This window comes from Jannaschia marina, from assembly GCF_013404595.1.
Taxonomy (GTDB): domain Bacteria; phylum Pseudomonadota; class Alphaproteobacteria; order Rhodobacterales; family Rhodobacteraceae; genus Jannaschia; species Jannaschia marina.
This window is the reverse complement of record NZ_JABVAX010000008.1, coordinates 1-54,610: the sequence shown is the minus strand read 5'-3', so window position 1 is coordinate 54,610 and position 54,610 is coordinate 1. Positions and strand designations below refer to the sequence as shown.

The window sequence follows — 54,610 nt, the reverse complement described above, 5'->3', positions numbered from 1 at the left end:
CCCGCGCGGCAACCCGAGGAGCGCGGCGGCGGGAGCATTGGCGTGCAGGATGCGGTCGCTCGCCGTGCAGAGGATCAGCGCCGCTTCGGGGATCGCGGCGAGGAGGGATTCGTCGGAGGTCATGGGGCAAGCCTAGCGACAGTGTTCGGCGCGGAAACACGAGATTTCGTGATTTACGATTTATCGTAATCGCGCCGACGTCATTCTAGTTTTATATATCTGTTAACGTTTGATTTTTCTTGCCGCCCAAATATTGGGCACCGGCTTTCTCCGACCGTGCGCTCCCGCCAAGGTGGTGCAAGGAACCGCCAGCAGAGGGACGCCGATGACCATCAAGAGCCTTGGAAACCCGTTCTCCGACAAGACCGATCTGCGCCACGGGGCCGACTGCGGATGCGAGGGCTGCCTCGCCGGTCACGGGCACGACGCCGACCACATCGAGCCTGCGGCCATGTCGTCCGAGCAGATGCTCGACCGCGCCATCGAAAGCGCCGTCGTCCGCTCCGTCTTCGGGCAGAGCGACATCGGCCGCCGCTCCTTCATGGGAATGCTCGGCGGCGGCACCGTCGCCGCGGCCCTCGCCTCCGTCTTCCCGCTCGAGAAGGCCAAGGCCGCCATCCTCGACGAACTCGGCCCGCCCGAGAAGACCGACCTCAACATCGGCTTCGTCCCGATCACCTGCGCGACGCCCATCATCATGGCCCAGCCGCTGGGCTTCTACGAGCGCTACGGGTTGAACGCGCAGGTCATCAAGACCGCCGGCTGGGCCGTTGCCCGCGACAAGTCGCTCTCTGGCGAATACGACGCGAGCCACATGCTGACGCCCATGCCGCTCGCCATGACGCTCGGCGCGGGCTCGACGGCGGTGCCCTACATCATGCCCGCGGTCGAGAACATCAACGGCCAGGCGATCGTGCTATCGAACGAGCACCTCGACAAGCGTGACCCGTCGCAGTGGAAGGGCTTCACCTTCGGCGTGCCCTTCGAATACTCGATGCACAACTTCCTGCTGCGCTACTACGTGGCCGAGTTCGGGCTCGACCCAGACGTCGACATCCAGATCCGCGTCGTGCCGCCGCCCGAGATGGTCGCCAACCTGCGGGCGGGCAACCTCGACGGCTATCTCTCGCCCGACCCCTTCAACCAGCGCGCCGTCTGGGAGGGCATCGGCTTCATCCACATCCTGACCAAGGACATCTGGGAGGGGCATCCCTGCTGCGCCTTCGCCGCGCCGCTCTCCTTCGCCGAGGAGCTGCCGAACACCTACGGCGCGCTCCTGAAGTCGATCATCGACGCCACGCAATACGCCCAGAACGCCGACAACCGCATCGAGATCGCCGAAGCGATCAGCCCGACGAACTACCTCAACCAGCCGGTGCCCGTGGTGCAGCAGGTGCTGACCGGCACCTATGCCGACGGCCTGGGCGAGGTGCAGCGCGTGCCCGACCGGATCGACTTCGACCCTTTCCCCTGGCACTCCATGGGCGTCTGGATCCTCACGCAGATGAAGCGGTGGGGCTATATCGAGGGCGACATCGACTACAGGGCCGTGGCCGAGCAGGTCTACCTCGCCGCCGACGCCAAGAAGGTGATGGAGGATCTGGGCTACGAGGCCCCGGACGTCACCTACAAATCCCATACGATCATGGGCAAGACCTTCGACCCCGAGACGCCCGAGGCCTACGTCGACAGCTTCGCCATCGGCAGGAAGGGCTGAGCGATGTTCGACACGCTCTCCCTCAATGCGCGGGCGGCGATCCTGTCGCTCCTCATCCTCGTCGTGGGCCTTCTGGCATGGGAGGTCTCGATCCCCGCGCAGAAGGTCGCGGGCGAGCTGACCGAATATGAACTGCTCACCGGGGGCGGCGCGCAGAAGGCGGGCGTGCCCCCGCCGAGCGCCATCGCCGTCAAGGCCTGGGAGGAGCTGTCGAACCCGTTCTACGACGCCGGCCCGAACGACAAGGGCATCGGCATCCAGATCGCCTATTCGATCTACCGGGTGCTCGCCGGCTACGCGATGGCCGCCGCCATCGCCATCCCGCTCGGCTTCCTCATCGGCATGTCGCCCGTCGCCTACAAGGCGTTCAACCCCTTCATCCAGGTCCTGCGCCCGATCTCGCCGCTCGCCTGGATGCCGCTCGCGCTCTTCATCATCCAGGATTCGGAGGCGAGCGCGATCTTCGTCATCTTCATCTGTTCGATCTGGCCCATGCTCATCAACACCGCCTTCGGCGTCGCCGGCGTGCGCGAGGATTGGGTGAACGTCGCCCGCACCCATGAACTCGGCGCGTTGCAAACCGCGTTCCGCGTCATCCTGCCGGCGGCCGCGCCCACCATCGTCACGGGGATGCGCATCTCCATCGGCATCGCCTGGCTCGTCATCGTCGCGGCCGAGATGCTCGTGGGGGGCACCGGCATCGGCTACTACGTCTGGAACGAGTGGAACAACCTCGATCTCACCTCCGTCATCTTCTCGATCCTGATGATCGGCGTCGTCGGCATGTTGCTGGACCTGGCCTTCGGCCGCTTGCAACGCGCCGTCGCCTTCGCGGAATAGGAGCGCCCCATGCCGTCCCCCTACCTGAGCATCGAAAACCTGACGCAGCGCTACCCCGACGGCCAGGGCGGCGAGATGACCGTCTTCGAGAACGCCAGCTTCGGCGTCGAGAAGGGCGAATTCGTCGTCATCCTCGGCCATTCCGGCTGCGGCAAGTCGACGATCATGAACATCCTCGCCGGCCTCGCCGCGCCCACCTCGGGCGTCGTCAAGATGGATGGTTTCGCCGTCTCCGGCCCCTCGCTCGACCGTGGCGTGGTGTTCCAGAACTACTCGCTCCTGCCCTGGCTCAGCGCCCTGCGCAACGTCACCTTCGGCGTCGCCGCCCGGCACCGCGACTGGACCAAGGCGCAGGTGATCGAGGAGTCGCGGAAGTATCTCGCCATGGTCGGCCTCGAGGGCGACACGATCCACCGCAAGCCGAGCCAGCTCTCGGGCGGGATGCGGCAGCGGGTCTCCATCGCCCGCGCCTTCGCGAACCACCCGAAGCTCCTTCTCCTCGACGAGCCCTTCGGCGCGCTCGATGCGCTGACCCGCGGCACGATCCAGGACGAGCTTCTGAAGATCTGGAGCGGGACGGAACAGACCGTCTTCATGATCACCCACGACATCGACGAGGCGATCCTGCTGGCCGACCGCATTCTCCTGATGTCGAATGGCCCGTTCGCGAGGGTGGCCGAGTCGGTCGAGATCACGATCCCGCGGCCCCGCAACCGCACCGACATCGTGGAGCATCCAAACTACTACCCGATCCGCAACCACCTGGTGCAGTTCCTCGGCCAGCGTTCGAGGGAGATGGCGGGCACGCCGCAGGACGGCACCGGGCCGACCCGCCCCGAAACCGTGCGCATCGACAAAACGGCCGAGCCCGAACCTGAGCCGGCGGCCCGCCTGCGCGCGGTCAACGACTGAGGCGGAGCAATGACCGAAGACGCCCGCCCGCCCCTGCCGCCCTTCACCCGGGAGGATGCGGTCCGCAAGGTCCGCCTCGCCGAAGACGCCTGGAACACCCGCGACCCCGCCAAGGTGGCGCTCGCCTATACGCCCGACACCCGCTGGCGCAACCGCGACACCTTCCTCCAGGGGCGCGCGGAGGTCGAGGCCTTCCTGACCGCCAAGTGGGCGCGTGAAAACGGCTACCGTCTCATCAAGGAGATCTGGGCCCATGGCGACGACCGGATCGCCGTGCGCTTCTGCTACGAATGGCACGACGCGACCGGCCAGTGGTTCCGCGCGCACGGCAACGAGAACTGGCGGTTCAGCGCCTCGGGCCACATGGCCGAGCGCCACGCCTCCATCAACGACGTGGCGATCGCCGGGGACGCGCGGCTCTTCCGCTGGCCCCAGGGCCCCCGCCCCGACGACCATCCCGGGCTGACCGAGCTCGGCCTTTGACCCCCCGGAGAGGAGACCCCCGATGAAAGATACCTACGAGGTGCCCCAGATGATGACCAAGGACGACGTCACGATGATGATCCTCTCGGCCAAGAAACAGGCTGGGATGACCTGGGAGCAGATCGCCGAGACGATCGACATGTCCCCGGTCTGGACGCATTCGGCCTGCATGGGGATGAACGCCTTCCCCGAGGAGAAGGCAAAGGCGCTCGTCGCCGCCATGGGCCTGCCGCAGGAGGCCGCGGGCGTGCTGGCCGAGCCGCCCACCAAAGTCTGGGAGCAATCGGTGCCCACCGACCCCTGCATCTATCGCCTCTACGAGATCGTGGGCGTCTACGGCCCCACCATCAAGGCGCTCATCGAGGAGAAGTTCGGCACCGGCATCATGTCGGCGATCGACTTCGACATGCAGATCACCCGGGTCGAGCATCCGAAGGGCGACCGCGTGAAGGTCGAGATGTCGGGCAAGTACCTGGCCTACAACTCCTGGTAGGCCCGGGCGCGCGCTGCGAACCTGCACCGCGTCACCGCCGGGCTTGACCCGGCGGTCTCGTCCTTCAGACTGCCGGGATGGTCGGGTCAGGCCCGACCATGACCGCGCATCGCCGGCGTCCCGCGCACCGTCATCGTCGCGCTCGACCCGACGATCTCCCCCTTGATCCCCGCCGACGTCCACGGTCCACTCCGGCCGACCCGACCCGGAGGCCGCCATGCCCGCGAAGACCGAAACGCGCCTCGACGCGACGCCCGAGACCATCCACTGGGGCATCTTCGATGCTACCCTGCCCCCCGTGGTCGAGATCGGGAGCGGCGACGAGATCACCATCCGCACCGTCTCGGGGACCGAGGCGGTCCTGCCGCCGGCGGGCTTCCACGTCCCGCCCGAGCTTCACGCGATCCACGCAGCCGGCCCCCCGGCCCTGCCCGGCCACATCCTGACCGGGCCCGTCGCCATCACCGGCGCGCAACCGGGGCAGGTGCTGCAGGTCGACATCCTCGACGTCGCGCTCCGGCAGGACTGGGGCTACAACGTCAGCCGCCCGCTCGCCGGGACACTGCCGCTCGAAACCGGCGAGCTGACCCACACCAACATTCCGCTCGACACCGAGGCGGGCACCGCGCGCCTGCCCTGGGGCCGCGACCTGACGCTCGCGCCCTTCTTCGGGGTGATGGGCGTGGCCCCGCCGCCGGCATGGGGCCGCATCTCCACCATCGAGCCGCGTGCCCACGGCGGCAACCTCGACTGCAAGGAGCTGATCGCGGGCACGACGCTCTACCTGCCCGTCCATGCCGAGGGCGCGCTCTTCTCGGTGGGCGACGGTCACGGCGCGCAGGGCGACGGGGAGGTCAACGTGACCGCCATCGAGACCGCGCTCGAGGGGCGCTTCCGCCTGACCCTGCGCGACGACCTGCCCGCCCGCATCCGGGCCGAGACGCCGACCCACTGGATCACGCTCGCCACCCATGCCGACCTCGACACCGCCGCCGAGGCGGCGACCCGGGACATGATCGCGCTCGTCGAGGAGCGGCTCGGGATCGGCTGGGCCGAGGCCTACATGCTCTGCTCGCTCGCCGGCGACCTGCGGGTGACGCAGACGGTGAACCGCGAGAAGGGCGTGCACATGATGATGCCGAAGAGCCAACTCTGAGGCGCGGCATCCGGCCTGGTTCGCGCCCTACTCCTCCTCCGCCGGATCCTCCCAGGCGACGAAGAACTGATACCCCAGATAGGCCGCCGCGCTGCCGAAGAGGATGGCCCAGAAGACCGCGCCGTTCGCCACCTCCATCCCCGTCCAGCCGGTCAGCACGGCGACGGCAACCACACGCCGCCAGACGGGCACGAAGAACGGCGTCTGCACATCGAGAAACCCGCGTCCCTTCGCCATCACATCACCTCGGAGATTGCGACCGACCGGCCCTCGCGCACCGAGAGCACCGCCGCCTCGGCCAGCGCCAGCGCGCGCAACCCGTCCTCACCCGTGGTGGGCATCTCGCCGCCCGCCTCCAGCGCGGCGACGAAGGCCGCGATCTCCGCCGCATAGGCCGCCGCGTAGCGGGACATGAAGAAATCCTGCAACGGCGCGCGGGTGTAGCCGCCGGCATTCGCCACCTCCACCCGCGTCGTGTGGTGGTTGTCAGCGCGCACCGACCCGCCCGCGCCATGCACCTCGATCCGCTGGTCGTAGCCATAGGTCGCGCGACGCGAATTGGCGATCGTCGCCTGCGCGCCCCCGGGCGTCGTCAGCACGACATTCGCCGTGTCCCAGTCGCCCGCCGCGCCGATGGCCGGGTCGACGAGGTTGGAGGCGGCGGCGAAGACATGCGTCGGCTCCTCGGGCAGAAGCCAGCGCGCGACGTCGAAATCATGGATTGTCATGTCGCGGAAGATACCGCCCGAGCGTTCGATGTATTCGACGGGCGGCGGCCCCGGATCGCGGGATGTGAGCGTCACCGTCTCGACCGCGCCGATGCCGCCCGCGTCGATCACCCCCTTGAGCGCGCGGAAATCCGGGTCGAAGCGCCGCTGGAACCCGACCATGAGCCTGCCTCCGTTCGTCGCGACCGCCCGCAGGCAGGTCTTCACCCGCCCGAGGTCGAGGTCGATGGGCTTCTCGCAGAAGACGGCCTTGCCCGCCCCCGTGAACCGCTCGATCAGGTCCGCGTGCGTGTCCGTGGGGGTGCAGACCACGACGGCATCCACGTCCCCCGACGCCGCGATCCCCTCCATGTTCCGCACGGCGCAGCCATGGCGCGCGGCCACGGCCTCGGCCGCCGTCGGCATCGCGTCGGTCACCGCCACGAGGGCCGCGCCCGGCACGCGCGCGATGGCATCGGCGTGGACCTGCCCGATGCGGCCCGCGCCAAGAACGGCGAAACGGACGGCCACGTCAGGAGGCTTCGTAGTCGTATTCGGGCTGCGTCTTCGCGCCGGTGATATAGGCCACGACGTCCTGACCGTCGGTCTCCTCCTTGCGCAGGTTCGCCACGATCCGCCCGCGCCGGAAGACGACGATCCGGTCGCAGAGGTCCATCACCTGCCGCATGTTGTGGCTGATGAGGATGAGCGGCTCGCCCGCCTCCTTCAGGGTGCGCACGATGTTCTCGACCTGCGCCGTCTCCTGCACGCCGAGCGCGGCCGTCGGCTCGTCCATGATCGTCAGTTTCGAATGGAACGTCGCCGTGCGCGCGATGGCCACGCATTGCCGCTGCCCGCCCGACATGTTGCGGATCGTGTTGTTGACGTTCGGGATCTTCACGGCGGTCTTCTCAAGGCCCGCCATCGTCGCCTCCCGCATCGCCTTGTAGTCGAGGATCGAGAACGGCCCGAGGTTGAACTTCACGATCTCGCGACCGAGGAAGAGGTTGTCGGGCACGTTCAGGTCATCGGCCAACGCAAGCGTCTGGAACACCGTCTCGATGCCCGCGTCGCGCGCGTCCATCGGGTTCTCGAAATGCTGCTCCGCCCCGTCGAAGATGATCTTGCCCCGCGTCGGGATCTCCACGCCCGTGATCTGTCGCACGAAGGTCGACTTGCCGGCCCCGTTGTCGCCCATGATGGCGACATGCTCGCCCGCCTGCAGGGTGAAGTTGGCATCCGTCAGCGCGTGGACCCCGCCGTAGTGCTTGGTCAGGCCCTGGGTCTCCAGGATGATGTCCGACATGTCCTACCCCCTCAGAGCGGCGCGGCTCTGGCGCCATTGGTCGAGCACGACGGCCCCGACGATAATCACGCCCTTCACCATCTCCTGATAGTAGGCGTCGAGCCTCAGGAAGGTGAACCCCGAGATGATGACCCCGAAGATGAGCGCCCCGATGACCGTGCCGATGATCGACCCGCGTCCGCCAGCGAGCGACACGCCCCCGATCACCGCCATGGCGATCGCGTCCAGCTCGTACATCAGCCCCATGCCCGTCTGCGCCGTCAGGTTCTTCGAGGCCAGAACGATGGCCGAGAACCCGGCGAGCGCGCCCGCGATGGCATAGACCAGCGTCTTGTGCCGGGCGACCTTGATGCCCGACATCCGCGCCGCGTCCTCGTTGGAGCCGATGGCATAGGTGTGCTTGCCATAGACGGTGTACTTCAGGACAAAATGGAACAGGATGGCGAGGCCCACGAACCAGACGACCGGCATCATCCCGTCGCCGATGGCCGCGAAGCCCTCGGTCGGGAACGAGATCGGCTGCCCCCGCGTCCACCATTGCGCCGCGCCGCGGGCCGCGACCATCATGCCGAGCGTCGCGATGAAGGGCGGGATGCGCGTATAGGCCACGAGCGCCCCGTTCACGAGGCCGGCCCCCGTCCCCACCAGAAGGCCCACGAGCACCGGCACCAGCGCCGGCAGGTCCATGAACGCCGGCCCGAAGAGCGCCTTGGGGTTCGGGTTGCCGTTGACGAGCTCGGTCTGCGCGAAGCTCATCGTGACCATGGCCGTCATCCCCACGACCGACCCGGCCGAGAGGTCGATGCCGCCCGAGACGATCACCTGCGTCGCGCCGAGCGCGATGATCCCGATGATCGAGACCTGCAGGATGATGATCTTGATGCGCGCCATGTTGAGGATCGTGCCGTCGCGCGCCTCGTTGAAATCGAAGAGGAACGACTGATCGCGGAACACCGCGCCCAGCCCCTCGAAGATGAGGATGATGAGGATCAGTGCGATGAAGACATTGGCCTCGTTCGGCCAGCTCCGCTTCTTCGCGTCGAACGTCAGGCCCCCGGTCCCGTGGGTCGTCTCGGCCATCTCTTCTCCCTCCCTTGGGGTCGGGCCGGGGGTGCCCCCGGCCCGTCTGTCACGTCAGTTCTTGCCCAGGAAATCGTCGAGGTTGTCGACGGTCACCAGCTGGAACGGGATGTAGACCTTCTGATCCACCTCCTCGCCACGGGCGAGCTTGAGCGCCGCGTCGATCGAGCCCGAGCCCTGCCCGGCCGCATCCTGGAAGACCGTCGCGTCGAGGTCGCCCGCCTGCATCGCCTGCAGCGCGTCCTGCGTCGCGTCCACGCCGACGACCACGATGTCCTCCATCGAGAAGTCCGCCGCCTTCAGCGCCTGGATCGCGCCGAGTGCCATCTCGTCGTTGTTGGCGAAGACCACGTGGAACTCGTCGCCCGCCGAGATGAAGTTGGTCATCAGGTCGTTCGCCTCGTCCCGCGACCAGTTGGCGGTCTGCTGATCGAGGAGGGTGATGAAGTTGCACATGTCCATGCCGATGACGTCTTCCACGTCCTTCGACCGCTGCACCGCCGCCTGGTTCGACAGCTGCCCCATCAGCATGTAGCCGTTCGCCCCCCCGGCAAGGCCCATGGCGCGCAGCATCTTGCAGGCCTCGAAGGCCGCGAGCGTGCCCGACTCGATCTCGTTGGAGGCGACGAAGGCCTGGTTGTCGGGCAGGCTGTCGACGTTCGCCGGCTCCCGGTTGACGTAGACGAGCGGCACGCCCGCGTCCTCGGCGGCCTTGGTCATCGCGTCCACGGCGTTGGTGTCGACCGCGTTCACCACGATGGCATCCACGCCCGAAGCGATGAAGTTGTTGATCTGGTCGAGCTGCGCGGCCACGTCGTCCTGCGCGTCCTCGACCTGGATGTCCACGCCGTCGAGACCGTTGGCATACTCCTCCATGCCGTTGCGCAGCGTGGTCAGGAAGTTGTCGTCGAACCGCGCCATCGAGACGCCGATCGTCTCGGCCATGGCGGTGGTCGACATCAGGCCGATGAGGCCGGCGGCAAGCAGTGTCTTCTTCATTTACTCTCTCCCTTGCGGGCGTCCGGCGCGCCCTCTCCCTTGTGCCGGACCCCGCGAACCACGGGGCGTTTCTCCCCCGGGGTCAGGCGGCCCGCGCCATGACCTCCGCGCGGAGGAAGTCGAATGTCTGCGTCAGCGCCGCCACCGGGTCGGGGTGCGCGTGGGTCTCGGGGGCGAAGGCCTCGACCGAGATCGGCCCGTCGTAGCCCCCTGCCAGAAGTGCCGCGAGCTGCGCCACCGTGCCGAGCCGGTCGCTCGCATCGACGAGCCCCCGATGCGCGTCGGTCAGCGCCCCGGCCGGATCGCGCGCGGTCACCCCCGACACGTGCACGAGGCCGATCGCCGCGACCGGCAGCGCCGTCTCGCCCGCCAGATGATGATGAAAGCTGTCATGGACGAGGCGCACGACGTCGCCTGCCCCGGCCCGCGCAAGGGCCTCCACCGCCTCGGCCTTGCGGCGCAGCCCGCAGGCGGTAAACCCCAGCGGCTCCAGGTATCCGGTCAGCCCCCGGTCGCGCAGCATCGGTGCCAGCGCGTCGAGCGCGCGGTCGAGCCCATCCTCCGCAACCGGTGCCCCGCCACAGGCCGGGATAAGAGCGACGCCCTCTGCCCCGGCCGCCGCCGCCAAGTCCATCAGGCGCTCCGCCGCGCCGGCGCGCGCCGGGCCCCAGTCGTCGACCCGGCCGACCTCCGCCACCGACAGGAGCCGCAACCCCATGTCCCGCGCCCGCGCCCCGGCCTCCGCCGGGTCCAGGTCATCGAAGACCGGACGGCCCAGATCGTTACGCACCTCGACCCCGATGCAGCCCGTCCGCGCCGCCACCCCGAGCATCTCGGGATAGCCCAGCCGGGCGACACTCATGTGGTTGAGCGCGAAACGCACCATCGTCCTCCCTCGCGGTCCTCCACCGCCCGGCGAGTGTGCGGGACAGAATGTTCCCCGGTCAATGGTCGGCCCCGGATTGCATCATCCCTGATGGATTTCGCCGGTCTCCATCATCCGGGGGCCTCAGTCAGATCGCTTCCGGGAGGAAGAGCTGCGGCGTCAGGAGCCCCGGTGCCCGTGCCGCCCCGTCACCGGGCATCACCGCCCCCGCGGCCTGCGCGAAGAGCGCTCGGCAGAGGGCCTCCACCGGCGTCGCGATCACCAGGTCGACCACGTGATCCGCCAGCGCGCGCCGGCTCACCTCGGTCAGCTCATGCACCACGAGACGCAGCCCGCGCTCCGGCCGCACGGCCCGGACCGCAGCGATCGCCCCCTCCGCATCACCCCCCGCGCAATAGAGACCGACGAGATCCGGCTGCGCCGCCAGAAGCCTGCCAACCGCCCTCTCCGTCGCGCCCGGGCCGTCCTCCGCCACGACGAGATCCCGCAACCGATGCCCGGAAGCGCATTCGCGCAGGTAGCTGCGACATCCCGTCTCGCGCAACTCCGCTCCGTTCCACCGCTGTCCCCCGGTGACGACGGCCAGCGGCCCCTCCTCCGGTGTCGTGACACGCAGGATATGCGCCGCCACCCGACCCATGCGCTGGTTGTCCAACCCGATGTAATCCCGCCGAAACCCCCGCCCGAAGTCACTGCAGAGCGCGAAGACCGGCGTGCCCCGGCGCGTCAGCCGCTCCACCGCCGCCGTCACCTCCGGATGATCCACGGCGATCGCGGCCAGCGCGTCCACCCGCCCCGCCATCGCGTCGATCAGGCGCGCGTGCTCCGCCGGGTCCGCCCCCGACGCATGGGCGATCACGACCCGACCGACCACGCCACGCGCCTCCGCGGCCGCCGCCTCGAGCGCGGGCCGCATGGCCTGCGCAAAGCCCTCCCGCTCGGGGCCGAGGACGACGCCCACGGTCAGCGCCGGCAGGTCCGACGTCACCCGCCGCCCGATCAGGTCGGCCGCGTGGAACCCGATCGCCCGCGCCGCGTCATGCACCTTCCGCGCCGTCTCGGGCCGCACCGGCGTCCGACCGCTCAACACCCGGTCCACCGTCGCGGTGGAGACCCCGGCGGTCCGGGCGAGATCGGCGATGGTCGGGCGGTTGGACATCGGGCCTCCGAGGTTCGGCCTGCGCCATCATCCCGCAATGACGCTCCGGACCTGTTCCATCATCAGTGATGTAATCTACCGCAAAAATCGACCCGCTTCCCCCTTGCGCAACGAAAAAATTGCAACCGATTGCAATTTTCTGCCACCCGCGGGAGGATCGGGGCGGAGAAACCGGAGAAAGACCATGCCCGTGACCCTCAAGGACGTGGCCCTGCGCGCCGGGGTGAGTCGCTCCGCCGTCTCGCGCACCTTCACCGAAGGGGCCTCGGTCAGCGCCAAGACCCGCGCCAAGGTCGAACGTGCCGCCGCCGATCTGGGCTACGCGCCCTCCGCGCTCGCCTCCGCGCTCTCGACCGGGCGCACGAAGCTCATCGGCATCGTCGTCTCGAACTTCCACAACCCGATCTTCCTCGAGGTCTTCGACCGCTTCACCCGTGGCCTGCAGGAGCGCGGGATGCGACCGCTCCTCGTCAACCTCACCGGGGAGACCGACCCCGAGGCCTCCGTCCGGATGCTGCGGCAATACTCGGTCGACGGGGTCATCGTCGCCTCCTCGACCCTCCCGCCCAGCTTCGCGCGCGCCTTCCACGACGCGCGCCTGCCCGTCGTCCATTCCTTCGGCCGCTGGACGAGCGCGCCCGAGACCCATGTCGTCGGCATCGATAACGTCGCCTCGGGCCGGATGGCCGCCGAGACGCTGCGCGCGCGCGGCTACACCCGCGTCGCCTTCCTCGGCGGCCCCGAGGACGCGACCTCCACGCAGGATCGCCTGACCGGCTTCCTCGACGGCCTCGGCAACAGCGACGTCGCCGTCACCACGAGCTTCGCGCCCGCCTATACCTTTCAGGACGGCCGGCAGGAGATGCAGCGCCTCCTCGGCCAGGGCCCGGCCGCGGAGGCCTATTTCTGCGGCGACGACGTGCTCTCGATCGGCGCGCTCTCCGCGCTGCAGGATGCGGGGCTCTCGGTGCCGGGAGACGTCGGCCTCCTCGGCCTCAACGACATGGAGATGGCGGGCTGGGACAACATCGACCTCACCACCATCCGCCAGCCCCTCGACCAGATCGTGGCCGCCTCGGTCGAGCTTGCGCTCCTTGCCGTGGACGACCCCGACCGCCTGCCCGAAGCGCGGCTCTTTCCCTGCAAGGTGGTGGAGCGGGGGACGCTGCGACCGCTAAAGTGAACGACCGCGCCGACCATGCCGCGCGCCCCTACCGGAACATCGGCGGCCGCGCGTCGACCCAGCGGCCCTCGGCCTTGCCCGATGCCGCCACCGCGAAGACCGCCGCCATGGAGCGCAGCCCGTCCTCCGCCCGGGGGTAGAGGTTGGCCGCCGGGTCCATCGTCCGCCCTTCCTTGCGCGCGCGGATCGCCTCGGCGAGGTCGGCATAGATGTTGCCGAAGGCCAGCGGCATCCCCTCGGCATGGCCCACCGTCACCCGGCTCGTGCGATCCGCCTCGGGCGAGAGGTTGCCCTCGCCGCGCTCGATCACCTGCAGGCGCTCACCCAGAGGCATGTAGTAGAGCTGGTTCGGCTGCTCTTGCGACCAGCGCAGACCCCCCGTCTCCCCGAAGACCTGCAGCGTCAGCCCGTGCTGACGCCCGATGGCGATGGAAGACGTCCAGAGCCGCCCGACGGCACCCCCGTCCATGCGGAAGTTGACCATCGCGTCGTCTTCGAGCGTGCGCACCGGGATGGCCGAGACGGTATCGGCCGAGAGCCGCTCCACCTCCTGCCCGGTCACGAAACTCGCCATGTGGAGCGCGTGGATCCCGCAATCGGCGAACTGCGCCGAGACGCCCGCCTGCGCCGGGTCGTAGCGCCAGCGCACCCGCGGATTGTCGGCGTCCGTCGCATCCGCGTGGTGTCCGTGGGCGAACTCCGCGACCACGACGCGCACCTTCCCGATGTCCCCCCGCGCCACCATCGCCCGCATGTGCCGGACCAGCGAATAGCCCGTGTAGCCGTAGTTCACCGCGCAGATGCGACCCGTGTGGTTGGCGAGGTGCACGAGCTCCTCCCCCTCCTCCACCGTCATCGTCATCGGCTTCTCGCAAAGCACGTGGAACCCCGCCTCCAGAAAGGCGCGCGTGATCTCGAAATGCGTGGCGTTCGGCGTGGCGACGGTCACGAGGTCGACCCGGTCGTCCCGCCCCCGCTCACCCTCCAGCATCTCCTGCCACGACCCATAGGCGCGGTCGGCGTCGAGCCCCAGCCGCTGCCCGTAGGCGCGCCCCTCCTCGGGTCGATGGTCGAGCGCCCCGGCGACGAAGGCGAGTTCCCCGTCGAGCCCCGCGCCCAACCGGTGCGCCGGCCCGATCTGGCTGCCCTCGCCGCCGCCGATCATGCCCCAGTTCAGTTTCGCCATCTCAGAATCCGATCGATTGGAGGTAGTCGCGGTTGACCTTCGCATCCTTCAGCGTGTCCGGGTCCAGCGTCGGGTCGCAGTCCTGCTCCACCGTGCACCAGCCCTCGAACCCGTGATCCAGCAGCACCTGCCGCACCGCCGGGAAATCAACGTCTCCCTGACCGAGGTTGCAGAAGATGCCGTCGCCGCAGGCCTTGTAGAAATCCGTCCGGTTCTCGACCACGCGCGCTTTCACCGCCGGGTCGATGTCCTTGAAGTGCATGTAGCTGATGCGGCCCATGTGCCGCTTCATGAAGGCGACCGGGTCATAGCCCGCATAGCTGTGGTGCCCGGTGTCGAAGCAGATCTTCAGGATGTCCTCGGGCACCTCGTCCAGCAGCCGCTCCAGCTCCGGCTCGAAGTCGATGAAGCCGCCCGCGTGGGCGTGGATGCCGACGGTCAGCCCGTACTCCTCGGCTCCCATCCTGGCGACCATCGCGATGCGGTCGCGGAAGGCGGCCCATTCGCCCGCGTCCATCTGCTCGGCCTCCCCGGCCCGCCCGGCGGTCGGTGCCCGGCGCGGCGAGATCGAGTCGATCAGAACGAGATGCCGCGCCCCATGGGCCACCAGCGCCTTGCAGGTCCGCACTGCCCCATCCATCACATCGTCCCATTGGGCCGCATCGTGGAACGGCCGGAAGACGACGCCGCCGATCAGCTCCAGATCATGCGCCGCCAGCCCCTCGGCCAGCACCGCCGGGTCCTCGGGCATGAAGCCCACGGGGCCGAGTTCGATGCCCGTGTAGCCCGCCGCCGCACATTCCGTCAGGACGTGCTGCCAGGTCGGGTTGCGCGGGTCCTGCGCGAACTCCACGCCCCAGGAACAGGGCGCGTTGCCGATGCGGATGCTCATGGTCTTGTCCTCACAAATCGACCCAGGCCCGCGCCTCGGAGGACGCCCAGGCGGCATCCACCACCCGGTTGACCTCCATCCCGTCGCGGAACGTGGGAAAGATGGATGTGCCCGTCTCGATGGCCCGCAGGAAATCCCGCGCCTCGATGATGATCTGGTCCTGGTAGCCGGTGCCGTGCCCCGGCCCCTGGCAGAAGGCGGCGTAGTTCGGATGCGCCGGCCCGGTCAGGACCTTGGTGAACCCCCGCCCCGCCTCCGGCCCCTCGGCGCGGTAGAGATGCAGCGCGTTCTGGTCCTCGCCGTCGAAGCGGATCGACGCCTTCGTGCCGTGGATCTCGTAGGCATAGCCCATCTTGCGCCCGGTCGCCGTGCGGCTGACGTAGAGGTGACCCAGCACTCCGCTCTCGAAGCGCAGCATCATCTGCGCGTGGTCGTCGTTCGTCACCTCGACGGGGCCTTCCGGGCCGGGGCGGGTGCCGTGCACCGTCTCTATCGTAGCGTTCAGGCTCTGGATCGGCCCCATCAGCGCCAGCGCGCAGTTGATCGGATGCGGGGCCAGATCGCCCATGCAGCCCGTCGCCCGGCCCGTGCAGCGCCAGGTCGCCGGGGCCTCCGGATCGGCGAGGAAGTCTTCGGTATGCTCGAACCGCGCCCAGGTGATCCGCCCCAGCTCTCCCGCCCGGATCAGGCGGATCGCCTCCTGCGTGGCGGGCGTGCGGACGTAGTTGAAGCCCGTCATGTTGACCACGCCCGCGGCCTCGGCGGCGGCCACCATCGCGCGGCTGTCGTCGAGGTCGCGCCCCAGCGGCTTCTCGCAGAAGACGGGCTTGCCCCGCGCGAAGGCCGCTTCCGCAATCTCGCGGTGCGTCGCCTGCGGGGAGGCGATGACGACGGCCTCCACTTCGGGGGCGTCCACCAGCGCGCGCCAATCGGTCGTCGACGCCGCGAAGCCATAGGCCGCGCGGTACCGCTCCGCCGAAGCCTCCAACGTCGCGCAGACCATGGCGAGCCGGGGCCGCAGCGCCGTCTCGAAGACCGCGCCGACCGCCGACATGGCGACCGCATGGGCCTTGCCCATGTAGCCGCCGCCCACGATGCCGATCCCGATGTCCCGGTGCGTCGTCGCCATCTCGTCCTCCCGCCCGGATTTGCGATTGCAACCGGTTGCAATATCCGTATTCTCGGATTCGAGAGGGCGCAAGCCCTTTCGTCCGAGGGAGGAAGAGCCGATGTCCGACACCATCCGCCTCACGGTGGCGCAGGCCATCGTGCGCTGGCTCATGGCGCAGCATATCGAGATCGACGGCACCGAGACGCGCATCTGCGGCGGCGGCTTCGGCATCTTCGGTCACGGCAACGTCCCCTGCTTGGGCGAGGCGCTCTATCCGGTGCACGACGAGATGCCGCTCTACCGTGGCCAGAACGAGACGAGCATGGGCTTCGCCGCCGCGGGCTATGCCAAGTACCACCTGCGCCGCCGCTTCATGTTCTGCACCGCCTCCGCGGGCCCCGGCACCGCGAACCTGCTGACCGCCGCCGCGCTCGCGCATGCGAACCGGCTGCCGATGCTCATGCTCTGCGGCGACACCTTCCTCACCCGCCTGCCCGACCCGGTGCTGCAGCAGCTCGAACATTTCGGCGACCCGACCCATGGCGTGAACGACGCCTTCAAATCCGTCACCCGCTACTGGGACCGGATCACCCATCCGCTCCAGATCCTCCAGAGCCTGCCGGCCGCCCTCGCCACGATGCTCGACCCGGCCGATTGCGGCCCCGCGTTCCTTGGCCTGCCGCAGGACGTGCAGGGCTGGGCCGCCGACTACCCGGTCGACTTCTTCGCCCACCGCGTCCACCGCATCCGCCGGCAGGCCGCCGACACGGGCGAGGTGGCCGAGGCCGCCGCGCTGCTGAAATCGGCCAAGCGGCCCGTCATCGTCGCGGGCGGCGGCGTCCAGTATTCCGGCGCCGTCGCCGAACTCACCACCTTCGCCGAGACCCACGGCATCCCGGTGGTCGAGACGATCGCCGGCCGCGCCAACCTCACCGACGACCACGGCCACAACATCGGCCCCGTCGGCGTCACCGGCAGCGACAGCGCCAACTGGGCGGCCGAGCGCGCCGACCTCGTCTTCGCCGTCGGCACCCGGTTGCAGGATTTCACCACCGGCTCCTGGACGGCCTTCGCGCGCGACGCACGGCTCCTGCACCTGAACGTCGGCCGCCACGACGCCGCCAAGCACCTGGCCGCCACCGTCGTCGGCGACGCCAAGCTGGGCCTCACCGCCATCTCCGAGGCGCTCGCGGGCCACGCGGCCCCTGCTGACTGGCTCGCCGACTGCCAAGCCGAGCGCGCGAGGTGGAACGACACCCGCGCCGAGACCGTCCGCCCCGGCAACCGGCCGAACTCCTACGCGCAGGCCATCGGCACGGTGAACGCGCTCATGGCCCCCGAGGATCGCGTCGTCGCCGCCGCCGGCGGCCTGCCCGCCGAAGTCACCGCCAACTGGCGCACACTCAAGCCCGGCACCGTCGACGTCGAATTCGGCTTCTCCTGCATGGGCTACGAGATCGCCGGCGGCTGGGGCGCGCGCATCGCGCAATCCGAAGCCGAGCCCGACGCCGACACCGTCGTCCTCACCGGCGACGGCAGTTACCTGATGCTCAATTCCGACCTCTATTCCGCCGTCCTGACCGAGAAGAAACTGATCGTCCTCGTCCTCGACAATGGCGGCTTCGCCGTCATCAACAAGCTGCAGAACAGCACCGGGCAGGAGAGCTTCAACAACCTCATCGCCGACACGCCCACCGCCACCCGCCAGGTCGCCGTCGACTTCGAGGCCCACGCCCGCGCCATGGGGGCCGAGGCCGAGACCGTGTCGAACGCCGCCGAACTGGCCGAGGCCTTCCGGCGCGCCAAGGCCCGCCCCGAAACCTCGGTCATCGTGATGCAGGTCGACCCCTACGAGGGCTGGACGACCGAAGGCCACGCCTGGTGGGAGATCGGCACGCCCGAAGTCTCCGACAGCGAAAGCGTCCGCGCCGCCCGGGCCGAGACCGAAGCGACCCGCCACCGGCAGCGCAGGGGGGTCTGAGATGAAGACCTATACCGCCGAGACGAGCGACCCAGAGGCCATCGTCGCCGAGCTTCTGACCGGCACCGGGGCCGTCCGCTTCACCGGCCTCTTCACCGACGGAGAGATCGCCGAGGCCCGGCGCATCATCCTTGAGCACTCGGACCGCGACGCCGCCAAGGTCACCCATTTCCAGGGTGCCGCCGAGGCCGCGGGGACCATCGCCCTGCAGCGCCGCGTCTGGAACCTCCTGGCCAAGGGCGAGGTCTTCTCGCGCATGGCGACCCATCCCGTGCTGATGGAGGTGCTGCGCCGCTTCCTCGGCACCGGCTTCATCATGGGCTCCATCGCCGCCAACCGCATCCTGCCCGGCGGGCCGGGGCAGGAGCCGCATGTCGACTACCCCTATTGGGATTTCCACGCGCCCGAGACGCATCCGACGGGCCTCAACGCCAGCTTCCCGATGAACGCGCAGGTGACAATCATCCTCGACCCCTTCACCGAGGCCTCGGGGGCCACCGCCTACGTCCCCGGCACGCAGAAGGAGCTGCGCTACCCGACCGAGGCCGACGATTTCCATGGCCGCGCCGAGCGGATGCTGGGCGATCCGGGCGACACGATCCTGTTCTTCGGCGCGGCCTGGCACTGCGCCATGCCCAACCGCTCCGACCACGAGCGCTGCGCGGTGCTGACGAACTACCTGCCCAAGTGGGTCAAGCCGCTCGAGGACATGCCGGGTGCCTTGCCCGCCGATTTCCTCGCCGCCGCCGCGCCCGACCTGCGGCAGCTTCTGGGTTTCGACTATCCCTACCCCGAGGTGCTCGACACCGCCGCGGCGGTCAACGCCGAGGGCCGGACCTGATGTTCGCGGGCACCGACTTCCTGATCGTCGGCCGCGCGGGGATGGATTTCTACCCCGACCCGCCCGGCACCCGCACCGAGGAGGCGACGCGCTTCGTCTCCTGCCTCGGCGGCAGCAGCGCGAACATCGCCGTGGCCCTCGTCAAGCAGGGCTGCAGCGCCGCCCTCGTCACGCGGGTCAGCGACGACGCCATCGGCCGCTTCGCCCTCAACCAGCTCGACCACTACGGCATCGACCGCACCCACGTGACGCCCGTGGGCGGCGAGGCGCGCAATTCCCTCGCCGTGGTCGAAAGCCGGATCGAGGACCACCAGTCGGTCATCTACCGCAACGGCGCCGCCGACTTCGAGATGACCGTCGCCGACGTCGAGGCCGCGCGCTACGCCGGGCGCGCCGCGCTCATCACCACCGGCACCGTCTTCGCCGCCGACCCCAGCCGTACCGCCGCCTTCCGCGCCTTCGAGCTGGCCGAGGCCGCCGGCGTCCCCCGCATCTTCGACATCGACTACCGCCCCTATTCCTGGACCTCGCCCGCCTTCGCCGCCGAGGTGCTGACCTGCGCGGGCGAGGCCTCGGACATCATCATCGGCAACGACGTCGAGTTCGGCTTCATGGCCGGGTCCTACGACCGCGGCCTCGACACGGCGCGCGCGCTCGCCCGCCGGGGCAAGCTCATCGTCTACAAGATGGGCGAAAAGGGTGCGATCACGCTGCACGGAGACCGGGAAGAGATCCGCACCGGGATCTACCCCACCGACGCGCTCAAGCCCACCGGCGCGGGCGACAGCTTCATGGGCGGGTTCATCGCGGCGCTGGCCAACGGCCACGACCTGCGCACGGCCGTCCTGCGCGGCTCGGCCAGCGCGGCCATGGTCGTCGCCCGCGTCGGCTGCGCCCCCGCCATGCCCACGACCGCCGACCTCGAGGATTTCCTCGCCACCCACCCCGGCCCGACGGACCCCACGGAGTAAGCCCATGCACATCCCGCCCCACGACAACCAGAACAAGCCCATCGTCGACGCCGGCAACGCGACGGTGCCGCTGAACTACTTCAACATCGTCAAGCTGACCGAGGGGCAGAGCTTCGACTACCGCGTCCCTGGCTACGAGACCTGCGTGGTGCCCGCCACCGGCACGATCACCGTCGAGGTCGCGGGCGAGACCTACGCCGACCTCGGCCTGCGCCGCGAAGACGTCTTCGACGGCGACCCCGAAGGGGCCTACATCCCCACCGACACCGCCTGCCGCTTCACCTGTCGGTCCGAGAATGCCGAGGTCTTCATCGCCGGCGCGAAATACGCCGAGACGCTCAAGCCCTTCGAGGTGCGCGCCAAGGATCTCGACAAGGTGCAATACGGATCAGACGAGACGAAGACCCACCGCCGCATCGCCCATATCCTCGGCGCGCAATACCACGACCGCGTCGGCCGCCTCCTCGTCTCGGAGCTCTTCACCGTGGGCACCGGCGGCTGGTCCGGCTTTCCAAGCCACAAGCACGACACCGACCGCTCCGAAGACGGCGAGGTGATCGAGACGCGCCACGACGAGACCTACAACTTCCGCTTCAAGCCGAACTACGGCTCGGGCGTGCAGATGCTCCAGCGGGAGGACAACACACCCGGCGATGCCTATCACATCATGGACGGCTCCACGATTTGCCTCGACCGCGGCTACCACCCCTGCGCCGTTCTGCCGGGCTACGAGATGTACTACTTCACCATCCTCGGCGGCCTCTCGCAGCGCAGCCTCAAGCAATACTTCCAGCCGACCCACGCGGAGCAGCTGCATACGATCCCGGGGATCATGGACATGGTGGCGAAGTTCAAGTGACCCGGCCATGCGCCCCGACCGTCGTCCCGGCGTGGTCGGGGACCTCGCGAGTCCCAAGGTATCCTGCCGAAACCATGCCATCCGACGCGAGGCCGTCCGAGGCCAAGCCGTCCGAAGTGACCTGCCATCGTGTCGAGCCGTTCCAGACCTGGGCCGTGACCCCCGTCGCCCCACCGCGCTCTCGTGCCGACCCTGACGCTCGGGCATTAACCTTAACGCATCCGCGTTCGTCTTGACGCTTCCGCACTAACCCTAACGCCAACGGATTAACCTCAATGACACCGGAGGATTAACCTTAATGCATCACCGGACCGTCCCAAACCGCCGGCCCTGCAGAGTCCTTTCGGACGTCGATCCGGACCTTGCCACCGCCTTGTCCTACCCCGAACTTGTCCTGCTCCCGAACGCGCCTGAACATGCTAAAACCAATCGTGCCAAAATCAGTCGTGCCAGGATCCGTCCGAACGTCTCCACACTCCGCCGACCGCTCCAGCATTAACCCTATTGCGAGCGCGCCGGAATCACTCGGCTCGGCTCCGCCGGGTTGCATCAGGTCAGGGTCCAGCGTGTCCCATCGTTTCCTGCTCCGTTGACGTCAACCTTGATACGACCAGACTGGCATTACCGCCTCGACACTAACCCTACCGCCCTTGCATTGACCTTAACGCGGCAACCTTAACGCGACCGTCCAGCCCTCGTTAAGCCGAACTCCCCAGGATCACCCCGACCCCAATCCGGGATCTCCCGGCACCTCATTCCGCTCCGCAGTAATCTTAACACATGCACATTAACCTTAACGCTCCCAAGCGAACCTAGACGCCGGATTCAACATTGACGCCTCGATCCAAACTTGACGGCCCTACAGTGACCTCAATTCACCCGCATCAACCTTGACGCTCCAGTCTTAACCTTAACGCCTCAGGCCCAACCCTACTGTGCCGACTACTGCGCCGACCGAGCATTCATTAACCTCAATATTCTCACGTTAAACTCGACGGCCTAACGTCAAACAAAGCGTGGCAGCGTTAACCTCAACCCGCCCGCCCCGATCGCAGACGTTAACCTTAATTCGCCCGTCAAATCCAAGAAGGCCCACCCACAAAGGTTGCCCCGCCATGCCGCTCGCCACACTCTCCGACGTCCTCCAACCCGCCCTCGGGGAGGGCCGCGCCGTTGCCGGGGTCGTCTGCCTCGGATGGGAGGACGCCCGCGCCTATACCGCCGCGGCAGAGGAGGTCGGCGTCCCGGTCATCCTGCAGGCCGGGCCCGGGTGCCGCGCACATACCCCCCTGCCCGTCCTCGGCGCGATGTTCCGCAGCCTCGCCGCCGACGCCGACGTGCCCGTCGTCGCCCATCTCGACCACGGCTACGAGGAGGCGGAGGCGCGCGCGGCCATCGACGCGGGCTTCACCAGCGTCATGTTCGACGGCTCGAAACTGCCGCTCGCCGAGAACATCGCCCGTACCGCCGCCATTGCGGAGATGGCCCATGCCGCCGGCGTCTCCTGCGAAGGGGAAATCGGCTTCGTGGGCTACGCCGAGGGGGCCGAAAGCCGGGGCACCGACCCCGAGGAGGCCGCGCGCTTCGCCCGGGAAACCGGCGTCGACGCCATGGCGATTTCCGTGGGCAACGTGCACCTGCAGACGGACGCAGGCACGGGTCTCGACGAAGGGCGCATCGCCGCGATCGAGGCCGTCACCGACGTCCCCCTCGTGATCCACGGCGGCTCGGGCGTGCCCCACGCGCAGCGCGCCCGCCTCGCCCGCGGCACGGCGATCTGCAAGTTCAACATCGGCACCGAGCTGCGCCAGGTCTTCGGTACCGCCCTGCGCGCCAGCCTCGCCGAACACCCCGACCGTTTCGACCGGGTGGAGATCCTGCGCGCGGTCGAACCGCCGATCCGGGCGGCCTGCGCGAAGGTTCTGCGCAGCCTCGGTTAATGTTACAGATTTTTCATACGTAGAAAATTCTGTAACGCTTTCCTTGCCGGACGCAGCCTGAACGCGTATCTTTCCAATAAGGAGGATCCGCCGATGTACGCCCAGCTCGTCAAATCCGACGCCGCATCCGACACCCCCGAAGATCGCGCCTTCCAGGCCCGCATCGACGCGGGCGAGAAGATCGAGCCGAAGGACTGGATGCCCGAGGGCTACCGCAAGACGCTGATCCGCCAGATCGGCCAGCACGCCCATTCCGAGATCGTGGGCCAGCTGCCCGAGGGCAACTGGATCACCCGCGCCCCCACGCTGGAGCGCAAGGCCATCCTGCTCGCCAAGGTGCAGGACGAGGCGGGCCACGGCCTCTACCTCTACTGCGCCGCCGAGACGCTGGGCATCAGCCGGGACGAGATGACCGAGATGCTGCTCGACGGCCGGATGAAGTATTCGTCGATCTTCAACTACCCCACGCTCACCTGGGCCGACATGGGGGCCGTCGGCTGGCTCGTCGACGGCGCGGCGATCATGAACCAGGTGCCATTGCAGCGCACCTCCTACGGGCCCTACGCCCGGGCCATGGTGCGCATCTGCAAGGAGGAGAGCTTCCACCAGCGGCAGGGCTTCGACATCATGATGAAGATGGCACAGGGTAGCGCGGCGCAGAAGAAGATGGCGCAGGACGCGCTCGACCGCTTCTGGTTCCCCGCCCTGATGATGTTCGGCCCCTCCGACAGGGACAGCGTGCACTCCGCGCAGTCGATGGCCTGGAAGATCAAGATGAACACTAACGACGAGCTGCGCCAGAAATTCGTCGACCAGACCGTGCCGCAGGCCGAATACCTGGGCCTTACCGTCCCCGACGCGGACCTCGCCTGGAACGAGGAGACGGGCCATTACGACTTCACCCAGCCCGACTGGTCGGAGTTCATGGACGTGCTGCGCGGCAACGGCCCCTGCAACGCCGACCGGCTGGAGGCCCGGCAGAAGGCCTGGGACGACGGGGCCTGGGTGCGCGACGGGCTGATGGCCCATGCCGCGAAGAGGCGCGCCGCCGGCGTCGCGGCCGAGTAGATGCAATTGGCCGAGATCAACATCGCCCATCTGACCCACGAGATCGGGCATCCCGCCGTCGCCGACTTCGCCGACAACCTCGACCGCATCAACGCGCTGGCCGAGCGGATGCCGGGCTTCGTCTGGCGCCACGTCGACCCCTCGGGCAACGCCACCGAAACCCGGATCGACCCGGACCCCCGCGTCATCGTCAACCTCTCCGTCTGGGAGGGGGTGGAGGCGCTCGAGACCTTCGTCTGGGGCACCGCGCACGTGCAGTTCTACCGCCGCCGCGCGGAGTGGTTTCACGCGATGGAGCGGATGCAGTTCGCCATGTGGTGGGTCGAGGACGGACACCGCCCCACCGTGGCCGAGGCCGTCGAACGCCTCGCCCACCATCAGGCCCATGGCGATACCGACCACGCCTTCGGCTGGGCCCACCTGCCCGCCGCGACCCGCTGGCGCAGCGCCCGCTGCGAGCCGGCATGAAGAGCCTCCGCGCCATGCCCGTCGTCGCCGTCCGCGACGTTGCCGCCGCGGCGGCCTTCTGGGGGCGGGCGGGCTTCGCCACCCTCGGCGTCTGGGGCGATGGCTTCTCCATCGTGCAGCGCGGCGACGTGACGTTCGGCCTGCGCAAGGGCACGCCCGTCGCCGGCGACTGGGTGGCCTACGTCTACGTCTCCGATGTGGACGCGCTCCATGTGGAGCTGTCCGACGCGGGCCTCGCCACCACCGGGATCCGTCGCAACGAGCACTACGGATGCGACGACTTCGAGGTCCATGACCCCGACGGCCAGATCGTCCTCTTCGGCCAGGCCCGCAATCCGCACCCGGGTCCGGGCCTGAACGACGACCGGGGCCGCGGGTGATCAGGGCCGCCGCCCTCCTCGCCGCCATGGCTCTCCCCGCCGCCGCGCAGGTCAGCGCGGGCGGCCACATCTATTCCACCGCCTGCACCGCCTCGGGTTATGTCCTGACGTCCGACTATCCCATGGTCCGCTTCATCCGCACCGACACCGGCCCGCAGGCCCTAGAAGGGCGCGAGACGCTCTATCTCGGCAAGTCCTGCGATGCCGCCCGCGACGGCTTCTCCGCCGGCACCTGGTGCTGGGCCAACGGCGGCTTCTCCGCCGACTTCCCCGAACTCTCCATCGGCTTCCCGCGCCAGAGCCCGGGCTGCCCGGCCGACGCGGCAGAGGCCTTCGAGCTCCTCGATCTCGACTGCGGGTGCTGACATGAGCGATCCCAAACGCGAATGGCCCCTCTGGGAGGTCTTCATCCGCGGCCAGCACGGCCTCAGCCACCGCCACGTCGGCTCGCTCCATGCCGCCGACGCGGAGACGGCGATGCGCAACGCCCGCGACGTCTACACCCGCCGCCACGAGGGCGTGTCGATCTGGGTCGTCCCCTCGGCTCAGATCACCGCCTCGAACCCCTCGGCCAAGGGCCCGATGTTCGACCCGGCCGATGACAAGACCTACCGCCACCCCACCTTCTTCGACATCCCCGACGACGCGGGCGCGATGTGAGCGACCTTTTCACCTTCCTCACCCGGATGGGCGACAACACCCTCGTCCTCGGCCATCGCCTGTCGGAATGGTGCGGTCGCGCCCCCGCGCTCGAGGAGGATATCGCGCTCGCCAATACCGCGCTCGATCTCATCGGCCAGACGCAGATGTGGCTCGGCCGCGCCGGCGAGGTGGAGGGCGCGGGCCGCTCCGCCGACGACATCGCTATGCTCCGCGACGTGTGGGACTTCCGCAACCTCCTCCTCGTGGAGCAACCGAACCGCGATTTCGGCCACACGATCACGCGGCAGTTCCTCTTCGACCAGTGGCATGTCGCGCAGCTCGACGCGCTGACCCGGGCCACCGACGCCCCCGTCGCCGCCATCGCGGCCAAGGCGGTGAAGGAGGCGCGCTACCACGCCGAGCGCTCCGCCGGCATCGTGGTGGCCCTCGGCGACGGCACCGAGGAGAGCCACGCAAGGATGCAGGCGGCGCTCGACCGGCTCTGGCCCTTCGCGGGCGAGATGTTCCAGGACGACGCCACCGATACCGCCATGACCGACGCCGGCATCGCCCCCCTGCCCTCCACGCTCCGCCCCGCGTGGGACGAGACCGTCCGCGCCACGCTCACCGAGGCCACGCTGACGGTCCCCGAGGGCACCTTCGCCCACGCGGGCGGCCGCACCGGCGCGCGCCATTCCGAACACCTCGGCCATATGCTCACGCAGATGCAGTGGCTCCAGCGCGCCTATCCGGGGGCGACCTGGTGATGCCGCGCCCGGCCCCCGCCCCCGTTCCCGGCTCCCGCGCCGACGTCACGCGCCCCCGCGCGCGCCACGCGACGCCCAGCACCGACGCGGCGCTCCTCGACCTCCTCGCCACGATCCCCGACCCCGAGATCCCGGTCATCACCATCACCGACCTCGGCATCGTGCGCGCCGCCACCCTCGACGGCACGACCGCCCGCGTCGCGATCACGCCCACCTACTCGGGCTGCCCCGCCACCTCCCTCATCGCGCTCGCGGTGGAGTCCAGGCTCCGCGACGCCGGCCTGACCCCGGCCATCGAAACCCGCCTCGACCCGCCCTGGACGACCGACTGGCTCACCGAGGCGGCGCACGAGAAGCTCCGCGCCTACGGCATCGCCCCGCCCACGGGGGCCACGCGCCCCCGCTGCCCCCGCTGCGACAGCCCGGCGACCACCGAGATCAGCCGCTTCGGCTCCACCCCCTGCAAGGCCCAATGGCGCTGCGACGCCTGCGCCGAGCCTTTCGACCATTTCAAGTGCCACTGATGCGGTTCCAGCCCCTCAAAGTCACCGATATCCGCCCGACGACCCGCGACGCCGTGGTCGTCACCCTCGACGCGCCCTTCGACTGGGTGCAGGGGCAGTACCTCACCTTCCGGCGCAGCTTCGACGGCACCGAGATCCGGCGCAGCTATTCCATCTGCGCCGCCCCGGGCGAGCCCTGCCAGGTCGCCATCAAGCGGGTCGAGGGCGGGGCCTTCTCCACCTGGGCCAACGAGAGCCTCGCCCCCGGCGACACGCTCGACGTGATGCCCCCCATGGGCCGCTTCCACACCCCGCTCGCACCCGACGCCGCGACCCGCTACCTGCTGATCACCGCGGGCTCCGGCATCACCCCGATCCTCTCGATTGCCCGCACGGTGCTGGCCGCGGAGCCGAAAGCGCAGGTCACGGTCCTCTATGCCAACCGCGCGGTGAACAGCATCATGTTCCAGACCGAGCTGGACGACCTGAAATCGCAGCACCTGACCCGGCTTCAGATCGTCCACGTCCTCAAGCAGGACGCGCAGCAGATTCCGCTCTTCACCGGGCGGCTCGACGCCGACAAGCTCGACGCGCTCTTCGCGCAGTGGATCGACCCCGACACGATCGACCGGGCCTTCATCTGCGGCCCCGAGGGCCTGATGGAGACCGCCCGCGCCCGCCTCGAAGCCCACGGGGTGAACCCGGCGGAGATCCACGTCGAGCTGTTCGGCAGCACGCAGCCCGGCCGCCTGCCGCAATCCGCCCGCAGCGACGCGCCCCAGCCCCCGACCCGCGCTACCATCCGCCTCGACGGCGTCCCCCACGAGATCACGATGGAGCGCGACCAGAGCCTCCTCGACGCGGCCCGCGCCAACGCCCTCGACGCGCCCTTCGCCTGCAAGGCGGGCGTCTGCTCGACCTGCATGTGCCGCGTGGTCGAAGGCGAGGTGGAGATGATCCAGAACCACGCCCTCGACGACGACGAGGTCAGCCGCGGCTACGTCCTCTCCTGCCAGTCCTACCCGCTGACCGACAGCGTGGTCGTCGACTACGACACCGGCCACTGACGCGCGCGCCCTCGCCCCCTTGCACTGTCATGCCCGGGCTCGACCCGGGCATCTCTTCATATCTGTCGCGCAAAGCCCGTCATGCTCGGGCTCGACCCGAACATCCACTGCTCCCTGATGCACAACCGACCAAAGACGGCCGGATCAAGTCCGACCATGACCCCCGAGGCCCCCACCCCATCTTCCTGCCGAAAATACTCAAAAAAAGACGCTAACCCCCGAGCGCCCCCACCCCGCCCCGCGCGATCGCCGCGACGTCCCGCGCGTAGGCCAGGCGCGCCGCGCGGTCGGCCCCGGGGTGCCACATGTAGAACCAGTTGAGCATGCCGAAGACGCTCATCACCGCCGACCGCCGCCGGTCGCCCAGCACCTCGCCCATGCGCGCCACCATCTCCCGCTGGTAGCCGCGCAGTACCTCCGCCTTCTCCGGCGGCAGGAGCGCCATGCCCTCGCCCTGGATGCGATGCTCCGCGTCCATCCCCTCGTAGGCCAGCAGGATCGCCTCCAGAAGCGGCCCCAGCTCCCCTTCGGCCAGCACGACGTCGCGCAGGTCCGACAGGTAGCCGTCGAGGATCTCGAAGAGCAGCGCCTCCTTGCTCGGCCAGTAGTGATAGAGCACGCCCTTCGACACCCCCGCCGCCCGCGCCACCTCCGCCATGGAGGCCCCGGCGACGCCCGAGGCGGCGAAGGCCCGCGCCGCCGCCTTCAGGAGCGCCGCGCGCTTCGCCCCGTGGTCGCGGGCAAGGCTACGCCCCACGCCGATCCACCACGCGCCGCGCCTTGCCCTGGCTGCGCTCCACGCTGCCCGGCGGCCCCACCACCACCGCGCAGCTCACCCCGATCAGGTCCTTGATCTCCCGCTCCAGCACGGCCCCGGCCGCGCCGTCCCCGCCCTCCACATGCACCCGCATCACGTCCATCTTACCCTCGCGCGTCAGTTCGATCTGGAAATAAGGGGCGAGGCCCGGCACCGCCAGCACGCGCTCCTCCACCTGGCTCGGGAAGACGTTGACGCCGCGCAGAATGATCATGTCGTCCGACCGCCCCGTCACCTTCGCCATCCGCCGCATCGACCGCGCCGTCCCGGGCATCAGCCGCGTCAGGTCGCGCGTGCGGTAGCGGATCACCGGCATGCCCGCCTTGGTGAGCGTGGTGAACACCAGTTCCCCCTCCGTCCCGTCGGGCAGCACCTCGCCCGTCTGCGGGTCGATGATCTCGGGCAGGAAATGATCCTCCCAGATGTGCAGCCCGTCCTTGGTCTCAACGCATTCCTGCGCCACCCCCGGCCCCATCACCTCCGACAACCCGTAGATATCCACCGCATGCATGTCGAAGGCCACCTCGATCTCGGCGCGCATCGCGGGCGTCCAGGGCTCGGCCCCGAAGATGCCGACCTCGAGCGACGAGGCCCGCGGGTCCAGCCCCTGCCGCTCGTATTCCTCGAGGATATTCAGCATGTAGGACGGCGTCACCATGATCGCCTTGGGTCGGAAATCCTCGATCAGCTGCACCTGCCGCGCCGTCTGCCCGCCCGACATCGGAATCACCGTCGCACCCAGCCGCTCGATCCCCGCATGGGCGCCGAGCCCCCCGGTAAAGAGCCCGTAGCCATAGGCGTTGTGCACCACGTCTCCGGCCCGCACCCCGGCCGCGCGCAGGCTCCGCGCCACGAGGTCCGCCCAATGGTCGAGGTCGCCCTGGGTGTAGCCCACCACCGTCGGCTTCCCCGTGGTGCCCGACGAGGCATGAACCCGCCGGATCTCGCCCCGCGGCACGGCGAACATGCCGAAGGGGTAATTCGCCCGCAGGTCGTCCTTCGTGGTGAAGGGAAACTTCGCCAGATCGCCCAGCGACGTCAGATCCCCCGGCCGCACCCCCGCCGCATCGAAGGCCGCGCGGTAGTGAGCGACGTTCTCATAGGCATGGTGCAGCGTCCACTTCAGCCGGTCGAGCTGCACCTCGTCGATGAAAGGGCGCGGCGCGGTCTCGATCGGGTCCATCCAGGCCGGATCGGGTTTCAGGTCCTTCATGTCTCCTCCTCCTCGAAGAGCGTGCCCCGGATCGCCCGCGACAGCCCCCGGAACTGCGCCACCACCGTCTCGCCGTTGGTGACCGTCACGTCGTAGATACCGTTTTTCCCTTGCAGAGAGACTTCCCGCGCCACCGCCATCAACCGGTCGCCCGCCCGTCCCGGCGCTGTGAAGCTGACCATGCAGTGCTGCGCCACCGTCGCCTGGTTGCGGCTGTTGCAGGCAAAGGCGAAGGCCGTATCGGCCAGCGCGAAGGTCACCCCGCCGTGGCACGTCCCGTGGCCGTTGCAATGGTGCGCCGCCACGTCAAGCGCGACCTCCGCACGCCCCTCGCCCACCGCGATCAGCTCGAAGCCGAACCATCGCGACGCCTCGTCCGCCGCCCACATCGTCTCCGCGGCCCGCGCCGCCCGTGCCTCTGCGTCCATCGACCTCTCCCTTGGCGGAACGCTTGCACAAACCCGACCGAGCGGTCAACAATAGCCGCTCTGGCGGCTCCGGCACCCCTCCCCTACCCTGCCCGCATGTCCAGCCTGATCGACATCCTCACCGATGGCCGCCCGCCCCGTACCTGGTCGATGCTCGTCACCATCTTCGGCGATCTCGCGCTCGACCCGGGCACGCGGCTGACGGGGCGGACGCTCGCCGCGCTCACCGCGCCCATGGGCATCCGCCCCGAAGCCCTGCGCACGGCGCTCCACCGCCTGCGCCGCGACGGCTGGATCGAGAGCACGCGGCACGGGCGGCTGACGGCCCATGCGCTGACCGAGTTCGGTCGCGACCAATCGCGCGCCGCCGGGCCCCGAATCTACGGCGCGGACATACCCACCGGGCTCTACCTGCACGTGACGGAGCCCGGCGCACTACAGGAGGGATGTGTGATCGCGCCAGGCCTCGCGCTGGCGACGACCCCGGGCGACCCGTTGCTCCCGCTCGACACCGTGCCCGACTGGATGCAGGCGCGCGTCTGCCCGCCGGATCTGCTGGGTCAGACCAATGCCTTCGCCGACCGGATCGAGGCTCTAGCGCGGCGGTTAGAGACCGAAACAGACACTTCTCTGCGCCTCGTCATCGTTCACGAGTGGCGCCGTCTGGTGCTGCGCACCCCTGCCCTGCCCGATCGCGCCTTCCCCGAAACATGGCGCGGGGCCGAGGCGCGCGCCCATATCCGCGCGCTGCTCACCGCCCTGCCCCGGCCCGACTACTCGACAAGTTCGATCGAACAGCCCTGAAGCCGGGCAAGGGCCGCAAGCCGCGACAGGTGGTGCGTGCGCAGGAAGGACGCATGGAACCGCGACGGCGCGCGCAGGCGCAGTACGTCGTCCCGCTCCTCCACGCAGATGAGAGGAGCGACCCAGGCTTGATACAGCCCCGGGTCTTCCGCCTGCACCCGCGCGGCCAGCGCCGGCCACTGCCCGCTCCCCTGCACTGGAAACGGCACCACGGTCTGCGGGCTGGGCTCCGGTGCCGGCGGTATCATCCGCGCCACGAAGTCGGGGCCGACGTGCGACCAGCTCTCCGCCGTCTGTGCCAGCACCACATCGAGACCGAGACCATAGCAGGCCACCCTCCCCCGCGCCGAGGGACGCTTGAGCACCAGCCATCCGGCCTCGCGCAGATGCGCCATCTCCCGCTTGACCGTCCGTTCATCGACCGACCAGAGCCGGGCGATTTCTTTCTGTCCGGTGGTGAGCGTGTCGCTCTGCCAGTTATAGCGGGCCGTCAGGAGCGTGATGAACCGCAAGGCCCGGCGCTGCAGATGCTTGTCGCCGGCGCAGGCCCAGCTGCCGAGCGCGACCAGCACGTCGTATTTCATCGACGCTGCGTTGCGCCCGGTTGGAACGCGTCTCTGTATGTCTATCTGGCCGGATGCCATTATCGCCCCGCCGCTGCTCAATCGACCGTTTTTCCGGCCGTTGATCCGATTTGCGTTGGATTATTCGATTCTGTCAAGCGTCGCCGCTGGAGGCCCTCATTCAAGAAATGAAATGAGGTATGTATCTGGTATAGAGGGACACAGTGGGCGTCCCCTCAAAGCGACCGCATGTCCCCCCAAGCTAGAGTATGACACTGACTTTGTCCCCTCAATATGAGGTGTCAGTGCGGCAAATGCGCGAATCGGGCCTGCCGGGTCGCGGCGCCGCCGTTGCCGCAGGGCACGCAAGGACGCGCGCGCGTCTCCTGATCGTTAGTTCTTCATTTACGTCTTTGTCAAATTCGGCGTATTTCAGTTTCAGAGAACAATGAACGTTGAGGTGGCAGATGCTCGACTACCGGGATCTTCAGGCACTCCGCGACAGCTCGCTCAAGCTGCAGGGGTGGATCCGCAAACAGACCTTCTCCCCCGGGCACGAAAAGGTCCTCCGGCGCTTCTCCTCCTGGGAGGTGTCGGAGCTCATCTTCCGGGTCAATCAGAACACCTTCCGCGGCCGCCTCGCCGCCGACCCCGCCCTGCCCTCCGGCGAGGTGGAGCCCGAGGGGCGGCAGCGCTGGTTCTCCCTCGAGGAGGTCAACGAGCTGCGCCGCAAGATGAAGGTAAACCGCCGCTCCCTCATGCCGCCCCGTCCCGCGGGCAAGCGCGCGATCCGCGTTGCGGTCTCCAACTTCAAGGGCGGGGCCGGCAAGTCGACCACCGCGCTCCACCTCGCCCATGCTGCGGCGCTCGACGGCTATCGCGTCCTCTGCATCGACTTCGACCCTCAGGCGACGCTGAGCCATTCGATGGGTCTGAGCGACGTGAACGAGGAGCATACCGTCTGGGGCATCCTCGCCCGCGACCTCATCCACGAGACGCAGCGCATGAACGCCGCGACGCGCGGGGCCGAGTCGGGTCGTGCGATGCCCGAACGCCGCCTGCCCGCCTCCATCGCCGACACCGGGCTCGGTGAGCTGCGGCAGGCGGATTTCATCAAGCCGACCTGCTGGTCGACGATCGACCTCGTCCCGAGTTGCGCCAACGCGGCCTTTGTGGAATTCGCCAGCGCGCAGTACCGGCACATGAACCCCGACTGGTCGTTCTTCGCCGCCGTCTCCCGCTGGCTCGACGCCCTGCCCCGCGACGCCTACGACCTCGTCATCTTCGACTGCCCCCCGGCGATCGGCTACCAGTCGATGAACGCCGTCTTTGCGGCGGACGTCCTCTACATCCCGTCGGGACCCGGCTACTGGGAATACGACTCCACGACCTCCTTCATCGGCCAGCTTTCCGAGGCGCTGGAGGATCTCGTCGGCTTCGCGGATTTCCCCGCGGGGAAATCGGAGTTCGGCAAGAGCTTCCTCGACGTGCGATTCCTGCTGACGCGGTACGAGCCGGGGAATGATCTGCACCGTGCCATGAAGGATGCCTTCGGCAAGGTCTTCGGCGACCGGATGGCGGAGCACCCGATCGAGCATACGCGGGCCGTCGAGCAATCGGGGCGGTTCCTCAGTTCGGTGTACGAGATCGACTACCGCGACATGACCCGCGAGACCTGGCGGCGCGCGCGGGGTACGTTCGACACGGCCTATGCGGAGTTCCGCGAGACCGTGCTGGCCGCCTGGGACCGGATGGAGGACGAGACATGAGCCGCAAACGCCGCATCTTCGACGTCGACCTGCCGAGCGAAGACGACACCGCGATCCCGGAAAACATCGAGACGAAGTCCGCCCGCCGCGGCCCGATGGCCGCCGCCATCGGAGAGGTCGGGGACGCGCGCCGGCACCGGGAGCGGCTTGAGGCGGAGATCCGGGCCGAGAACGACGCGCTGGCCCACGAGCTCGTGCGGCTCAAGGGGCTGGGCCTCATCACCGATCTCGTGCCCATCGACGCGGTGCGCACGCGGAAGCTGACGCGCGACCGGCGCGTCTCGGGCGATCTGGAGCTCGATGACCTGAAGGCCTCGCTGCGCGACATCGGGTTGAGCAATCCGATCCGGGTCGAGGCGGACGGGCAGGGGGGCTATGAGCTGGTGCAGGGGATGCGCCGGCTGTCGGCCTATCGCGAACTCCATGCCGAGACGGGGGAAGAACGATGGGCGCAGATCCCGGCGGGCATCCTGGCCGCGGGCGAGAGCCAGGCGGGGCTCTACCGGCGGATGGTGGACGAGAACCTGATCCGCAAGGACGTGAGCTTCGCCGAGATGGCGATGCTGGCGCGGGCCTATGCGTCGGATGGGGTGGACGGCTGCGCGTCGGTCGACGAGGCGGTCAACGCGCTCTACGCGAGTGTCGCGCCGCAGAAGCGGAGCTACATCCGCCGCTTCGCGCTGGTGATGGCGCGGCTCGAGAAGGTGCTGGCTCATCCCACTGCGCTGTCGCGGGCCGTGGGGCTGGCGCTGGCCGACCGGCTGGAGGCGGATGCCGGGTTCGCGGCGGTGCTGCGCGACCGGTTGATGGCTGAACCCGGTCGGACGGCGGAGGAGGAGCTGGCGATCCTGCGCGGGGCGCTTGACGCGCAGACGGCCCCGTTGCCGAAGAAGGCGCGGGGCGCGCCGCGGGGGCGTGTTGCGCTGTCGGTGCCGGTGGGGCCGGGGGTGCGGGCGACGGCGACGCAGGGCAAGATGGAGCTGCGAGCGGACCTCGATTTCGGCGCGGTCGACCGGGCGAAACTGGAGCGGGCGATCGCGGCCTTCTGGCGCGAGATCGGGGAAGGAGAGTGATTTCCCCGCGGGGAAATCCTTGCGTGCCAGTATGTGTTTGACTATATGACTGGTCAGATAGTCAGGAGGGTGCCATGTGGACGGTCCAGGACGCGAAGGCGAAGTTCAGTGCCGTGGTCGAGGCGGCGATGACGGGTGAGCCTCAGCATGTCACGAAACGGGGGCAACCGGCGGTCGTCGTCGTCTCGGAAGAGGAATGGGCCGCGCTCAGCCGACTGCGCGAGCCGGCGACCTTCGGCGCGCTGATGGCGGACATGCCGCAAGCCCGCGACGACGAGCCGGATTTCGACTGGGACCGGCTGGGCAACGTGCGGCCGCGTGACGTCGAGTTCTGATGTATCTTCTTGATACGGATACACTTTCTCTTCTGCGCCGTCGCCGGCGCTTCCCCGAGGTGGCCGAGTGGGCCGCAGCCCGCGCGCCGGAGACGATGTTCGTCTCGGTCGTCAGTCTTGCCGAGATCGAGACCGGGATTCACCGGGCGCAGCGCCGCGATCCGCGGTTCGCGGCGGATTTGCGGGATTGGGCCGATCGGCTGCGGCGGGTCGAGTTCCGGGACCGTATCCTGCCGCTGGATGCGCGGGCGGCGACGGTCTGGGGGCAGATGGCCGCGCGGATCGGTCACAATGAGAACGACCTCATGATCGCCGCCATCGCGCAGGTCCACGGGTTGACCGTGGTGACGCGCAACATCCGGCATTTCGAGCCGACGGGCGTCGCCGTCTTCGACCCGATGGGGCAGGGGACGCCGGGGCGCGCTTGAACTCCGCCCGGCGGGGCGTCACGGTTCGGTCATGACATCCCGTCTCTTCTCGACCAAGGACCGCCCGCCGCACCTCGGCCCCTATCCGGTTGAGCGCCTGATGCGCGGGCCGATGCCGGACCTTGGCAGGGTGCCGGCGATGGAGCCGCTCAGCTTCGCGCGGCCCGACGACCCGCTCAGCATCGTCAACGCCATGCGGGAGCATCAGGCGATGCTCGATGCGATCCGAGACGGGCTGGTGAACGGCGTCCGCTCGGAAATCCCCGACGATCCGGAGGAACGGGCGCGGCATCTGAAGGGGTTCGGCTATTTCTGCGACGCGGCCGTCGTCGGGATCGGGCCGATGCCGGAGGCGGCGCTTCTGTCCGAACCGGTGGTGAACCCCGATGTGGCGCGGCTGGCCGAAGACCTCGCGACGCGGCAGACGAAGACACTGGCGTCGGGAATAGACACGATCATGGCGGATCTGCGGGATTCGGCGCTGGCCCCGCCCACGTCGGTGGCCGGGCACCGACATGCCATCGTCCTGATGTACGAAAACCCGCGCGCGCCCGAGCCGGGGGAGGTGGGCTGCGACTGGATCGAGGAGGCGCAGGCCCATCGCGCGGGGTTGCTGGCGGCGGAGACGGCGGCGGTCCTGTCGAACTACATCCGCCTCCTGGGGTTCGACGCGAAGGGGCACAGCCTTTCGGCCTCGGACGTGGACCTGAACCGGCTGGCCGTGGCGGCGAGCGTGGCGACGGTGGGGCAGGGGGGGCTGACGCATCCCTACGTGGGCCGGCGCTTCGGGTTGGCGGCGGTGACGACGACACTGGCGCTGGCCGAAGACGCGCCGCTGGCCGAGGAGCAGCCGAAGGGCATCTACGGGCTGTCGTGGAAGCTGGGCCGCGGGACGGTGAAATCGGCGGGCAACGCGGTGCCCTATGCCGGGCGGCGCTTCGTGGACGGGGCGCATCCGTTCGAGACGCTGACACGGGTGGAGCGGCCCACGACCTATATCGACGAGCCGCGCGTGCCGCGGGTGCCCAAGCGCGCGGACCTCTTTGCGCGGGCGCAGTTCGGCGACATGGGCAAGGCGCTGCAGGATCAGGCAAAGGGCGGGCATTACGTGCGCAAGGCCGCCCCCTCGATGGCGCAGCGGAGGGCGCTCGGGGCCTTCGTGCTGCTGCAGGATGGGGAAAAAGCGGCTCTAACGCGGCAAATAGAGCCTGAAATGTCGGCGGAGCTGATCAAGGCGACGTCCTATTGGCTCGGGATCGACGCGGTTGGGATCAGCCGCTGCCCGGAGTGGGCGTGGTACAGCCACGACGCGCGGGGCGACCCGATCGACCCGCCGCACGATCAGGCGATCTCCATGATCGTGGACCAGGGCTACGAGACGATGGAGGGGGCCTCGGGCGACGACTGGATCAGCGTGGCGCAGTCGATGCGGGCCTACCTGCGGTTCTCGCTGCTGGGGGGCGTGATCGCGGCGCAGATCCGGCGGCTCGGCTATTCGGCCAAGGCGCATACGGTGATGGACGGGGAGGTGTTGCAGCCGCCGCTCCTGCTCCTGTCGGGGCTGGGCGAGGTGAGCCGGATCGGCGAGGTGATCCTGAACCCGTTCCTCGGGCCGCGGCTGAAATCGGGGGTCGTCACCACCGATCTGCCGATGGCCCATGACAAGCCGATCGACTTCGGGCTGCAGCGTTTTTGCGAGAGCTGCAACAAATGCGCGCGGGAATGTCCGTCGGGCGCGATCACCGCCGGACCGAAGCTGATGTTCAACGGCTACGAGATCTGGAAGTCCGACAGCCAGAAATGCGCCTCCTACCGGATCGGGACGGAGGGGGGCGCGATGTGCGGGCGCTGCATGAAGACGTGCCCGTGGAACCTGGAGGGGCTCTTCGCCGAGGCGCCCTTCCGCTGGGCGGCGATGAAGGTGCCCGCGGCGGCGCCGGTGCTGGCGCGGCTCGACGATGCGGTGGGCAACGGCGGGCTGAACCCGGTGAAGAAGTGGTGGTGGGACCTGGAGATCGAGGAGGACGAGGCCTATCGCCCGACGCGCGCCCCGGTGAACGCGCGCGATCTGCAGCGCGACCTCGATGTGCGCTACGAGGATCAGACGCTGGCCGTCTACCCCGCGCCGCTGGCCCCGCATCCCTGGCCCTATCCGGCCCCGATGGACCGGGAGGCGGGGATTTCGGCGTATCAGAACCTGATTTCGGCGGCGGAGTACAAGCGCCGGCTGGCGCGGGGAGAGATGCCGACGGATCATGTCTATACCGCCGACGGGGACGCGCCGGTGATGCAGCTCGTCGTGGACCGGGCCGAGACGGTGGCCGAGGGGATCGTGGCCTACGACCTCGTGTCGCCGGACGGCGCGGACCTGCCGGAGTGGCGGGCGGGGGCGCATCTGGACGTGGTGGTCGCGCCCGAATACCTGCGGCAATACTCGATGTGGGGCGATCCGGGAGACCGGTCGCGCTATCGCATCGGCGTGCTGCGGGAGGACGCGGGGCGGGGCGGCTCGGCGCTGATGCACCGGATCTTCACGCCGGGGCGGCGGGTCTTCGTGTCGCATCCGATCAACCATTTCCCGCTCCACGCCGCGCCGCACAGCCTTTTGATGGGGGGCGGCATCGGGATCACGCCGATGATCGCCATGGCCCATGAGCTGCACCGGGCGGGGGCGTCCTTCGCGCTGCATTACTCCGGGCGCTCGCGGGCGACGATGGGCTTCCTGCCGGAGCTCGCCGCGGTGCCCTGGGCCGGGCGCGTGACGCTCCATGTGACCGACGAGGGGACGCGGGCGGATCTTGGGGCGGTGATGGCTGCGCTGCCCGAGAACGCCCATGTCTATACCTGCGGGGCGGACCGTTACATGGGGGCGGTGATGGAGGCGGCGGAGGCGGCGGGCGTGCCGGAGGCGGCGCGGCACCTCGAGTATTTCTCCGTCCCCGAGGTGCCGGACTACGAGAACCACGCCTTCACCCTGCGCCTCGCGCGCTCGGGGCGGGAAGTGGCCGTCGGGGCGGAGGAGAGCGCGACGGATGCCCTTGCCCGCGCGGGCGTGCAGGTAGACGTGAAATGCACCGACGGGATCTGCGGGGTGTGCAAGTGCGGGCTCGTCTCGGGCGCGGTGGAACACCGGGATTTCGTGCTGTCGCGGGCGCAGCGGGAGACGGCGCTCATCCTCTGCCAGAGCCGGGCGGCGGAGGCGGGCGGGGTCGTGGAGATCGACCTGTGAGCGGCGACTTCGACCTGGCCGATTTCCTGCCCTACGCGCTCAACCGGGCGGCGGAGGCGACGAGCCTCGCGTTCCAGCGGCAGTATCGCGAGCGCTACGGGATGCTGCGGACGGAATGGCGCGTGCTGTTCCACCTTGGCCGCTACGGCGCGATGACGGCGCGCGACATCTGCGACCGCGCGGGCCTGCACAAGACGAAGGTGAGCCGCGCCGTCGCCGCGCTGGAGGCGAAGCGGTTCCTCGCGCGGGCCCCGAGCGCGCGGGACCGGCGGCGCGAGCATCTGCGGCTGACGTCGGCGGGGCAGGGGGCCTATGACGAGTTGTCGGCGGCGGCGCGGGCCTACGATGCGCAGCTTGCGGAAGGGTTCAGTGCCGAGGAGGTCGCGGTGCTGCGCCGGTGCCTTGCGCGGCTGGCCGAAGGGTAGGGCCGAGGGGCGCGGTGGGGACATCGGCGGGAGATCATCGGGTCGAGCCCGATGATGACGCGCCCCTTCGCCCCGATGATGACGTGTCCCGTCTGCCCGGTGATGACGGTGGGGTTCGACTGTGACGCTGGCGGAGCCCGGGTGCGCGTGACTTTGCCGCACCGGACCCTAGGTCAACCTCATCAGACGAAGGAGACCGCAGATGGCCGAGACAGACCGCGCCGGCAACCGCCTGATGGACCGGGCCGAGTACAAGACCAAGACCAAGCCCCTGACCGGCCCGCCGGACCAGATGGTGTCAGAGGCCGTCGCGGCCATGTCGGACAAGAACTACGGCTGCGTGATCGTGACCGACGGCGACGACAAGGTGCTGGGCGTCGTGACCGAACGCGACGTGATGAACAAGCTGGTGGCCAAGGGGCTGGACGCGAAGACGACGAAGCTCTCGGACATCATGACGGCCGATCCGCGCGTGGCAACGGAGACGGACGACATGCTCGAATGGCTGCGGATGATGTCGAACGAGCGCTTCCGCCGCCTGCCGGTCGTGGACAGCGAGGGGCGGATCAAGGCCGTCTTCACCCAGGGCGATTTCGTCAGCTACACCTGGCCCGACCTCATGGGGCAGATGAAGTCGATCGTGAAGGCCCAGGCGATGGGCAACTTCCATTACCTGCTCATCGGCGGGGCGATCGTGATCTATGCGCTGGCGATGATCGTGGTCCTGTCGGTGATCTGACGCGGGCGGCTTGCCTTTCGGGCGCGGGCGCGGTCTAGGGGGGCGACCCCTGACACCGAGGCCCGCGCCATGCTGAAACCCGCCCTTCTCCTGATCTTCCTCGCCGCGCCGGCGGGGGCCGAGACGCTCTATTTCTCGGCCATTCCCGACGACGACGAGACGAAGCTGGTGGAGCGGTTCTCCAAGGTGGCCGACTACCTCGAGGCGGAACTGGGCGTGGATGTCGAATACGTGCCCGTCAAGAGCTATGCCGCCGCCGTCACCGCCTTCCGCAACGACCAGATCCAGCTGGGCTGGTTCGGCGGGCTTTCGGGCGTGCAGGCGCGGATCGCCGTGCCCGGGTCGCAGGCGCTGGCGCAGGGGTCGGAGGACGAGACCTTCGTGACCTATTTCATCGCGAACACCGAAACCGGGATCGAGCGGTCGGAGGACTTCCCCGACATCGCCGGTCGCAGCTTTACCTTCGGCGCGCAGACCTCGACGTCCGGGCGGCTCATGCCCGAGTTCTGGCTGCGCGAGGAGACGGGGCAGGCTCCGGAGGCGCTCTTCTCGGAGGTGGGCTATTCGGGCGACCACGGGCAGACGCTGCGCCTCGTGGCCTCGGGGGCCTACGAGGTGGGCGCGATGAACTACACCGTCTACGACAAGGCCGCGGAGGCCGGCGCGCCGGAGGCGGAGACGGCGAAGGTCATCTGGCAGACGCCGCCCTACCCGGACTACAACTGGACGATCCGGGGCGACGCGGATGCGCGCTTCGGCGCGGGCTTTACCGAGAAGGTGCAGGCGGCGCTCGTGGGCATGGATGACGCGGAGCTGCTGGCCAGTTTCCCGCGCGCGGCCTTCATTCCGGCGACGAACGACCTCTACCAGCCGATCGAGGACACGGCGCGCGCCCTCGACATCATCGACTGATGGAGATCGCGCTCCGGTCCGAGACGCTGGGCTGGGGCGCGGAGGCCGTCCTGCGCGACGTGACGCTGACGGTGCGCGCGGGGGACTGCGTGGCGCTGATGGGGCGCAGCGGGGCGGGGAAGTCGACGCTTCTGCGCGCGCTGCGCGAACGGGCGGCGGGGCGCGTGGCCGAGGTGGCGCAGGACCACGGGCTCGTCGATGCGCTGAGCGTGTTTCACAACGTCTGGATGGGTCGGCTCACCGACCATGGCACCGCGCGGAACCTGCGCACGCTGGTCCGGCCATCGGCCGCAGAGCGGGCGGAGGTGGAGGCGGTGCTGGCGCGCGTGGGCCTCGACGGATTGCAGCGGCGGTCGGTCGGCGCGCTCTCGGGCGGGCAGAGGCAGCGCGTGGCGCTGGCGCGGGCGATGCTGCGCGGGGGCGCGGTGGTCTTTGCCGATGAGCCGGTGTCGAGCCTCGATCCGGCGCAGGGCGATGCGCTGTTGCAGTCCCTAATCGGGCAATTCGAGACTTCCGTGATGGTCCTCCATGACGTGGGGCAGGCGCGGCGGGTGGCGTCGCGCGTCGTGGGCCTGAAGGGCGGGACCGTGGCGCTCGATGCGCCGGTCGCGGGGCTCGACGTGGCGCGGCTGATGGAGCTTTACGCGTGAGGCTCCGGCGGCGGGACGTCGGGCTAGGCTTCCTCCTCGTCACGCTGGCCGCATTCCTGGTGGCGGATCTCGGCGCGGCGCGGCCCGACCCTTGGGCCACGCTGACGGCGATCGGGCGGGGCGTGATCGCGCCGGATTTCTCCGATCTGGGCGGTCTCGCGCGGGCGACGGGGCTGACGCTGGCCTTCGCCTTCTGCGGCGTGGCCTTCGGGGCGGTCTTCGGCCTGCTGCTCGCGCCGTTCTATCGCCTGGCTCCCGTGCGCTGGCTCTGCGTGTCGGTGCGGGCGGTGCACGAGCTTTTCTGGGCGCTTCTGCTGCTCAACGTCACCGGGCTGTCGCCACTGACCGGGGTTCTGGCCATCGGGCTGCCCTATGCGGGGATCTTCGCCAAGGTCTTCGCGGAATACATGGAGGAGGCGCGCGACCCGCTGCCGCCGGGGGTGGGCGGGGTCGCGGCGCTCCTGTGGGCGCGGCTGCCGGGGTGTCTGCCGCAGATGCGGACCTATACGCTCTACCGGCTGGAATGCGGGCTGCGGTCGTCGGCGGTGCTGGGCTTCGTGGGCCTGCCGACGCTCGGGTTTCAGCTGGAGACCTACTTCCGGCAGGCGGAGTACGGGGCGGCGGCGGCGTGCCTGCTGGTCTTCCTCGCGCTGATCCTGCCGATGCGGCGGTGGATGATCTGGCGGCTGGCCCCCGCCTACCTGGCGGTGTCGGTGGTGGCGCTGTCGTGGGTCAGTCACCCGCCGATGGGCGACGGCGCGCTTCTGCGGTTCCTGCGGGACGTGGTGCCGGCCCCGCTGCGGACGGGGGCGGAGTGGGGGCCGTGGCTCGGCCGCGTCTTCGCGGAGCAGGCGACGCCGGGCACGGCGCAGACGCTGATCGTGTCGCAACTGGCGCTCGGGGGGGCGGCGGTGCTGGCCGCCGTCGCCTTTCCGCTGATCGTGCCGCGGGTGGTGGGCCGGTGGGGTGCGGTGCTGGGGCATGGGGTGCTTGTCGTCGTGCGGAGCCTGCCGGAATACATGCTGGCCTTCGTCTTCCTGCAGATCCTCGGGCCGTCGCTCCTGCCCGCTGTGCTGGCGCTGGCGCTGCACAACGGGGCGATCATCGCGCATCTCATGGGGCGGCAGGCGGAGGGGCTGCGGCTCCGGGCGGATGCGCCACGGGGGCTGACGCTCGCGGGGTGGGATCTGATGCCGCGGCTGTCGGGCAATTTCGTCGCGCTCTGTCTCTATCGCTGGGAAATCATCGTGCGGGAGAGCGCGATCGTCGGCCTCTTGGGCGTGGCGACGCTGGGCTTCTGGATCCAGACGAACGTGCAGGAGTTGCGGCTCGACCGGGTGCTGATGCTGCTTCTGGTGACGATCGGGATCACGCTCGGCATCGACGCGCTCTCGCGCCGCCTGCGGGCGGCGATGGGCGCGGGGGCGGGCCTGCGGATCGAGGGGACGCGCGGTCAGGTGGTGCGGACGACGTAGTCGGGGCGGATGCCCGAGAGGGCGATACCGGCGGCGACGTCGTGGTCGCGCAGGATGCCGTGCGATGTGATGAGCGCCGAGGCCACGCCCGCGACCTGCGCGCCGAGGATGTCGGTGTGCAGGCTGTCGCCGACCATGACGGTGCGCCCCGCGTCGCCCGAGCGGGCGAAGGCAAGGTCGTAGATGCCGGCGAAGGGCTTGCCGTGGAAGACGGGGGCGACGCCGGTGGCGTCGGCGAGGCGGTGCGCCCAATGACCGGGCTCGCGCGAGGGCGCGTCCTCGCGCGGGGCGGCGATGTCGGGATTGCCGACGTGGACGGGGCGCGGATGAGCGCGGAGCGAGGCTTCGAGGAGGGCCTGCCGCGCGTCCGTCCAGTCGGCGGAGCCGATCAGGAGGAACCCCTCGGCCGCGTCGTAGGCGGCGGGATCGTCGCGCAGGAGGGTCGGCGCGAGGTCTTCGAGGCCCGCGCCGCTCGTCGCCATGGCCGCCCAGCGGGTGGGGGGCGCATCGGCGAGGGCGTTCGTGAGGGCCATGCGGCTGGTGATGACGTCCTCGGGGGCGAAGCCCATGCCCATGCCGTCATATTTCTCCATGAGCGCCGCGTGGGGCAGCCCGGCCGCGTTCGAGACGATCAGGACGCGCTTGCCCGCGTCGCGCAGGGCGTGGACGCGGTCGCGTGCGCCGGGGATGGGCGTCTCGCCCACGTTCAGAACGCCGAAGGCATCGAGGAGGAAGGTGTCGAAGCGATCCGCGATGTCGGCCAGCGTGTCGACGGGCGTGCAGGCCCCGCCGGCGGTGGGGCGGGGCAGGCGGGCGCGGACGGCGTGGTAGGCGTCGAAGATGGGACCGGCGGGGGAGGCGCTCAAATGATCGCGCCCCGGACCTTGGCCGAGACCCATTCGGAGACGACGACGGCGGCGAGGATCACCAGAAGGATCAGCGAGACCTGCGGCCAGGCGAGGGTGTTGAGCGAGCCCTGAAGCTGCAACCCGATGCCGCCCGCGCCGACGAGGCCGAGGACGGTGGATTCGCGGATGTTGATGTCCCAGCGGAAGACGGCGATGCCGGCGAAGGCGGGTGCGATCTGTGGCACGATCCCCCAGGCCATGACCTGCCAGCGGGAGGCACCGGTGGCGGTGATCGCCTCGACCTGGGTCTGGTTGATCTCCTCGATGGCCTCGTAGAGCAGCTTGGCGCAGAAGCCGATGGAGCGGATCGCGATGGCGACGATGCCGGCGAAGACCCCCGGCCCGATGATCGCGATCAGCAGAAGCGCCCAGATGAGCGAGTTGATCGAGCGGGTCGAGACGATGATGAGGAGCGCGATGGGCCGCACGATGTAGGCCGAGGGGGTGGTGTTGCGCGCGGCGAGAAAGGCCACGGGCACCGCCATGACGAGGGCCGCGATGGTGCCGAGGGTGGCGATGTTGAGCGTGTCCCAGATGGGCCACCAGAGATTGTTGATATAGGACCAGCGCGGCGGGGTGGCGCGGCCGAGGATGTCGCCCGCGATCTCGGGCGCGTCCCAGACGAAGAACCACGTGGTCGCGTCCGAGATCTGCTGCCAGCAGTAGAGGAAGACGGCGACGCCGAGGAGCCAGCCGAACCAGCGGACGAGCGTCTGATTGCGGGTGCGGCGGCGCCAGACTGGGCCGGTGTCGGTCTCTAGCACGGGCATTATTGCACCTTCGCGCGGACGATGCCGCTGATGTATTCGAGGGCCATCACGATCCCGATGATGAGGATCAGGATCGCGGCGGCGGTGTCGTATTCGTAGCGGTCGAAGGCGGTGTTGAGCGTCGCGCCGATGCCGCCCGCGCCGACGAGGCCGAGGATCGCGCTTTCGCGGAAGTTGATGTCGATGCGGTAGATCGACAGGCCGATGAGGCGGGGCATGACCTGCGGCTGCACCCCGTAGTTGATCCATTGCGACCAGCGCGAGCCGGTGGCGCGCACGGCCTCGGCCTGGCTGCGGCTCATGGCCTCGATGTCCTCGGCCAGCAGTTTCGACAGGAAGCCGATGGTCGCGAAGGAGAGGGTGAGGAAGCCCGCGAGCGGGCCGAAGCCGAAGATCGCGACGAGTAGGATCGCCACGATGATCTCCTGCAGGGCGCGGGAGACGGCGATGATGCCGCGGCAGACCATGTAGACCGGGAGCGGCGCGATGTTGCGCGCGGCGCCGAGGGCGATCGGGATGGAGATGAGGATGCCGACGACGGAGGAGGCGACGGTGATGACGATGCTCTCGACCATCCCGTCCCAGATGGCGCCGGAGCGGGAGGTGAAATCGGGCGAGGTGAAGGCCAGTACGAAGGCCCAGCCGCGGTCGAGACCTTCGTAGACGCGGGCCCAGTTCACCTCGACCGAGGCCACCGCGAGCACGAGATAGACGAGGAAGCCGATGCCCAGCGTCCAGCGCAGCCACGCCCGGCGGATGAGCGGCGGCCGCCGCCAGCGCGTGCCGAGGAGGGCGGAGAGCTCGGTGTCGGTGGCGGTCACGCGACGGCCTCTGCGTCGTCCTCGTCCTCGACCTTCTCGATGGTCGCTTCCCAGTCTTCCTCGCCGTAGATCTCGGTCAGCTTGTCGGGGGTGAGGCCGTCGGGGCTGCCGTCGTAGACGACCTCGCCGAAGCGCAGGCCGATGACGCGGGCGACGAACATCTGGGCGAGGGCGACGTCGTGGATGTTGATGATCGCGGCGAGGCCGCGCTCGGCGCAGAGCTCGCAGATGAGGCGCATGATCTGGCGCGAGGTCTTGGGGTCGAGGGAGGCCGTGGGCTCGTCGACGAGGAGGACGGCCGGATCCTGGATGAGCGCGCGGCAGATGCCGACCCGTTGACGTTGACCGCCCGAGAGCTCGTCGGCGCGCTTGTCGGCCATGTGCAGGAGGCCCACGCGGTCGAGGAGGCGGAAGGCCTCGTCCACGTCCGCCTGCGGGAAGCGGCGGGTGAGGGAGCGCCAGAAGCCGACGTAGCCCAAGCGGCCCGACAGGACGTTCTCCATCACGGTCAGGCGCTCGACGAGGGCGTATTCCTGGAAGATCATGCCCATGCGGCGGCGCTCGCGGCGCAGCGCGCCGGCGCCGAGGGCGGTGAGCTCGGTGTCGCCCAGCCAGACCTTGCCCGAGGTCGGCTCCACCAGCCGGTTGATGCAGCGGATGAGGGTGGACTTGCCCGCGCCCGAGGGGCCGATGAGGGCGGTGACCTGGCCGCTCGGGATGTCGAGCTCCACGGCCTTCAGGGCCTGGTCGCCGGTCTTGTAGGTCTTCACGAGCCTGTCGAGCCGCAGCATCGGGTCTCCTTTCAAGGCACGCGGCGGCCCCGGGTGGGACCGCCGCACGCGGGTCTGTCGCTGATGCCTACTGGCAGGTGTAGGAGACGCCGTTGGCGCTGTCGATCTTGCGGATCACGTCCCAGTAGCCGGCGTAGTCCATCTCGATGAACTGGGCCTCGCCGTTCTTGGAGAATTCCTCCTCGAGCGAGGTGCCCTCCCAGTCGAAGCTGAAGAACGCCTCGCGGATGCTCTCCTGCAGCTCGGGGGTGAGGGTGTTGACGGTGCCGTAGCCCGTGGTCGGGAAGGTCTGCGAGGTGTAGATCGTCTTGATCTGGTCCTCGGTCACGACCTCGCGCTCGATCATGCGGGCGAGCACCGAGTTGGCGATGGCGGCCGCCGGGTAGTCGCCGTTGGCCACGCCCAGGATCGAGTTGTCGTGCTTGCCCGAGAAGACCGGCTCGAAGTCGGCACCGGCTTCCATGCCGAAATCGGCCTTGAGGATGGCCGAGGGGGCCTTGAAGCCCGAGTTCGAGGTCTCGGAGGTGAAGGCGAGCGTGCCGCCCTTGATGTCCTCGACGGCGTCGATGCCGGCTTCGGGGTTCGTGATGATCTCCATCTCGTAGCCGAAGGAGCCGTCCTCGCCCGCCATGATGGTGAAGGGGCGGAAGCCCGCGCAGTTGACGGCCAGCGGGTTCGAGCCGGTGTTGAAGCCCGCGATGTGCAGGCGGCCCGAGCGCATCGCCTCGATCTGGGCGGCGTTGTTCTGGACCGGGAAGAAGACGACGTCCTTGCCCGTGGCTTCCGACAGGTGGATCAGGAAGTCGGACCAGGCGGTTTCGTAGACGGCCGGATCCTCGACGGGCGTGTAAGCAAAGATCAGCGTGTCGGGATCGACCTGATCGGCGGCGTCGGCGGGCACGTCGGCCAGCATGTCGCCGTCGGTGTCGCAGAAACGGTCGTCGAGGGTGCCGCGTTCGCAGTCCTGCGCGAGGGCGGGCAGGGCGGCGAAGGCCAGCGCGGTGGCGGCGACGGCGCCGAGAAGATCGGTCTTGGTCATTGTGGAACTCTCCCTGTTTGCGGGCGGCGCGACGCCTCCCCGGTGTCCTGCCGCGCGCTTGCAGGGGGACGATAACACCAATGTGACGGTTCGGTTCAAGTTTTGTGACAGCCGGCCCGATGGTCGCACCCGGTTGACTTTCCGCGCGTCGAGCGGTTGCGTGGCAGCTAAGCCAGGGGCGCCCCGCGCGGGCTGAGATGCACCCTTCGAACCTGACCCGGATCATGCCGGCGGAGGGAGGCGCGCGTGGCCCCGGCGGCCCGGTGTCTCTCGTCCCGGCGGAGGAGAGACGATGACAGCCGATCACGCCCTTGCCGAGATGCGCCGCGCCGCGCCGCTGGTGCATTGCATGACGAACGACGTGGCGAAGGCCATCGCGGCGAACGTTCTGCTGGCCGCGGGGGCCTCGCCCGCGATGGTGCAGGCGGTCGAGGAGGTGGAGACCTTCGCGCCGATGTCGGGGGCGCTCACGGTCAACATCGGCACGCTCTCGGCCGGATCGCTCGCCGCGATGCTGGCGGCGGCGCGGGCGGCGGGGGCGTCGGGCACGCCCTGGGTGCTGGACCCGGTGGCGCTCTTCATCACGTCCTGGCGGATGCAGGCGGCGCGCGACCTCCTTGCGCTGAAACCGGCGGTGGTGCGCGGGAACGCCTCGGAGATCCTGGCGCTCGCCGGGGAGGCCGGATCGGGCAAGGGGGCCGACAGCGGCGACGCGGTGGAAGGCGCGGTGGCGGCGGCCGGGCGGCTGGCCACGGAGGCCGGTTGCGTCGTCGCCGTGACGGGCGCGCGGGATTACGTGACCGACGGGACGCGGGCGGCCTGGATCGACGGAGGCGACGCGGTGATGCCGAAGGTCACGGCGCTCGGCTGTTCGCTGACGGCGCTGACCGGGGCCTTCGTCGCGGTGGTCCCGCCGCTCGAGGGCGCGGTCGCGGCGTTGGCGCTCTTTGCCGAGGCGGGGGCGCGGGCCGGGGCGGTGGCGACGGGGCCGGGGAGCTTCCAGGTGGCCTTCCTCGATGCGCTGGCGGCGGTGGAGCCGGGCGCGCTGGAGGGGCGGGTGACATGGAGCTGAGGCGCGATCATCTGCGGCTCTATCTGGTGACGGACCCCGTCCTCTGCGGTGCGCGTCTGGTCGAGACGGTGCAGGCGGCGGTCGCGGGCGGCGTGACCATGGTGCAGCTGCGCGACAAGACGGGCGGGACGGCGGCACTGGTGGCACAGACGCGGGCCGTGATGGCGGCGCTGGCCGGGACGGGGGTGCCGGTGGTGGTGAACGACGACATCGAGGCGGCGGTGGCCGCCGGGGCCGACGGCGCGCATATCGGGCAGGGTGACGGCAGCGTGGCCGAGGCGCGGGGACGGCTCGGGGCGGGCAAGATCCTCGGGCTGTCCTGCGAGAGCGTCGACCTGGTGCGCGCGGCGCGGGGGACGGGGGTCGACTACCTCGGGCTCGGGCCGGTCTTCGCGACGGCGACCAAGGGCGACCACAAGACGCCCATAGGTTTCGACGGGCTGGCCGCCATGGTGGCGGCAGCCGAGGTGCCCTGCGTCGCCATCGGCGGGCTCGGGTCCGATCACGTGGGTCCGGTGCGGGGGGCAGGGGCCGACGGGCTGGCCGTGGTCTCGGCCATCTGCGGGCGGGACGACCCGGGCGCGGCGGCGCGCGCGTTTTTCGAAGGAGACGACACATGATCGCGAACATCCTTTCCATCGCCGGCTCCGACCCGTCGGGCGGCGCGGGCATCCAGGCGGACCTGAAGGCCATCGCGGCGAACGGGGCCTACGGCATGGCGGCGCTGACCGCGCTCACCGCGCAGAACACCCGGGGGGTGAGCGGCGTGCATCGCGTGCCGCCCGCATTCGTCGCCGCGCAGATCCGCGCGGTCCTCGACGACGTGCGGGTCGATGCGGTGAAGGTCGGCATGATCCTCGATGCGGAGATCGCGGAGGTGGTCGCGGATGCCCTCGAAGGGCGGGAGATGCCGATCGTCGTGGACCCGGTGATGATCGCCAAGGGCGGCGCGGCGCTGCTGGAGGAGGACGCGGTGGCGGTGCTGCGCGACCGGCTCCTGCCGCTGGCGACGGTGCTGACGCCGAACCTGCCGGAGGCGGCGGCGCTGCTGGGCGAGGATGTGGCCGAGACGCGCGCGGCGATGGCGGCGCAGGGCGCGGCGCTGCGGGCGCGGGGTGCGGCGCATGTGCTGGTGAAGGGCGGTCACGGGTCGGGGGCGGAGAGCGCCGATTGCCTCGTCTCCGAGGGCGGGGCCGAGTGGTTCGGAGCGCCCCGGATCGCGACGAAGAACACGCATGGGACGGGGTGCAGCCTGTCCTCGGCGCTGGCGGCGCGGCTGGGGCAGGGGATGCCGCCCGCCGCCGCCGTCCATCGGGCCAAGGCCTTCATCGGCGACGCGATTGCCGGGGCCGATACCCTGACCGTCGGGTCGGGACACGGGCCGGTGCATCACTTCGTGACGCTCTGGCCCTGACGGTCAGGCGACTGCGTGGGCGAGGGCGCATTGCCGCCAGAGGTGGCTCAGCGCGCTGACCAGGTGGTCGATGTCGGCGTCGGAATGGAGCGGCGAGGGCGTGAAGCGCAGCCGCTCGGTGCCCTTCGGGACGGTGGGGTAGTTGATGGGCTGCACGTAGATGCCCCATTCGTCCATCAGGTAGTCGGCGAGCATCCGGGTCTTGACCGGATCCTTGATCATCACCGGGACGATGTGGCTCTCGTTCGCCATGTGCGGGATGCCCTCCCGGTCGAGGAGGGCGCGCAGGCGGGCGACCTGCCGGCGCTGCTGCTGCCGCTCCGTTTCGCTCTCCTTCAGGTGCCGGATCGAGGTGCGGGCGGCGGCGGCCACGGCGGGCGGCAGGGCCGTGGTGAAGATGAAGCCCGACGCGAAGCTGCGGATGAAGTCGCAGAGCGCGGCCGATCCGGTGATGTAGCCGCCGACGACGCCGTAGGCCTTGCCGAGTGTGCCCTCGATGAGCGTGATGCGGTCGGCGAGGCCCTCCTGCTCGGAGACGCCGCCGCCGCGCGCACCGTAGAGGCCGACGGCATGGACCTCGTCGAGGTAGGTCATGGCCCCGTATTTCTCGGCGACCTCCACGATCTCGCGCATGGGGCAGATGTCGCCGTCCATGGAATAGACGCTCTCGAAGGCGACGATCTTGGGCACGTTCGACGGCAGCGCGGCGAGCTTGGCTTCGAGGTCGGCGACGTCGTTGTGCTTCCAGATGACCTTGCGGGCCTTCGAGTGGCGGATGCCCTCGATCATCGAGGCGTGGTTGCCCGCGTCCGACAGGATCACGCAGTCGGGCAGGCGGGAGCCGAGGGTGGAGAGCGCGGCCCAGTTCGACACGTAGCCGGAGGTGAACAGCAGCGCGGCCTCCTTGCCGTGCAGGTCGGCCAACTCGGCCTCCAGCAGAAGGTGGTCGTGGTTGGTGCCCGAGATGTTGCGCGTGCCGCCCGCGCCCGTGCCGGTGCGGCGCACGGCCTCGCACATGGCCTCGACGACCTTGGGATGCTGGCCCATGCCGAGATAGTCGTTGGAACACCAGACCGTCACGTCGCGAGTGGAGCCATCCTCGGTGTGGTCGGCAGCACGGGGGAACTTGCCGCACTTGCGCTCCAGCTCCTTGAAGTAGCGGTAGTTGCCTTCATCCTTCAGGACCTGCAGCTGTGCGTTGAACATGGCGTCGAATGTCATGGGTCGGTCCCTTCCTGATGGGTCGTGGGCGCGGGCAGCATCCAGCGCCAGAGTTTCGCATCCGGCAGGGGCACCACCATCAGCCAATGTTCGAGTGTCGCAAGTCCGGCCAGAGTCGCCAGTAGGGAGAACCCCACTTGCGCGGCGGGGTCGTTGACCGAGATCAAACGCTCGGCGAAGCAGATCGTCGCCGCGGAGAGGAGGGTGACGCCCACCGGGAAGGCCGCGGTGATCGGGCCTTGCCGGAAGTAGGATTTCAGGTGCGCGAGCGGGCGCGGCAGGAACTCGGTGTTGATGCGCGGCACGCCGAAGAAGAGGTTCAGCTTGGCCGAGATGCGCGCGAAGAAGAGGATGAGATAGGCCCAGAGGCCGAAGGGGTTCTCGGCCGGGTGGCTGACGATCAGCACGGCGAAGAGCCCGAGGAGGAGCGCGATCTCGTGGTGCGAGATGGCCGTCCAGGCGCGCACGAAGCGGGGCCAGCCCGAGAGGCCCGGCGGGCAGGGCGCGCGCTCCGGCCCCGTCAGGATACCGGCGAGGAAGGCAAGCTCCACCCAGCCCCAGACGAGGAGGACGGAGCCGAAGGAGAGGACGACGTTCAGGGGCGTGAGCGCCCCCGCGGTGACGATGAGCCCGGCGATGCCGAGCGCGAGGAGCGGCACGGCGAGTACGACCGAGCGGCCGTGCGCCATGCGGTCGCCCGCGTCGGAGCGGCGCACCACCCAGAGGATCGCCCCGGTGGAGAACCACCAGGCGAAGACGGCCAGAACCGCCACGATCCAGGGGGAGGTGAGCCAGCCGTCCATGTCAGTACGCGGGCTCCATCCGCGGGCTCTCGGGCACCTCGTTGGGCACCGAGGGGATGGTCAGGACCGAGACGAAGGCCGTCGCCGCCTTGGCCATACCCGCGACGCGGGACAGCAGACCGCCGAGGCCCCCCCGCGCCTTGGCCGCGGCGACCTGCCGGGAGGCGGCCTCCATGCGGGTCAGGCCCGGCTGCCAGCGCGGGTGGTCGATGTCGAGGGTGAAGGGGAAGACCTGCGTCGAGATCTCCGAGGTCTTGCGGAAGACCTCCTGCCCGTACCACGTCGGCTCGACGCCGAGGGCCTCGTGGAAGACGGGGCGCTGATGGTCGCGCACCCACATCGTCGAATAGACCGCCGTGAGGAAGAACTTGATCCAGAGGCGGTTGACGCCGGAGGTCAGCTTCGGGTCGGTCTTCAGCAGGAGGGCGAAGGCCTCGCCGTGGCTGAACTCGTCGTTGCACCACTCCCGGAACCACTGGAAGATCGGGTGGAAGCGGTGCTCCGGATGCTTCTCCAGGTGGCGGAAGATGGTGATGTAGCGGGCGTAGCCGATCTTCTCCGAGAGGTAGGTCGCGTAGTAGATGAACTTCGGGCGGAAGTAGGTGTATTTCTTCTTCTGCGTCAGGAAGCCCAGGTTCACGCGGATGCCCGCCTCGCGCAGCGTGTCGTTGATGAAGCCGGCGTGCCGGGCCTCGTCGCGGGCCATGAGCTGGAAGAGCGTGGTGATGTCCTCGTTCGAGCCGCGGCGCTTCATCTCCTTGTAGAGGACGCAGCCCGAGAACTCGGCCGTGCAGGACGAGATCAGGAAGTCGATGAACTCGCGCTTGAGCGCCGGGTCCATGTTGTCCCAATCGGCGTCCCAGTCGTCGTTCTTGCGGAAGTGGCCCTTGTTCGGGTCGGATTTCATCTGGTCGATCAGCTTGTCCCAGTCGGAGCGGACGGGCGTGACGTCGATGGCGTCCATCTCGTCGAAGTCGGTGGTGTAGAAGCGCGGGGTCAGGAGCGTGTTCTGCATCGCGACCTGCGTGGCCTCGTCGCTCGTCATGCCCCCGGCCAGATCGGCGGCGCGCTCGGCCGCTTCCTGCGCGGCGATGGCCTCTTCGGCGGTGGCGGCGAAGGCGGAATGTTGCGGCTTGTTCACGACATCACCTCCTCGGAGAAGGAGAACTCGCAGAGCTCCATGAACTCGAAGTCGCCGGTCTTGCGCGTCCAGAAGCGTTCGAGCGCGGAGGCGCGGGTGATCGTGGCGGTGCGCGTGTCCGAGACGACCTGGCCGTAGGGGGCCATCAGCTCGGGGCCGTCCACCTCCACGGTGTCGCCCGGATGGACGACGGCCCCGTTGAGGAATTTGCAATGCGCCGAAAGCTCGTCGAAGCGGTGCGAGATGGTGATCTCGCAGGGCGCGGTTTCGGTGGTTCGTGTCAGCAGTCCCATGGTCGTTCTCCCGTGATGTCAGCTGTCCAAGAGGTCGGCGAAGGCGGCGACGTTGTCCTTCCCGTGGCCGATCAGAACGATCGACCAGCCGGAGGCGTCGTCGAGGATCGCCGTGCTCCCGTCGGCGCGGCGGACCACGCGGATGGGCGCATCGGCGGGCGCGCCCTTCACCTGGCGCGCGCGATCGATGGAGGTGGCAATGACGCCGATGAAGCCCTTGCGCGGCTCGCCCGAGTGGGCGACGCGGGTGCCGTCGGCGGTATGAAGCCCCACGCCGGCGGCCCGATCGCCGCGCATCGTGAGGGTCAGTTCCTGGGTGATGGCGACCGGGGCGCGCGTGCCTTCGAGCGGGCGGTCGGTCAGCCGCGCGAAGCCCACGAGGGCGACCGAGGCCGCCATGACGGTGAACATGGCGACGACGAGGAAGCGCGGCACCATCTCGCGGTCGCGGTGCTTCATCTGGTTGGCGAGGGAGGCGGTCTCGGTGCGGGCCATGTCGTTCACTCCGCGGCTATGGCCCCGTCGGGGGCGGTTTCGATCCGGGTGATGCGGGGCTCGGCCACGCGGGTTTCGGCGGCGCGGGCGAAGATCGACGCGACGCGGGCCGCGTCGGGGATCGCGCGTAGGCAGGGCTGCGCGGGGGTGAAGCGCCAGGGCCGCACGTGGGGCCAGGACATCAGGTAGGAGATGCGCGTGCCGTCGCCCGACAGGTCGAAGGCGATGTTGCCGTGACCCGACCGCCGGAGCGCGAGATGCGCGTTGGTGATGCAGACGTAGGGCAGGTTCAGCGTCATCGTCAGCGCCGCGCCGATGCGCATCGCGACCCGGCGGTTCGTCAGGGTGTAGACGGTGGCGCGCGCCTGCACCCAGGCCATGGCGGTGACGATCGCGGCGGCCAGGACGGCGAGGACGGCCATCGGCAGCGCGTGGACGAGCGCCTGCGCGAGGGTGAAATCGGCGAGCGAGGCCAGCACCCGCCAGACGGCGAGAAGGGCGAAATAGCCGAGGATCCAGTCGAGCTTCCAGGCGTCGCGGGCGAGGCGCAGGGGATCGGGCGACCCCTGCCAGAGGATGTGCTCCCCCGCGGGCAGCGCCTCGGGCAGGCCGCGGACGGGTTCGAACTTGAAATCGTCGTGATGCATGTCGTCCTCCGGGATGGGTCCGGGCCGGGATGGCCCGGACGGGTGCTCAGAGCTGCGGCTCGGCCCGCGCGGGCGTGGCGTAGAGCGTGCCGCCGCCGAACCAGGCCATGATCTTCTCCTCCTCGAGGAGTGTGATCTGATCGCCGGCCTTCGTCGTCGGGATGCCCGCCATGTTGTGCGAGTAGAGCGAGTCGATCTGCACCCGGTCGCGCTTCACGCGGGCGAAGTTCATCGGGATGAGCCGCGTCTGGCCCGAGCCCTCGGGGTTGAGGTCCATCGTGAGGTAGCGGACGAGCTGCTCGGGGACGTCGACCCAGATGTCGGTGATGCGGCCCACGACCTCGCCGTCGCCCGCGACCACCGCCTTGCCGCGCGGGTCGATGCCGGCGGAGACCTCGAAGCCGTCGAGCGCGGCGAGCGGCTTGATCTTGGGGTGGCCGTGGCCGTCGAGCTCGGGGTGATCCTTGCGGTTGGCCCAGGAGGCCGGGCCGACGCCGTCGGTCATCGGGTCACCCGTGGGCACGTAGGGGGAGCCGGCGGCGGCCGAGGTGCGCGCGAGGGCGAGGTCGGTGCGGTCGGGCCGCTGCTCCTCGGGGACGGTCACGGTGCCGCGGCCGTCGCGCAGGTGGAAGGTCTTGGATTTCGCCAGCGGGAAGAGGCCGGGGCTCGGCGCTTCGTTGCCGTCGTCGTCGACGAGGGGATAGCCCTCGCGCTGGTTCTCGACCTGCAGGTAGACGA

Annotated in this window: 61 protein-coding genes and 1 riboswitch (1 of these 62 cut by a window edge); of the genes, 34 read left to right on the top strand and 27 right to left on the bottom strand. The window is 69.4% G+C overall.

Annotated features, from left to right (window positions below; genetic code table 11):
- On the bottom strand, positions 1–123 hold the 5' end (the start) of the coding sequence (locus HSX43_RS13860; RefSeq protein WP_179380743.1) for a sigma 54-interacting transcriptional regulator. 1,722 nt of this gene lie to the left of the window's left edge; only the first 123 of its 1,845 coding nucleotides appear in the window; its start codon is at positions 121–123; its stop codon lies off the left edge, out of view.
- Positions 124–325: 202 nt separating this feature from the next.
- Here HSX43_RS13860 and HSX43_RS13855 point away from each other — a divergent pair, with 202 nt between their 5' ends.
- From HSX43_RS13855 to HSX43_RS13830, 6 genes are all read left to right on the top strand, one after another.
- Positions 326–1,717 (top strand): CmpA/NrtA family ABC transporter substrate-binding protein, encoded by a 1,392-nt coding sequence (locus tag HSX43_RS13855; RefSeq protein ID WP_179380742.1) that lies wholly within the window; start codon positions 326–328, stop codon positions 1,715–1,717.
- 3 nt (positions 1,718–1,720) lie between these two features.
- Positions 1,721–2,557, top strand: coding sequence for a nitrate ABC transporter permease (gene ntrB, locus HSX43_RS13850; protein WP_179380741.1), 837 nt, complete (start codon positions 1,721–1,723; stop codon positions 2,555–2,557).
- Positions 2,558–2,566: 9 nt separating this feature from the next.
- A complete protein-coding gene (locus HSX43_RS13845; RefSeq protein WP_179380740.1) occupies positions 2,567–3,469 on the top strand; it encodes an ABC transporter ATP-binding protein in 903 nt (300 codons plus the stop codon).
- Positions 3,470–3,478: 9 nt separating this feature from the next.
- Positions 3,479–3,952 carry a nuclear transport factor 2 family protein gene (locus HSX43_RS13840; RefSeq protein WP_179380739.1) on the top strand — a complete coding sequence of 158 codons (474 nt, stop codon included), beginning with the start codon at positions 3,479–3,481 and terminating at the stop codon, positions 3,950–3,952.
- Positions 3,953–3,974: 22 nt separating this feature from the next.
- Positions 3,975–4,445: a cyanase gene (gene cynS, locus HSX43_RS13835; protein ID WP_235962661.1), complete on the top strand. Its 471-nt coding sequence runs from the start codon at positions 3,975–3,977 to the stop codon at positions 4,443–4,445.
- A 217-nt stretch (positions 4,446–4,662) separates the two neighbouring features.
- Positions 4,663–5,601: an acetamidase/formamidase family protein gene (locus tag HSX43_RS13830; protein WP_179380738.1), complete on the top strand. Its 939-nt coding sequence runs from the start codon at positions 4,663–4,665 to the stop codon at positions 5,599–5,601.
- Between the two features lie 27 nt (positions 5,602–5,628).
- On the opposite strand, the gene HSX43_RS13825 is transcribed toward HSX43_RS13830, so the two are convergent.
- The 7 genes from HSX43_RS13825 to HSX43_RS13795 form a co-directional block, all read right to left on the bottom strand.
- Positions 5,629–5,838 (bottom strand): hypothetical protein, encoded by a 210-nt coding sequence (locus tag HSX43_RS13825; protein WP_179380737.1) that lies wholly within the window; start codon positions 5,836–5,838, stop codon positions 5,629–5,631.
- Positions 5,838–6,839 carry an inositol 2-dehydrogenase gene (gene iolG / locus HSX43_RS13820; protein ID WP_179380736.1) on the bottom strand — a complete coding sequence of 334 codons (1,002 nt, stop codon included), beginning with the start codon at positions 6,837–6,839 and terminating at the stop codon, positions 5,838–5,840. Before iolG ends, HSX43_RS13825 begins: the two co-directional genes overlap by 1 nt.
- A 1-nt stretch (position 6,840) precedes the next feature.
- Complete coding sequence (locus HSX43_RS13815) at positions 6,841–7,614, bottom strand: ATP-binding cassette domain-containing protein (RefSeq protein ID WP_179380735.1); 774 nt, start codon at positions 7,612–7,614, stop codon at positions 6,841–6,843.
- 3 nt (positions 7,615–7,617) lie between these two features.
- A complete protein-coding gene (locus HSX43_RS13810; RefSeq protein ID WP_179380734.1) occupies positions 7,618–8,694 on the bottom strand; it encodes an ABC transporter permease in 1,077 nt (358 codons plus the stop codon).
- Between the two features lie 54 nt (positions 8,695–8,748).
- Complete coding sequence (locus HSX43_RS13805) at positions 8,749–9,693, bottom strand: sugar ABC transporter substrate-binding protein (RefSeq protein ID WP_179380733.1); 945 nt, start codon at positions 9,691–9,693, stop codon at positions 8,749–8,751.
- An 82-nt stretch (positions 9,694–9,775) separates the two neighbouring features.
- The gene (locus tag HSX43_RS13800; protein WP_179380732.1) at positions 9,776–10,576 is read right to left on the bottom strand and encodes a TIM barrel protein; all 801 of its coding nucleotides are present in this window, start codon (positions 10,574–10,576) and stop codon (positions 9,776–9,778) included.
- 130 nt (positions 10,577–10,706) lie between these two features.
- Positions 10,707–11,738, bottom strand: a complete 1,032-nt coding sequence (locus HSX43_RS13795; protein WP_179380731.1) for a LacI family DNA-binding transcriptional regulator — start codon at positions 11,736–11,738, stop codon at positions 10,707–10,709.
- Positions 11,739–11,922: 184 nt separating this feature from the next.
- Between HSX43_RS13795 and HSX43_RS13790 the strand changes: the two genes are divergently transcribed.
- Positions 11,923–12,921 carry a LacI family DNA-binding transcriptional regulator gene (locus tag HSX43_RS13790; RefSeq protein WP_179380730.1) on the top strand — a complete coding sequence of 333 codons (999 nt, stop codon included), beginning with the start codon at positions 11,923–11,925 and terminating at the stop codon, positions 12,919–12,921.
- A gap of 28 nt (positions 12,922–12,949) precedes the next feature.
- On the opposite strand, the gene HSX43_RS13785 is transcribed toward HSX43_RS13790, so the two are convergent.
- From HSX43_RS13785 to HSX43_RS13775, 3 genes are read right to left on the bottom strand one after another with little or no spacing between them, the layout of a single operon-like run.
- Entirely contained in the window at positions 12,950–14,107 is a 1,158-nt protein-coding gene (locus HSX43_RS13785) for a Gfo/Idh/MocA family protein (RefSeq protein ID WP_179380729.1), read from the bottom strand.
- A gap of 1 nt (position 14,108) precedes the next feature.
- Positions 14,109–14,999: a sugar phosphate isomerase/epimerase family protein gene (locus HSX43_RS13780; RefSeq protein WP_179380728.1), complete on the bottom strand. Its 891-nt coding sequence runs from the start codon at positions 14,997–14,999 to the stop codon at positions 14,109–14,111.
- Between the two features lie 10 nt (positions 15,000–15,009).
- Complete coding sequence (locus HSX43_RS13775; protein ID WP_179380727.1) at positions 15,010–16,128, bottom strand: Gfo/Idh/MocA family protein; 1,119 nt, start codon at positions 16,126–16,128, stop codon at positions 15,010–15,012.
- A gap of 100 nt (positions 16,129–16,228) precedes the next feature.
- Between HSX43_RS13775 and iolD the strand changes: the two genes are divergently transcribed.
- The 13 genes from iolD (at position 16,229) to HSX43_RS13710 (ending at position 27,597) form a co-directional block, all read left to right on the top strand.
- Positions 16,229–18,091 carry a 3D-(3,5/4)-trihydroxycyclohexane-1,2-dione acylhydrolase (decyclizing) gene (gene iolD / locus HSX43_RS13770; protein ID WP_179380726.1) on the top strand — a complete coding sequence of 621 codons (1,863 nt, stop codon included), beginning with the start codon at positions 16,229–16,231 and terminating at the stop codon, positions 18,089–18,091.
- A 1-nt stretch (position 18,092) separates the two neighbouring features.
- A complete protein-coding gene (locus tag HSX43_RS13765) occupies positions 18,093–18,932 on the top strand; it encodes a phytanoyl-CoA dioxygenase family protein (protein ID WP_179380725.1) in 840 nt (279 codons plus the stop codon).
- On the top strand, positions 18,932–19,903 hold the full coding sequence (iolC, locus tag HSX43_RS13760) for a 5-dehydro-2-deoxygluconokinase (protein WP_179380724.1): 972 nt from the start codon (positions 18,932–18,934) through the stop codon (positions 19,901–19,903). The genes HSX43_RS13765 and iolC overlap by 1 nt, the downstream gene beginning before the upstream one ends.
- A gap of 4 nt (positions 19,904–19,907) precedes the next feature.
- Entirely contained in the window at positions 19,908–20,762 is an 855-nt protein-coding gene (locus tag HSX43_RS13755) for a 5-deoxy-glucuronate isomerase (protein ID WP_179380723.1), read from the top strand.
- A 1,115-nt stretch (positions 20,763–21,877) separates the two neighbouring features.
- On the top strand, positions 21,878–22,702 hold the full coding sequence (locus tag HSX43_RS13750) for a class II fructose-bisphosphate aldolase (RefSeq protein WP_179380722.1): 825 nt from the start codon (positions 21,878–21,880) through the stop codon (positions 22,700–22,702).
- A gap of 93 nt (positions 22,703–22,795) precedes the next feature.
- Positions 22,796–23,770, top strand: coding sequence for a 1,2-phenylacetyl-CoA epoxidase subunit PaaA (paaA, locus tag HSX43_RS13745; RefSeq protein ID WP_179380721.1), 975 nt, complete (start codon positions 22,796–22,798; stop codon positions 23,768–23,770).
- The gene (locus HSX43_RS13740) at positions 23,771–24,238 is read left to right on the top strand and encodes a DUF3291 domain-containing protein (protein ID WP_179380720.1); all 468 of its coding nucleotides are present in this window, start codon (positions 23,771–23,773) and stop codon (positions 24,236–24,238) included.
- Positions 24,235–24,618, top strand: coding sequence for a VOC family protein (locus tag HSX43_RS13735; protein ID WP_179380719.1), 384 nt, complete (start codon positions 24,235–24,237; stop codon positions 24,616–24,618). The genes HSX43_RS13740 and HSX43_RS13735 overlap by 4 nt, the downstream gene beginning before the upstream one ends.
- Entirely contained in the window at positions 24,615–24,983 is a 369-nt protein-coding gene (locus tag HSX43_RS13730; protein WP_179380718.1) for a hypothetical protein, read from the top strand. Before HSX43_RS13735 ends, HSX43_RS13730 begins: the two co-directional genes overlap by 4 nt.
- Position 24,984: 1 nt before the next feature.
- Positions 24,985–25,278 carry a 1,2-phenylacetyl-CoA epoxidase subunit PaaB gene (gene paaB / locus HSX43_RS13725; protein ID WP_179380717.1) on the top strand — a complete coding sequence of 98 codons (294 nt, stop codon included), beginning with the start codon at positions 24,985–24,987 and terminating at the stop codon, positions 25,276–25,278.
- Positions 25,275–26,027, top strand: coding sequence for a 1,2-phenylacetyl-CoA epoxidase subunit PaaC (paaC, locus tag HSX43_RS13720; RefSeq protein ID WP_328795391.1), 753 nt, complete (start codon positions 25,275–25,277; stop codon positions 26,025–26,027). The genes paaB and paaC overlap by 4 nt, the downstream gene beginning before the upstream one ends.
- Positions 26,027–26,551 carry a 1,2-phenylacetyl-CoA epoxidase subunit PaaD gene (gene paaD, locus HSX43_RS13715; protein ID WP_179380716.1) on the top strand — a complete coding sequence of 175 codons (525 nt, stop codon included), beginning with the start codon at positions 26,027–26,029 and terminating at the stop codon, positions 26,549–26,551. Before paaC ends, paaD begins: the two co-directional genes overlap by 1 nt.
- Positions 26,548–27,597 carry a 2Fe-2S iron-sulfur cluster-binding protein gene (locus HSX43_RS13710; RefSeq protein ID WP_179380803.1) on the top strand — a complete coding sequence of 350 codons (1,050 nt, stop codon included), beginning with the start codon at positions 26,548–26,550 and terminating at the stop codon, positions 27,595–27,597. The genes paaD and HSX43_RS13710 overlap by 4 nt, the downstream gene beginning before the upstream one ends.
- Before the next feature lie 211 nt (positions 27,598–27,808).
- On the opposite strand, the gene HSX43_RS13705 is transcribed toward HSX43_RS13710, so the two are convergent.
- The 3 genes from HSX43_RS13705 to paaI are packed head-to-tail and all read right to left on the bottom strand — an operon-like array spanning position 27,809 to position 30,055.
- Positions 27,809–28,354: a TetR/AcrR family transcriptional regulator gene (locus tag HSX43_RS13705; RefSeq protein ID WP_179380715.1), complete on the bottom strand. Its 546-nt coding sequence runs from the start codon at positions 28,352–28,354 to the stop codon at positions 27,809–27,811.
- Positions 28,344–29,627, bottom strand: a complete 1,284-nt coding sequence (gene paaK, locus HSX43_RS13700; RefSeq protein ID WP_179380714.1) for a phenylacetate--CoA ligase PaaK — start codon at positions 29,625–29,627, stop codon at positions 28,344–28,346. The genes HSX43_RS13705 and paaK overlap by 11 nt, the downstream gene beginning before the upstream one ends.
- The gene (gene paaI, locus HSX43_RS13695) at positions 29,624–30,055 is read right to left on the bottom strand and encodes a hydroxyphenylacetyl-CoA thioesterase PaaI (RefSeq protein ID WP_179380713.1); all 432 of its coding nucleotides are present in this window, start codon (positions 30,053–30,055) and stop codon (positions 29,624–29,626) included. Before paaI ends, paaK begins: the two co-directional genes overlap by 4 nt.
- A 96-nt stretch (positions 30,056–30,151) precedes the next feature.
- On the opposite strand from paaI, the gene HSX43_RS13690 reads away from it, so the two are divergent.
- The gene (locus HSX43_RS13690) at positions 30,152–30,859 is read left to right on the top strand and encodes a PaaX family transcriptional regulator C-terminal domain-containing protein (protein WP_179380712.1); all 708 of its coding nucleotides are present in this window, start codon (positions 30,152–30,154) and stop codon (positions 30,857–30,859) included.
- Here HSX43_RS13690 and HSX43_RS13685 read toward each other — a convergent pair.
- The gene (locus HSX43_RS13685; protein WP_235962660.1) at positions 30,829–31,443 is read right to left on the bottom strand and encodes a hypothetical protein; all 615 of its coding nucleotides are present in this window, start codon (positions 31,441–31,443) and stop codon (positions 30,829–30,831) included. The two genes, HSX43_RS13690 and HSX43_RS13685, sit on opposite strands and share 31 nt — an antisense overlap.
- A 446-nt stretch (positions 31,444–31,889) precedes the next feature.
- Here HSX43_RS13685 and HSX43_RS13680 point away from each other — a divergent pair, with 446 nt between their 5' ends.
- The 10 genes from HSX43_RS13680 to HSX43_RS13640 all read left to right on the top strand — a co-directional run bounded on the left by HSX43_RS13680 (position 31,890) and on the right by HSX43_RS13640 (position 42,457).
- Entirely contained in the window at positions 31,890–33,191 is a 1,302-nt protein-coding gene (locus HSX43_RS13680; RefSeq protein WP_179380710.1) for an AAA family ATPase, read from the top strand.
- The gene (locus HSX43_RS13675; protein ID WP_179380709.1) at positions 33,188–34,264 is read left to right on the top strand and encodes a ParB/RepB/Spo0J family partition protein; all 1,077 of its coding nucleotides are present in this window, start codon (positions 33,188–33,190) and stop codon (positions 34,262–34,264) included. Before HSX43_RS13680 ends, HSX43_RS13675 begins: the two co-directional genes overlap by 4 nt.
- Positions 34,265–34,338: 74 nt before the next feature.
- The gene (locus HSX43_RS13670) at positions 34,339–34,599 is read left to right on the top strand and encodes a type II toxin-antitoxin system Phd/YefM family antitoxin (protein WP_179380708.1); all 261 of its coding nucleotides are present in this window, start codon (positions 34,339–34,341) and stop codon (positions 34,597–34,599) included.
- Positions 34,599–35,027 carry a type II toxin-antitoxin system VapC family toxin gene (locus HSX43_RS13665; RefSeq protein WP_179380707.1) on the top strand — a complete coding sequence of 143 codons (429 nt, stop codon included), beginning with the start codon at positions 34,599–34,601 and terminating at the stop codon, positions 35,025–35,027. Before HSX43_RS13670 ends, HSX43_RS13665 begins: the two co-directional genes overlap by 1 nt.
- A gap of 31 nt (positions 35,028–35,058) precedes the next feature.
- On the top strand, positions 35,059–38,256 hold the full coding sequence (locus tag HSX43_RS19670; RefSeq protein WP_235962659.1) for a 4Fe-4S double cluster binding domain-containing protein: 3,198 nt from the start codon (positions 35,059–35,061) through the stop codon (positions 38,254–38,256).
- Positions 38,253–38,681 (top strand): MarR family winged helix-turn-helix transcriptional regulator, encoded by a 429-nt coding sequence (locus tag HSX43_RS13660; protein WP_328795387.1) that lies wholly within the window; start codon positions 38,253–38,255, stop codon positions 38,679–38,681. Before HSX43_RS19670 ends, HSX43_RS13660 begins: the two co-directional genes overlap by 4 nt.
- Before the next feature lie 202 nt (positions 38,682–38,883).
- Positions 38,884–39,420, top strand: coding sequence for a CBS domain-containing protein (locus HSX43_RS13655; protein WP_179380705.1), 537 nt, complete (start codon positions 38,884–38,886; stop codon positions 39,418–39,420).
- 69 nt (positions 39,421–39,489) lie between these two features.
- Positions 39,490–40,332 (top strand): putative selenate ABC transporter substrate-binding protein, encoded by an 843-nt coding sequence (locus HSX43_RS13650; protein WP_179380704.1) that lies wholly within the window; start codon positions 39,490–39,492, stop codon positions 40,330–40,332.
- Positions 40,332–40,982 carry an ATP-binding cassette domain-containing protein gene (locus HSX43_RS13645; protein ID WP_179380703.1) on the top strand — a complete coding sequence of 217 codons (651 nt, stop codon included), beginning with the start codon at positions 40,332–40,334 and terminating at the stop codon, positions 40,980–40,982. Before HSX43_RS13650 ends, HSX43_RS13645 begins: the two co-directional genes overlap by 1 nt.
- Complete coding sequence (locus tag HSX43_RS13640; protein ID WP_328795385.1) at positions 40,979–42,457, top strand: PhnE/PtxC family ABC transporter permease; 1,479 nt, start codon at positions 40,979–40,981, stop codon at positions 42,455–42,457. The genes HSX43_RS13645 and HSX43_RS13640 overlap by 4 nt, the downstream gene beginning before the upstream one ends.
- Here the strand turns inward: HSX43_RS13640 and HSX43_RS13635 are convergent.
- The 5 genes from HSX43_RS13635 to phnD form a co-directional block, all read right to left on the bottom strand.
- A complete protein-coding gene (locus HSX43_RS13635; RefSeq protein WP_179380702.1) occupies positions 42,436–43,356 on the bottom strand; it encodes an HAD-IIA family hydrolase in 921 nt (306 codons plus the stop codon). The genes HSX43_RS13640 and HSX43_RS13635 overlap by 22 nt on opposite strands.
- Complete coding sequence (gene phnE, locus HSX43_RS13630) at positions 43,320–44,135, bottom strand: phosphonate ABC transporter, permease protein PhnE (RefSeq protein WP_179380701.1); 816 nt, start codon at positions 44,133–44,135, stop codon at positions 43,320–43,322. Before phnE (HSX43_RS13630) ends, HSX43_RS13635 begins: the two co-directional genes overlap by 37 nt.
- Complete coding sequence (gene phnE / locus HSX43_RS13625) at positions 44,135–44,956, bottom strand: phosphonate ABC transporter, permease protein PhnE (protein ID WP_179380700.1); 822 nt, start codon at positions 44,954–44,956, stop codon at positions 44,135–44,137. The genes phnE (HSX43_RS13630) and phnE (HSX43_RS13625) overlap by 1 nt, the downstream gene beginning before the upstream one ends.
- Positions 44,953–45,747, bottom strand: coding sequence for a phosphonate ABC transporter ATP-binding protein (phnC, locus tag HSX43_RS13620; protein WP_179380699.1), 795 nt, complete (start codon positions 45,745–45,747; stop codon positions 44,953–44,955). The genes phnE (HSX43_RS13625) and phnC overlap by 4 nt, the downstream gene beginning before the upstream one ends.
- Before the next feature lie 67 nt (positions 45,748–45,814).
- A complete protein-coding gene (gene phnD / locus HSX43_RS13615; protein WP_179380698.1) occupies positions 45,815–46,786 on the bottom strand; it encodes a phosphate/phosphite/phosphonate ABC transporter substrate-binding protein in 972 nt (323 codons plus the stop codon).
- A gap of 164 nt (positions 46,787–46,950) precedes the next feature.
- Positions 46,951–47,042: riboswitch (TPP riboswitch) on the top strand.
- Between the two features lie 36 nt (positions 47,043–47,078).
- Between phnD and thiM the strand changes: the two genes are divergently transcribed.
- The 3 genes from thiM to thiD are packed head-to-tail and all read left to right on the top strand — an operon-like array spanning position 47,079 to position 49,272.
- The gene (thiM, locus tag HSX43_RS13610) at positions 47,079–47,858 is read left to right on the top strand and encodes a hydroxyethylthiazole kinase (RefSeq protein ID WP_179380697.1); all 780 of its coding nucleotides are present in this window, start codon (positions 47,079–47,081) and stop codon (positions 47,856–47,858) included.
- Entirely contained in the window at positions 47,849–48,478 is a 630-nt protein-coding gene (gene thiE, locus HSX43_RS13605; protein WP_179380696.1) for a thiamine phosphate synthase, read from the top strand. Before thiM ends, thiE begins: the two co-directional genes overlap by 10 nt.
- The gene (thiD, locus tag HSX43_RS13600) at positions 48,475–49,272 is read left to right on the top strand and encodes a bifunctional hydroxymethylpyrimidine kinase/phosphomethylpyrimidine kinase (protein WP_179380695.1); all 798 of its coding nucleotides are present in this window, start codon (positions 48,475–48,477) and stop codon (positions 49,270–49,272) included. The genes thiE and thiD overlap by 4 nt, the downstream gene beginning before the upstream one ends.
- A gap of 3 nt (positions 49,273–49,275) precedes the next feature.
- On the opposite strand, the gene hemA is transcribed toward thiD, so the two are convergent.
- The 7 genes from hemA to puhA form a co-directional block, all read right to left on the bottom strand.
- Entirely contained in the window at positions 49,276–50,493 is a 1,218-nt protein-coding gene (hemA, locus tag HSX43_RS13595; protein ID WP_179380694.1) for a 5-aminolevulinate synthase, read from the bottom strand.
- Positions 50,490–51,296 carry a putative photosynthetic complex assembly protein PuhE gene (gene puhE, locus HSX43_RS13590; protein ID WP_179380693.1) on the bottom strand — a complete coding sequence of 269 codons (807 nt, stop codon included), beginning with the start codon at positions 51,294–51,296 and terminating at the stop codon, positions 50,490–50,492. The genes hemA and puhE overlap by 4 nt, the downstream gene beginning before the upstream one ends.
- A gap of 1 nt (position 51,297) precedes the next feature.
- A complete protein-coding gene (gene acsF, locus HSX43_RS13585; RefSeq protein WP_179380692.1) occupies positions 51,298–52,437 on the bottom strand; it encodes a magnesium-protoporphyrin IX monomethyl ester (oxidative) cyclase in 1,140 nt (379 codons plus the stop codon).
- Positions 52,434–52,730, bottom strand: a complete 297-nt coding sequence (locus HSX43_RS13580) for a hypothetical protein (protein WP_179380691.1) — start codon at positions 52,728–52,730, stop codon at positions 52,434–52,436. The genes acsF and HSX43_RS13580 overlap by 4 nt, the downstream gene beginning before the upstream one ends.
- Before the next feature lie 18 nt (positions 52,731–52,748).
- Complete coding sequence (puhC, locus tag HSX43_RS13575; RefSeq protein ID WP_179380690.1) at positions 52,749–53,225, bottom strand: photosynthetic complex assembly protein PuhC; 477 nt, start codon at positions 53,223–53,225, stop codon at positions 52,749–52,751.
- 5 nt (positions 53,226–53,230) lie between these two features.
- Positions 53,231–53,872 (bottom strand): photosynthetic complex putative assembly protein PuhB, encoded by a 642-nt coding sequence (gene puhB, locus HSX43_RS13570; protein ID WP_179380689.1) that lies wholly within the window; start codon positions 53,870–53,872, stop codon positions 53,231–53,233.
- 46 nt (positions 53,873–53,918) lie between these two features.
- Positions 53,919–54,610: photosynthetic reaction center subunit H (puhA, locus tag HSX43_RS13565; protein ID WP_179380688.1), on the bottom strand; the 692-nt coding region annotated here is incomplete at its 5' end.

Coding starts and splice junctions, on each gene's coding strand:
- HSX43_RS13845 (WP_179380740.1), top strand. CDS start 2,567: ATGCCGTCCCCCTACCTGAGCATCGAAAACCTGACGCAGCGCTACCCC.
- HSX43_RS13580 (WP_179380691.1), bottom strand. CDS start 52,730: ATGGGACTGCTGACACGAACCACCGAAACCGCGCCCTGCGAGATCACC.
- HSX43_RS13840 (WP_179380739.1), top strand. CDS start 3,479: ATGACCGAAGACGCCCGCCCGCCCCTGCCGCCCTTCACCCGGGAGGAT.
- phnE (WP_179380701.1), bottom strand. CDS start 44,135: ATGCCCGTGCTAGAGACCGACACCGGCCCAGTCTGGCGCCGCCGCACC.
- HSX43_RS13675 (WP_179380709.1), top strand. CDS start 33,188: ATGAGCCGCAAACGCCGCATCTTCGACGTCGACCTGCCGAGCGAAGAC.
- HSX43_RS13785 (WP_179380729.1), bottom strand. CDS start 14,107: ATGGCGAAACTGAACTGGGGCATGATCGGCGGCGGCGAGGGCAGCCAG.
- HSX43_RS13805 (WP_179380733.1), bottom strand. CDS start 9,693: ATGAAGAAGACACTGCTTGCCGCCGGCCTCATCGGCCTGATGTCGACC.
- HSX43_RS13635 (WP_179380702.1), bottom strand. CDS start 43,356: ATGGGTCTCGGCCAAGGTCCGGGGCGCGATCATTTGAGCGCCTCCCCC.
- thiM (WP_179380697.1), top strand. CDS start 47,079: ATGACAGCCGATCACGCCCTTGCCGAGATGCGCCGCGCCGCGCCGCTG.
- HSX43_RS13750 (WP_179380722.1), top strand. CDS start 21,878: ATGCCGCTCGCCACACTCTCCGACGTCCTCCAACCCGCCCTCGGGGAG.
- thiD (WP_179380695.1), top strand. CDS start 48,475: ATGATCGCGAACATCCTTTCCATCGCCGGCTCCGACCCGTCGGGCGGC.
- HSX43_RS13665 (WP_179380707.1), top strand. CDS start 34,599: ATGTATCTTCTTGATACGGATACACTTTCTCTTCTGCGCCGTCGCCGG.
- HSX43_RS13740 (WP_179380720.1), top strand. CDS start 23,771: ATGCAATTGGCCGAGATCAACATCGCCCATCTGACCCACGAGATCGGG.
- paaD (WP_179380716.1), top strand. CDS start 26,027: ATGCCGCGCCCGGCCCCCGCCCCCGTTCCCGGCTCCCGCGCCGACGTC.
- HSX43_RS13795 (WP_179380731.1), bottom strand. CDS start 11,738: ATGTCCAACCGCCCGACCATCGCCGATCTCGCCCGGACCGCCGGGGTC.
- cynS (WP_235962661.1), top strand. CDS start 3,975: ATGAAAGATACCTACGAGGTGCCCCAGATGATGACCAAGGACGACGTC.
- HSX43_RS13670 (WP_179380708.1), top strand. CDS start 34,339: ATGTGGACGGTCCAGGACGCGAAGGCGAAGTTCAGTGCCGTGGTCGAG.
- HSX43_RS13780 (WP_179380728.1), bottom strand. CDS start 14,999: ATGAGCATCCGCATCGGCAACGCGCCCTGTTCCTGGGGCGTGGAGTTC.
- iolC (WP_179380724.1), top strand. CDS start 18,932: ATGTTCGCGGGCACCGACTTCCTGATCGTCGGCCGCGCGGGGATGGAT.
- HSX43_RS13855 (WP_179380742.1), top strand. CDS start 326: ATGACCATCAAGAGCCTTGGAAACCCGTTCTCCGACAAGACCGATCTG.
- puhB (WP_179380689.1), bottom strand. CDS start 53,872: ATGCATCACGACGATTTCAAGTTCGAACCCGTCCGCGGCCTGCCCGAG.
- phnC (WP_179380699.1), bottom strand. CDS start 45,747: ATGCTGCGGCTCGACAGGCTCGTGAAGACCTACAAGACCGGCGACCAG.
- paaI (WP_179380713.1), bottom strand. CDS start 30,055: ATGGACGCAGAGGCACGGGCGGCGCGGGCCGCGGAGACGATGTGGGCG.
- paaA (WP_179380721.1), top strand. CDS start 22,796: ATGTACGCCCAGCTCGTCAAATCCGACGCCGCATCCGACACCCCCGAA.
- paaB (WP_179380717.1), top strand. CDS start 24,985: ATGAGCGATCCCAAACGCGAATGGCCCCTCTGGGAGGTCTTCATCCGC.
- HSX43_RS13825 (WP_179380737.1), bottom strand. CDS start 5,838: ATGGCGAAGGGACGCGGGTTTCTCGATGTGCAGACGCCGTTCTTCGTG.
- HSX43_RS13810 (WP_179380734.1), bottom strand. CDS start 8,694: ATGGCCGAGACGACCCACGGGACCGGGGGCCTGACGTTCGACGCGAAG.
- ntrB (WP_179380741.1), top strand. CDS start 1,721: ATGTTCGACACGCTCTCCCTCAATGCGCGGGCGGCGATCCTGTCGCTC.
- HSX43_RS13815 (WP_179380735.1), bottom strand. CDS start 7,614: ATGTCGGACATCATCCTGGAGACCCAGGGCCTGACCAAGCACTACGGC.
- HSX43_RS13655 (WP_179380705.1), top strand. CDS start 38,884: ATGGCCGAGACAGACCGCGCCGGCAACCGCCTGATGGACCGGGCCGAG.
- HSX43_RS13765 (WP_179380725.1), top strand. CDS start 18,093: ATGAAGACCTATACCGCCGAGACGAGCGACCCAGAGGCCATCGTCGCC.
- phnD (WP_179380698.1), bottom strand. CDS start 46,786: ATGACCAAGACCGATCTTCTCGGCGCCGTCGCCGCCACCGCGCTGGCC.
- HSX43_RS13830 (WP_179380738.1), top strand. CDS start 4,663: ATGCCCGCGAAGACCGAAACGCGCCTCGACGCGACGCCCGAGACCATC.
- puhC (WP_179380690.1), bottom strand. CDS start 53,225: ATGGCCCGCACCGAGACCGCCTCCCTCGCCAACCAGATGAAGCACCGC.
- thiE (WP_179380696.1), top strand. CDS start 47,849: ATGGAGCTGAGGCGCGATCATCTGCGGCTCTATCTGGTGACGGACCCC.
- puhE (WP_179380693.1), bottom strand. CDS start 51,296: ATGGACGGCTGGCTCACCTCCCCCTGGATCGTGGCGGTTCTGGCCGTC.
- iolD (WP_179380726.1), top strand. CDS start 16,229: ATGTCCGACACCATCCGCCTCACGGTGGCGCAGGCCATCGTGCGCTGG.
- HSX43_RS13685 (WP_235962660.1), bottom strand. CDS start 31,443: ATGAAATACGACGTGCTGGTCGCGCTCGGCAGCTGGGCCTGCGCCGGC.
- hemA (WP_179380694.1), bottom strand. CDS start 50,493: ATGACATTCGACGCCATGTTCAACGCACAGCTGCAGGTCCTGAAGGAT.
- HSX43_RS13735 (WP_179380719.1), top strand. CDS start 24,235: ATGAAGAGCCTCCGCGCCATGCCCGTCGTCGCCGTCCGCGACGTTGCC.
- HSX43_RS13650 (WP_179380704.1), top strand. CDS start 39,490: ATGCTGAAACCCGCCCTTCTCCTGATCTTCCTCGCCGCGCCGGCGGGG.
- HSX43_RS13690 (WP_179380712.1), top strand. CDS start 30,152: ATGTCCAGCCTGATCGACATCCTCACCGATGGCCGCCCGCCCCGTACC.
- HSX43_RS19670 (WP_235962659.1), top strand. CDS start 35,059: ATGACATCCCGTCTCTTCTCGACCAAGGACCGCCCGCCGCACCTCGGC.
- paaK (WP_179380714.1), bottom strand. CDS start 29,627: ATGAAGGACCTGAAACCCGATCCGGCCTGGATGGACCCGATCGAGACC.
- HSX43_RS13775 (WP_179380727.1), bottom strand. CDS start 16,128: ATGGCGACGACGCACCGGGACATCGGGATCGGCATCGTGGGCGGCGGC.
- HSX43_RS13680 (WP_179380710.1), top strand. CDS start 31,890: ATGCTCGACTACCGGGATCTTCAGGCACTCCGCGACAGCTCGCTCAAG.
- HSX43_RS13645 (WP_179380703.1), top strand. CDS start 40,332: ATGGAGATCGCGCTCCGGTCCGAGACGCTGGGCTGGGGCGCGGAGGCC.
- HSX43_RS13790 (WP_179380730.1), top strand. CDS start 11,923: ATGCCCGTGACCCTCAAGGACGTGGCCCTGCGCGCCGGGGTGAGTCGC.
- HSX43_RS13755 (WP_179380723.1), top strand. CDS start 19,908: ATGCACATCCCGCCCCACGACAACCAGAACAAGCCCATCGTCGACGCC.